The sequence below is a fragment of the Gillisia xinjiangensis genome (genome assembly GCF_046298265.1).
Taxonomy (GTDB): domain Bacteria; phylum Bacteroidota; class Bacteroidia; order Flavobacteriales; family Flavobacteriaceae; genus Gillisia; species Gillisia xinjiangensis.
Genome location: NZ_JBKAHK010000005.1, coordinates 57,672 through 115,342, shown reverse-complemented (window position 1 = coordinate 115,342; position 57,671 = coordinate 57,672). Strand labels below are relative to the sequence as shown.

53 protein-coding genes (2 of these 53 cut by a window edge) are annotated in these 57,671 nt (G+C 37.6%); 24 read left to right on the top strand and 29 right to left on the bottom strand.

Translation table 11 applies throughout. From position 1 onward, the window contains the following. Together ACKGJN_RS10020 and nirK are read right to left on the bottom strand one after the other, a co-directional pair. Positions 1–695, bottom strand: the 5' portion of a protein-coding gene (locus ACKGJN_RS10020) for a formylglycine-generating enzyme family protein (protein WP_409539356.1). Its footprint begins 91 nt before the window's first position; the window shows 695 of its 786 coding nt (coding positions 1–695); its start codon is at positions 693–695; the stop codon falls past the left edge of the window. An 18-nt stretch (positions 696–713) separates the two neighbouring features. Then, entirely contained in the window at positions 714–2,168 is a 1,455-nt protein-coding gene (gene nirK, locus ACKGJN_RS10015; protein WP_409539355.1) for a copper-containing nitrite reductase, read from the bottom strand. Between the two features lie 258 nt (positions 2,169–2,426). On the opposite strand from nirK, the gene ACKGJN_RS10010 reads away from it, so the two are divergent. Beyond that, a complete protein-coding gene (locus ACKGJN_RS10010) occupies positions 2,427–3,704 on the top strand; it encodes a YaiO family outer membrane beta-barrel protein (protein ID WP_409539354.1) in 1,278 nt (425 codons plus the stop codon). Positions 3,705–3,760: 56 nt separating this feature from the next. Then, entirely contained in the window at positions 3,761–4,858 is a 1,098-nt protein-coding gene (locus tag ACKGJN_RS10005; RefSeq protein ID WP_409539353.1) for a hypothetical protein, read from the top strand. Here ACKGJN_RS10005 and ACKGJN_RS10000 read toward each other — a convergent pair. The 6 genes from ACKGJN_RS10000 to ACKGJN_RS09975 all read right to left on the bottom strand — a co-directional run bounded on the left by ACKGJN_RS10000 (position 4,833) and on the right by ACKGJN_RS09975 (position 12,124). Then, positions 4,833–6,899 carry an LTA synthase family protein gene (locus ACKGJN_RS10000; protein ID WP_409539352.1) on the bottom strand — a complete coding sequence of 689 codons (2,067 nt, stop codon included), beginning with the start codon at positions 6,897–6,899 and terminating at the stop codon, positions 4,833–4,835. The two genes, ACKGJN_RS10005 and ACKGJN_RS10000, sit on opposite strands and share 26 nt — an antisense overlap. A gap of 160 nt (positions 6,900–7,059) precedes the next feature. Continuing rightward, a complete protein-coding gene (locus ACKGJN_RS09995; protein ID WP_409539351.1) occupies positions 7,060–7,578 on the bottom strand; it encodes a DUF4494 domain-containing protein in 519 nt (172 codons plus the stop codon). A 123-nt stretch (positions 7,579–7,701) separates the two neighbouring features. Beyond that, positions 7,702–8,460: an SDR family NAD(P)-dependent oxidoreductase gene (locus tag ACKGJN_RS09990; protein WP_409539350.1), complete on the bottom strand. Its 759-nt coding sequence runs from the start codon at positions 8,458–8,460 to the stop codon at positions 7,702–7,704. Positions 8,461–8,725: 265 nt separating this feature from the next. Next, entirely contained in the window at positions 8,726–11,293 is a 2,568-nt protein-coding gene (locus ACKGJN_RS09985) for a copper-translocating P-type ATPase (RefSeq protein WP_409539349.1), read from the bottom strand. A 121-nt stretch (positions 11,294–11,414) separates the two neighbouring features. Further along, a complete protein-coding gene (locus tag ACKGJN_RS09980; RefSeq protein WP_409539348.1) occupies positions 11,415–11,633 on the bottom strand; it encodes an SHOCT domain-containing protein in 219 nt (72 codons plus the stop codon). A gap of 14 nt (positions 11,634–11,647) precedes the next feature. Further along, on the bottom strand, positions 11,648–12,124 hold the full coding sequence (locus ACKGJN_RS09975; protein ID WP_409539347.1) for a hypothetical protein: 477 nt from the start codon (positions 12,122–12,124) through the stop codon (positions 11,648–11,650). Positions 12,125–12,561: 437 nt separating this feature from the next. On the opposite strand from ACKGJN_RS09975, the gene ACKGJN_RS09970 reads away from it, so the two are divergent. The 6 genes from ACKGJN_RS09970 to ACKGJN_RS09945 all read left to right on the top strand — a co-directional run bounded on the left by ACKGJN_RS09970 (position 12,562) and on the right by ACKGJN_RS09945 (position 20,776). After that, a complete protein-coding gene (locus ACKGJN_RS09970) occupies positions 12,562–12,933 on the top strand; it encodes a VOC family protein (protein WP_409539346.1) in 372 nt (123 codons plus the stop codon). A 129-nt stretch (positions 12,934–13,062) separates the two neighbouring features. Beyond that, positions 13,063–13,686: a phosphoribosyltransferase gene (locus ACKGJN_RS09965; RefSeq protein WP_409539345.1), complete on the top strand. Its 624-nt coding sequence runs from the start codon at positions 13,063–13,065 to the stop codon at positions 13,684–13,686. A gap of 116 nt (positions 13,687–13,802) precedes the next feature. Next, complete coding sequence (gene dinB, locus ACKGJN_RS09960; protein WP_409539344.1) at positions 13,803–15,020, top strand: DNA polymerase IV; 1,218 nt, start codon at positions 13,803–13,805, stop codon at positions 15,018–15,020. Next, positions 15,021–17,990, top strand: coding sequence for a DNA polymerase III subunit alpha (locus ACKGJN_RS09955; protein WP_409539343.1), 2,970 nt, complete (start codon positions 15,021–15,023; stop codon positions 17,988–17,990). A 288-nt stretch (positions 17,991–18,278) separates the two neighbouring features. After that, entirely contained in the window at positions 18,279–19,100 is an 822-nt protein-coding gene (locus ACKGJN_RS09950; protein ID WP_409539342.1) for a universal stress protein, read from the top strand. Then, positions 19,100–20,776, top strand: a complete 1,677-nt coding sequence (locus ACKGJN_RS09945) for a cation:proton antiporter (RefSeq protein WP_409539341.1) — start codon at positions 19,100–19,102, stop codon at positions 20,774–20,776. The genes ACKGJN_RS09950 and ACKGJN_RS09945 overlap by 1 nt, the downstream gene beginning before the upstream one ends. 80 nt (positions 20,777–20,856) lie before the next feature. Here the strand turns inward: ACKGJN_RS09945 and ACKGJN_RS09940 are convergent, their stop codons facing one another. From ACKGJN_RS09940 to ACKGJN_RS09915, 6 genes are all read right to left on the bottom strand, one after another. Beyond that, positions 20,857–21,927, bottom strand: a complete 1,071-nt coding sequence (locus tag ACKGJN_RS09940; RefSeq protein ID WP_409539340.1) for an AI-2E family transporter — start codon at positions 21,925–21,927, stop codon at positions 20,857–20,859. An 879-nt stretch (positions 21,928–22,806) separates the two neighbouring features. Beyond that, positions 22,807–23,205 (bottom strand): BLUF domain-containing protein, encoded by a 399-nt coding sequence (locus tag ACKGJN_RS09935; RefSeq protein ID WP_409539339.1) that lies wholly within the window; start codon positions 23,203–23,205, stop codon positions 22,807–22,809. Between the two features lie 211 nt (positions 23,206–23,416). Continuing rightward, positions 23,417–25,618, bottom strand: coding sequence for a B12-binding domain-containing radical SAM protein (locus ACKGJN_RS09930; protein WP_409539338.1), 2,202 nt, complete (start codon positions 25,616–25,618; stop codon positions 23,417–23,419). A 60-nt stretch (positions 25,619–25,678) separates the two neighbouring features. Further along, entirely contained in the window at positions 25,679–26,626 is a 948-nt protein-coding gene (locus ACKGJN_RS09925; protein WP_409539337.1) for a tRNA dihydrouridine synthase, read from the bottom strand. Between the two features lie 602 nt (positions 26,627–27,228). Then, positions 27,229–28,614 carry an aldehyde dehydrogenase gene (locus ACKGJN_RS09920; protein ID WP_409539336.1) on the bottom strand — a complete coding sequence of 462 codons (1,386 nt, stop codon included), beginning with the start codon at positions 28,612–28,614 and terminating at the stop codon, positions 27,229–27,231. Between the two features lie 28 nt (positions 28,615–28,642). Continuing rightward, positions 28,643–29,443, bottom strand: coding sequence for an SDR family oxidoreductase (locus tag ACKGJN_RS09915; RefSeq protein ID WP_409539335.1), 801 nt, complete (start codon positions 29,441–29,443; stop codon positions 28,643–28,645). 743 nt (positions 29,444–30,186) lie between these two features. On the opposite strand from ACKGJN_RS09915, the gene ACKGJN_RS09910 reads away from it, so the two are divergent. The 4 genes from ACKGJN_RS09910 (at position 30,187) to ACKGJN_RS09895 (ending at position 34,311) form a co-directional block, all read left to right on the top strand. Continuing rightward, a complete protein-coding gene (locus ACKGJN_RS09910) occupies positions 30,187–31,326 on the top strand; it encodes a saccharopine dehydrogenase family protein (protein WP_409539334.1) in 1,140 nt (379 codons plus the stop codon). 180 nt (positions 31,327–31,506) lie between these two features. After that, positions 31,507–32,823, top strand: a complete 1,317-nt coding sequence (xseA, locus tag ACKGJN_RS09905; protein WP_409539333.1) for an exodeoxyribonuclease VII large subunit — start codon at positions 31,507–31,509, stop codon at positions 32,821–32,823. A gap of 4 nt (positions 32,824–32,827) precedes the next feature. Beyond that, positions 32,828–33,046 carry an exodeoxyribonuclease VII small subunit gene (gene xseB / locus ACKGJN_RS09900; protein WP_409539332.1) on the top strand — a complete coding sequence of 73 codons (219 nt, stop codon included), beginning with the start codon at positions 32,828–32,830 and terminating at the stop codon, positions 33,044–33,046. Positions 33,047–33,216: 170 nt separating this feature from the next. Then, a complete protein-coding gene (locus tag ACKGJN_RS09895; RefSeq protein ID WP_409539331.1) occupies positions 33,217–34,311 on the top strand; it encodes a sensor histidine kinase in 1,095 nt (364 codons plus the stop codon). On the opposite strand, the gene ACKGJN_RS09890 is transcribed toward ACKGJN_RS09895, so the two are convergent. After that, positions 34,308–34,784 (bottom strand): SHOCT domain-containing protein, encoded by a 477-nt coding sequence (locus ACKGJN_RS09890; protein ID WP_409539330.1) that lies wholly within the window; start codon positions 34,782–34,784, stop codon positions 34,308–34,310. The two genes, ACKGJN_RS09895 and ACKGJN_RS09890, sit on opposite strands and share 4 nt — an antisense overlap. A gap of 45 nt (positions 34,785–34,829) precedes the next feature. After that, entirely contained in the window at positions 34,830–35,528 is a 699-nt protein-coding gene (locus ACKGJN_RS09885) for an arylesterase (RefSeq protein WP_409539329.1), read from the bottom strand. Between the two features lie 66 nt (positions 35,529–35,594). Here ACKGJN_RS09885 and ACKGJN_RS09880 point away from each other — a divergent pair, with 66 nt between their 5' ends. After that, the gene (locus ACKGJN_RS09880; RefSeq protein ID WP_409539328.1) at positions 35,595–36,281 is read left to right on the top strand and encodes an ABC transporter ATP-binding protein; all 687 of its coding nucleotides are present in this window, start codon (positions 35,595–35,597) and stop codon (positions 36,279–36,281) included. After that, positions 36,281–38,833, top strand: a complete 2,553-nt coding sequence (locus tag ACKGJN_RS09875) for an ABC transporter permease (RefSeq protein WP_409539327.1) — start codon at positions 36,281–36,283, stop codon at positions 38,831–38,833. Before ACKGJN_RS09880 ends, ACKGJN_RS09875 begins: the two co-directional genes overlap by 1 nt. Before the next feature lie 101 nt (positions 38,834–38,934). On the opposite strand, the gene ACKGJN_RS09870 is transcribed toward ACKGJN_RS09875, so the two are convergent. The 3 genes from ACKGJN_RS09870 to ACKGJN_RS09860 form a co-directional block, all read right to left on the bottom strand. Then, positions 38,935–39,351, bottom strand: coding sequence for a DUF6691 family protein (locus tag ACKGJN_RS09870; RefSeq protein ID WP_409539326.1), 417 nt, complete (start codon positions 39,349–39,351; stop codon positions 38,935–38,937). A 1-nt stretch (position 39,352) separates the two neighbouring features. Then, positions 39,353–39,910, bottom strand: a complete 558-nt coding sequence (locus tag ACKGJN_RS09865; protein WP_409539325.1) for a YeeE/YedE family protein — start codon at positions 39,908–39,910, stop codon at positions 39,353–39,355. Between the two features lie 163 nt (positions 39,911–40,073). Continuing rightward, positions 40,074–41,471, bottom strand: a complete 1,398-nt coding sequence (locus ACKGJN_RS09860; RefSeq protein WP_409539324.1) for a hypothetical protein — start codon at positions 41,469–41,471, stop codon at positions 40,074–40,076. Positions 41,472–41,577: 106 nt separating this feature from the next. Here ACKGJN_RS09860 and ACKGJN_RS09855 point away from each other — a divergent pair, with 106 nt between their 5' ends. From ACKGJN_RS09855 to ACKGJN_RS09840, 4 genes are all read left to right on the top strand, one after another. Beyond that, entirely contained in the window at positions 41,578–42,003 is a 426-nt protein-coding gene (locus tag ACKGJN_RS09855) for a hypothetical protein (RefSeq protein WP_409539323.1), read from the top strand. A 207-nt stretch (positions 42,004–42,210) separates the two neighbouring features. Next, positions 42,211–42,609 (top strand): DoxX family protein, encoded by a 399-nt coding sequence (locus tag ACKGJN_RS09850; protein ID WP_409539322.1) that lies wholly within the window; start codon positions 42,211–42,213, stop codon positions 42,607–42,609. Continuing rightward, positions 42,606–43,031, top strand: a complete 426-nt coding sequence (locus ACKGJN_RS09845; protein ID WP_409539321.1) for a sulfur reduction protein DsrE — start codon at positions 42,606–42,608, stop codon at positions 43,029–43,031. Before ACKGJN_RS09850 ends, ACKGJN_RS09845 begins: the two co-directional genes overlap by 4 nt. A gap of 10 nt (positions 43,032–43,041) precedes the next feature. Continuing rightward, a complete protein-coding gene (locus ACKGJN_RS09840) occupies positions 43,042–44,694 on the top strand; it encodes a bifunctional metallophosphatase/5'-nucleotidase (RefSeq protein ID WP_409539320.1) in 1,653 nt (550 codons plus the stop codon). A 206-nt stretch (positions 44,695–44,900) separates the two neighbouring features. Here the strand turns inward: ACKGJN_RS09840 and ACKGJN_RS09835 are convergent, their stop codons facing one another. The 6 genes from ACKGJN_RS09835 to ACKGJN_RS09810 all read right to left on the bottom strand — a co-directional run bounded on the left by ACKGJN_RS09835 (position 44,901) and on the right by ACKGJN_RS09810 (position 50,040). After that, positions 44,901–45,323: a rhodanese-like domain-containing protein gene (locus ACKGJN_RS09835; protein WP_409539319.1), complete on the bottom strand. Its 423-nt coding sequence runs from the start codon at positions 45,321–45,323 to the stop codon at positions 44,901–44,903. Positions 45,324–45,523: 200 nt separating this feature from the next. Continuing rightward, positions 45,524–46,555 carry a c-type cytochrome gene (locus tag ACKGJN_RS09830; protein ID WP_409539318.1) on the bottom strand — a complete coding sequence of 344 codons (1,032 nt, stop codon included), beginning with the start codon at positions 46,553–46,555 and terminating at the stop codon, positions 45,524–45,526. A 384-nt stretch (positions 46,556–46,939) separates the two neighbouring features. Then, the gene (locus tag ACKGJN_RS09825) at positions 46,940–47,203 is read right to left on the bottom strand and encodes a cation transporter (protein WP_409539317.1); all 264 of its coding nucleotides are present in this window, start codon (positions 47,201–47,203) and stop codon (positions 46,940–46,942) included. Between the two features lie 96 nt (positions 47,204–47,299). Further along, positions 47,300–47,611: a rhodanese-like domain-containing protein gene (locus ACKGJN_RS09820; protein WP_409539316.1), complete on the bottom strand. Its 312-nt coding sequence runs from the start codon at positions 47,609–47,611 to the stop codon at positions 47,300–47,302. A gap of 60 nt (positions 47,612–47,671) precedes the next feature. Beyond that, positions 47,672–49,066 (bottom strand): MBL fold metallo-hydrolase, encoded by a 1,395-nt coding sequence (locus ACKGJN_RS09815; RefSeq protein ID WP_409539315.1) that lies wholly within the window; start codon positions 49,064–49,066, stop codon positions 47,672–47,674. A gap of 176 nt (positions 49,067–49,242) precedes the next feature. Next, positions 49,243–50,040 (bottom strand): sulfite exporter TauE/SafE family protein, encoded by a 798-nt coding sequence (locus tag ACKGJN_RS09810; RefSeq protein WP_409539314.1) that lies wholly within the window; start codon positions 50,038–50,040, stop codon positions 49,243–49,245. Between the two features lie 302 nt (positions 50,041–50,342). On the opposite strand from ACKGJN_RS09810, the gene ACKGJN_RS09805 reads away from it, so the two are divergent. The 4 genes from ACKGJN_RS09805 (at position 50,343) to ACKGJN_RS09790 (ending at position 53,947) form a co-directional block, all read left to right on the top strand. Then, complete coding sequence (locus ACKGJN_RS09805) at positions 50,343–50,666, top strand: ArsR/SmtB family transcription factor (RefSeq protein WP_409539313.1); 324 nt, start codon at positions 50,343–50,345, stop codon at positions 50,664–50,666. Positions 50,667–50,823: 157 nt separating this feature from the next. Continuing rightward, complete coding sequence (locus ACKGJN_RS09800; protein ID WP_409539312.1) at positions 50,824–51,975, top strand: NAD(P)/FAD-dependent oxidoreductase; 1,152 nt, start codon at positions 50,824–50,826, stop codon at positions 51,973–51,975. A gap of 134 nt (positions 51,976–52,109) precedes the next feature. Next, the gene (locus tag ACKGJN_RS09795) at positions 52,110–52,793 is read left to right on the top strand and encodes an aspartate/glutamate racemase family protein (protein ID WP_409539311.1); all 684 of its coding nucleotides are present in this window, start codon (positions 52,110–52,112) and stop codon (positions 52,791–52,793) included. Between the two features lie 521 nt (positions 52,794–53,314). Then, the gene (locus ACKGJN_RS09790) at positions 53,315–53,947 is read left to right on the top strand and encodes a hypothetical protein (RefSeq protein ID WP_409539310.1); all 633 of its coding nucleotides are present in this window, start codon (positions 53,315–53,317) and stop codon (positions 53,945–53,947) included. Positions 53,948–54,056: 109 nt separating this feature from the next. Here the strand turns inward: ACKGJN_RS09790 and ACKGJN_RS09785 are convergent, their stop codons facing one another. The 4 genes from ACKGJN_RS09785 to nadC are packed head-to-tail and all read right to left on the bottom strand — an operon-like array spanning position 54,057 to position 56,909. Further along, complete coding sequence (locus tag ACKGJN_RS09785) at positions 54,057–54,488, bottom strand: DUF2147 domain-containing protein (RefSeq protein ID WP_409539309.1); 432 nt, start codon at positions 54,486–54,488, stop codon at positions 54,057–54,059. A 56-nt stretch (positions 54,489–54,544) separates the two neighbouring features. Beyond that, entirely contained in the window at positions 54,545–55,105 is a 561-nt protein-coding gene (locus ACKGJN_RS09780; protein ID WP_409539308.1) for a chalcone isomerase family protein, read from the bottom strand. A gap of 13 nt (positions 55,106–55,118) precedes the next feature. After that, on the bottom strand, positions 55,119–56,048 hold the full coding sequence (locus ACKGJN_RS09775) for a YihY/virulence factor BrkB family protein (RefSeq protein ID WP_409539307.1): 930 nt from the start codon (positions 56,046–56,048) through the stop codon (positions 55,119–55,121). 3 nt (positions 56,049–56,051) lie between these two features. Further along, a complete protein-coding gene (gene nadC / locus ACKGJN_RS09770) occupies positions 56,052–56,909 on the bottom strand; it encodes a carboxylating nicotinate-nucleotide diphosphorylase (protein ID WP_409539306.1) in 858 nt (285 codons plus the stop codon). Between the two features lie 41 nt (positions 56,910–56,950). Between nadC and rlmH the strand changes: the two genes are divergently transcribed. Beyond that, the gene (gene rlmH / locus ACKGJN_RS09765; protein ID WP_409539305.1) at positions 56,951–57,424 is read left to right on the top strand and encodes a 23S rRNA (pseudouridine(1915)-N(3))-methyltransferase RlmH; all 474 of its coding nucleotides are present in this window, start codon (positions 56,951–56,953) and stop codon (positions 57,422–57,424) included. Between the two features lie 2 nt (positions 57,425–57,426). After that, positions 57,427–57,671: the 5' end (the start) of a non-canonical purine NTP diphosphatase gene (locus tag ACKGJN_RS09760; protein WP_409539304.1), read on the top strand. It continues 328 nt past the right edge of the window; the window shows 245 of its 573 coding nt (coding positions 1–245); the start codon lies at positions 57,427–57,429; the stop codon falls past the right edge of the window.

The following is a 57,671-nucleotide window of genomic DNA, read 5'->3' as shown; positions in this document are numbered from 1 at the left end:
AAAGCAGCATAGTTCATGAGATCTGTGGCGCCCACTGCTGAGCTTCCGCAGAAAAGATTCCGGTCTCCACTGTCATTTCTTGATTCTCCGGAAAGTAATACCGTATTAAAATCCAGGGTCCATTCCCATACAAGTCCGTGAAGATCGTAGACACCCCAGTAATTTTTAAAAGTACTACCGATGTTGTTTTCAAAGGTTTTTGGAGTTTCATACCAGGAAAGAATCTTTTGATTGTAACTTTCCTTAACACGGGCATCGGGAGTGTCTTCATCGGCCATCGCGGCATATTCCCATTCATCTAAGGTTGGTAATCTTTTTCCCTGACATTCACAGAATCTTTTGGCCGCAAACCAAGAAACATTGGTTACCGGCGATCTTTCAGAAACATTCTCACCAAGGGAATAATCATCTTCCCAGTTATATAAGTATCGTTCATCTGCAAAGAGTTTTTTTACTCCGGACTTTTTCCATTCAGGATTTTCCTTTACAAAATTCAAAAACGCTGCATTGGTGACCGGATACGGATCCAAAAGAAAATCATCTACCTTAACCCAGGCAGAATCGGCTCCGTAAAGGGGAATATAGGATCCCCCTTTAACATAAGCCATCTCTTCCTTTTGATCCTGAGCAAAGATTTGCGTGCCTGGAAAACATATAACTATTAGCAGTCCTATCTTTAATTTCAAATTGAGCATCCTGATGTTTTTTAAAATTTACCTTCTTTGCTCCTTTACCATCGCGGGAGTTACTTTTGTCTTGTTGTTACCCCAATTATTATAAACATAGGTTAAAACATCGGCAACTTCTTCGTCGGTAAGATTCTGACTGGTCATTACAGAATTGTATTTATCGCCATTTACAGTAATCTCTCCGGTTAATCCGTGAAGAACAGCATTAATGCTTCTACCTACATCCGCATTTAAATAATCTGATTTGGCAAGCGGAGGGAAAGCACCTGCAATTCCTTGTCCTGCAGCCTGGTGACAGGCAAAACAGGTTTGAGCATAGAGTTGTTTTCCGTGGGTCATTTGCTCTGCCAGAGTTTTATCCTGAACATTTTCAGGCTCTTCGCTCTTTTCAGCCACCGGCATGGACTGGATCACACTACCCTCTGGCAGGTATGTTTTTTCTAATTGGGTTCCTGAATATACGGTCTCATTTTCATCTCCACCAACTTTCAACATTCCCAAAGCTCCTTTATTAAAGGCACGGAAAATAGAATGGTCTACAAGGATAAAAGTACCTGGAACTTCCACTTTAAATTCTACTATAGCAGCGCCTCCTGCAGGAATTAAGGTAGTTTGAACATTCTCATTCACCAAACTTCCTCCTTCAACATATACTTTATCAAAGATTTCACCTATCAAGTGAAAGGATGATACCAGATTTGGTCCGCCATTCCCAACAAACAACCGAACCGTTTCACCTACTTCAGCGGTTAAAGCATTGTCACCGCTAATTGCACCTACGGCTCCGTTGAACACAACATAATCTGCATGCTCATCGATAGCTTTTTGCATACTAAATGGCTGAAGCCCTGGTTTTCCATAATCCCCTTCGGTATAAAAATCACCCTGCATCACATAATATTCCTTATCTACCGGAGGCAAACCTCCTTGTGGTTCTACCAGGATAAGGCCGTACATTCCGTTTGCTATATGCATTCCCACAGGCGCTGTTGCACAATGGTAAACATACAAGCCCGGATTTAAGGTTTTAAATGAAAACACCTTTTCCTGTCCTGGAGCAACGAAAGAAGATTCTGCCCCACCTCCTGGACCAGTAACCGCATGAAGATCTATATTATGCGGAAGTTTGTTATCCGGGTGATTTTTTAAATGGAACTCTACTTCATCCCCTACTCTGGTACGAATAAAGCTTCCTGGAACGGAACCTCCAAATGTCCAGTAAACATATTTAACACCTCCGGTCATTTCCCCTTCCATTTCTAAAATCTCCATATCAACCACAAGCTTCGCTGCCTTTCTTGCTCCAACAGGGGCAGGAACAAAGGGAGGGGAAGTAAGTTGAGCCTGGATCTTTGATTCTACCCGAATATCTTCAGCTTTGGTTTCTTCTGGCTTGCAGGAAAAAAACGTTAGTAGCACTGCAGTAAGTGCCAAAAAGGACAAGAATGATTTTTTTTTAAGCTGCTTTATACTTTTCATTGGTTTGGGTTTTAATATTGGTTTGGGTTTTAATTATGACACAAAAAAATACAAATTTGTCCGATTAAAATATGATTAAGGTCAGTTTTTGGATCAAATTAATTTTCTTCTATTTTTCAAAAAGTTAAATTATAATTTCGCCAATTTAACTTTTCAGAATTTTCTTGCAAGGGATTAAAAAATTTTTATCTTTATTTTTTATTGAAGTAGCTTTTATCTGAATACCCTTTACACCGGGTCAACCCCTAATCTCTATTTGTGATACCTACACACCGCCTCCTGTTAAATAGAAAATATATTTTCTATTTTTTATTTTTTGTAACATCTCTTTCTCTGCAAACGCTTCAGGCTCAGGAAAATTTAACCTCAGATGAACTTTTTATAAATGCAAGAAAGGCTGCTTTTGATGAAGATAATTATCCTAAAGCAATTTCCTTAGCAAAAGCTGCTCTTGAAAAAAGCCCGGATTATGCAGGTATCAGAATCTTTTTAGGCAGGGTCTACACCTGGACAAATAAAGTAGATAGTGCTCGTGTTGAATTTCAAAAAGTTCTCGAAAAGAACAAAGGCCATGAAGATGGTTCTTTTGCATATGCAAGTTTAGAATACTGGAATGATAATTCAGAAAAAGCAAAGTTTCTGGTCAATGAAGGACTGGAATTTCATCCGGAATCCAAAGATCTATTGTTTCTGAAGGCAAAAATTCATAACGATTTAAAGGAATTTTCAGAAGCAAATGTAGCAATAGACAAATTATTAAAATTGAAGCCAAATCTTTCTGAAGCTAGGGCATTCAAGGAAAAAATTAAAAATTCTTCATCGGTAAATCAAATAGGAGTTACCTATGATTTTGTTTATTTTGATAAACGTTTTGATGATCCATGGCACCTTTCAAGTATTAATTACGGCCGGCAAACCAAATTTGGATCGGTTACAGCAAGATTTAATTATGCCAACCGCTTCAATTCAAATGGAGCACAGTTTGAACTTGATGCATATCCACGTATTTCTGATGTGTTCTATGCATATATAAGCGGTGGATTTTCCAATAAGGATGGAATATTTCCCAAATATCGTGCAGGCTTCTCCCTTTATGCAAATTTGCCTTGGGCTTTGGAAGCTGAAGCTGGATTCCGAATGCTGAAATTTTCAGATGAGACCTGGATCTACACAGCTTCATTAGGGAAATATTACAGCAATTTCTGGTTTAATTTCAGGACTTATTTAACTCCTTCCAACAGTTCAGTCTCACAATCTTTTTCCTTAAATGTGAGGTATTATTTAGCCGGAGCAGATGATTTTTTGAGTTTTGGAATTGGTACTGGATTATCTCCTGATAACCAAACAAACAACATTCTTTTTAACAACGGGGAAACTTATAAATTAAAATCCAATAATATCTTTCTTGGTTACCGGAAATCGTTTAATACTACCAATATAATTTTTATTGAAGCGGCAATGGAAAGACAAGAATATCTTCAGGATACAAAAGGAAATCAATATACTTTAGGAATTGGATATAACAAGAGATTTTAGTGGCACGCAAAATCATTTTTTCAACCCTTGCTCTCATAATATTCATTCCGTTTTTAATGTGGTTAACATGGTTTGTTTCTCCAAACACAATATTGGTAGCCGCAATAATTGATAAAACAGTTTTAAATTCAGAAAGTCAGGGACATAGTTCCCTTCACTGGGTTCTCAATCAGGAAAAATTCACAAAGACATCAACCAAACCATACAGGATCGCTGAAGATTATTATGGTTTCTTTCCATTAGAAAATGAAAAATTTCAGTTGAAAGGCCTGGAAAGATTTACCGCTGTTCAGTTGGAGCAATTAAGTAAAGATGCAGATCTGGTTTACTTCACAGATACTTATGGTATTTATAACAGTGAGTGGTTTACACAAGGAAATATTAATGAGCGCTCCGGAATGTTATATGGCGGCCTGAGCCTTAATGATATTGAATTCCTTAAATTGATGAAGGAAAAGCATAAACTTATTATAACCGAATTTAATACGATAGGCTCTCCAACCACTCAAAATACCAGGAAAGTATTTGAAAAAATGTTTAAAATGAAATGGACGGGGTGGACTGCCAGATACTTTGAAATCCTTGACCCAAACATAAATAAAGAACTTCCGCCGTGGCTAATCAATAATTACAAAAAGAACCACAACAACCAATGGCCCTTTAAAAAATCCGGGATTGCTTTTGTAAATGATAATGAACAGGTTTTAATACTTGAAGAAGGCACACATCTTATCGATCCTTTGCCCTACATTGTTACCGGGGAATTTGGAACTTCAAGATTTTCCCTTCCTGAAAAGATCAAATATCCATTTTGGTTTGATGTAATTATTTCTGATCAAAGTGCCAATGAGACTATTTCTTCCTTTGAAATAAATACTACAGCAGAAGGATTGATGGAAATGAAGAAATTTGGTATTCCCACAAAATTTCCAGCGGTAACGAGAAATAAAAGTAAAGATTACAGTTTCTACTACTTTTCAGGAGATTTCAGTGATAATCCTGTCAATTTAACTTTATCTTACTTTAAGGGTATTGACTTCTTCCGGGGATTATTTTATGATGAAGGAATTCCTTTGGAACGGGAAAGTTTCTTTTGGAAATTTTACAGGCCGTTACTGAGCGAAATCCTTAATGAGTATTCCGGTAGCCTTTAACTTCCCTTTGTTCAGAATATTTTAGCATTATAGAATCCGGAAGTAATTTTGCACCTTCTTCCATTTTTTTATTCTTTATTTTGAAGTCATTGAAAGCCTTTAACATTTGTTCCTTTTTCTCATTATTTATGATCCTGCTTTCTCCTAAATTTGAATTCAATTGATAAAGTTCTTTTCCGTTCAAATGATATTCTCCCATAACAAAATCAATAAATGCTGATTTTGTCTGCATCAGGGGAATTTTATGGATATTTTGAAAGCCTCTTGTAGTATCCAAGCCGTGTCCAATAAAACTGTTCACCTCTGGAAATTTTATATTGTAATTGCTTTTTAAAAAGGAAAACAAACTTGGAGCGACATCAAGATGTGAAGAAACAGAGGCAATTTCGGCAGTGCGCTTTAGCAAAGGGGAATAGATAATAAGAGGCACATGATACCTGTCAATTTTGGAACTCATAGGAATTTCGGGAATCCTGTGATCCCCTGTGATGATAAAAATAGTATTCGAAAAGTCCTTTCTTTTTTTATAAGATCTAAAAAAACTTCTCACAGCATCATCTGCATATAATACGCTTGAATATTGATCCTTATAATTTCTATATCTCTTTTTCCTTTCTTCATCAAATTGAAGCAATTCCATCCTATTTTCAAATAATGCTGAATATTTTTGCTTTTCATCTGTTACAAAAGGGCTGTGACTTGCAATGGTAAGCAGAATATTGAGTTCTGGTTTGCCAGTTGAATCATCAAGTTTGGTATTTAAATAATTTCGGAAGATCTCTTTATCATTATACCCCCAGGAAAACCCATTTTTTGCCGGAAGCTTTTTATAACCATTGGAAAATGATTCTAGATCCTGAATAACATCAATTTTATTCAGTTCAAGATATTCTCTCATATTGTCAAAATCTGAGTCTCCTCCATAATAAAATGAGGTTCTGTATCCATTGTAAGCCAGTAGATTTATGAGGGAGTGCTGTTGTGGCATTTTGCTGGAAAGAGCCATAAATCCATTCTCACCGAAGGGCAGGGAGCCTAAAATTGAAGGTAACACTGCAAAAGTTCTACCTCCATTACTCATGAAATTTTTCCAGTACAAACCTTTTGTTGAAAGAGAATCCAGAAACGGAGTAAAACTACCAAGATTAGCTCCTGAATTTGAAAAAGATCTGCCCAAACCTTCTACCAGTATTATTACAATATCAGGTTTTTTTTCTCCAGGTTCAAAGAAAGGAGTTAGAACGTCTTTCCCGACTACTTTGTGCAAAAACGGGAAGTTTTCTTCATCTACATATTCAAAAAAAATTGCTTCACTGTAATTGTTATGATAGGTTCCTATATATGAATTTGAATAAATATCAATTTCATAAACTTCCGGATTATAATGGGTGTAGACAGATTTATAGAAGTGACCGGATTTATTGGTGATAAGGTTTTCAGTAAAATCCGATTCCAGCATTGGCGTATTAGTTATTTCAAGGAAAAAGGCTCCCAGTGGGAAAAGAATTACCAAAACTGAAACATAAATATTCAATTTTATTTTCTTTGGAACCAGCATCAGGAACATTACAGTCAATAACAAAGTTCCCGAAAGAATAATGATGGAAAGAAAATTTACCCCCCCGGAAGCTCCTACTGTATGAATTATGTCGGCTCTTGAATAACTAAATAAATCACCCCCCAGCAATACCAAAGAAGTATTGAAGTAACTGATAAGCAAAATATGGGTAAAAATAAAAAGGCTTATTAAGACCTTGAAGAAAATTTTGGCTGCCTTTAATGACAGGAAACCAATCAGCAAAAATCCCGGTAAACAAATCAGTATATAATCTGCCCAAAATATAAAATCTGCATACCAGCTCCATCCCAATAATGATAGTAAATCTGATTGTACAGGGTGATTATATTGATTGATAACCAGTTCCAGTAAACGTACCGTGAGAATTAGCAATAACCAAAGAATTGATAAAAGTGCAAACGATCGAACTATTTCTTTGAGCCTGGTAGGGAAAAAGGCGGGGAAAACTATTTTCTTGTTCATTTAAATGGATGTTCGTTTAATCGGGACTTTTCTTAAATCGGTTTTCTTTTCCTTTATAGTTTATCCAATATTTTTGCATAGCCCAAATCATTTTGGCTTGATCCTAAAAAACACCTCCTAATCAAGAGGTGTTTTTTTACTAATTAATTTTGTTTGAAAATCAGACCGCTTCGGTTTCTTCTGATTTTTCTTCTTCTAATTTTTCAGAAGTATCTATCACCTTAAATTCCTCTAAGGGATCTTCTTCCCCAGAGAAATATGGAAATACGTCTAAAATGGGGGATTCTGTAATAGATGGAATCGTGTAATCTCCCATTGTACTTTGCATAGCTTCGGTGGTATTTTCAAAGGCCTCTTTAACATCATTGGCCTGCACCAGCAAATATACATTGGTTTTCTTTTCCTTCCCGCTTTCTTCATCCAGTGCTACCAGGGAAACCTTTGATTTAAACCAACGATCGGAATTTTCGAATGGATGAACCTCTGAAAAGTTAGCGACTTTTATATTCATGATCCTGAAATCTTCGCTTGTATAAGCAGTCATCTCTTCGCTAATTCTGGCTTCTGCTTCTGTATAAGATACCGCATCTAACAAATAGGTATCTGTTGTCACTTTTTGCTCGCCTGTTTCGTGTGTTTTTCTGTATTTCACCTTACATTCATACCAAGTTGCACTCATATCATTATTTTTTAGGGAGCCAAAAGTATGATTTTAAACAGGCCTGCTAGAATATCCGGCAAAAGGTTATTCACAAATTCAGTCAGAAGGGGATTTCTAATTCATGCCGAAATATTCTTAATATTATTTACACGTGTAACCACCATCTATAACTAATTCACTTCCGGTAACGAATTTTGATTCATCAGATACAAGATAAAGTATTCCGTATGCAATATCAATTGGTTCTCCAACATGTCCTATAGGATGAAGGCTATCCAGGTTTTCTCTGAAATCCGGAACATCTTTACCAAATTCTTCTACCAACGGGGTCCATATAAATCCCGGGTGTACCGAGTTCACTCTTATTTTATCTTTTGCATAAATCAATGCATCATTTTTAGACATCAATCTAACGGCACCTTTGGAAGCATGATAATGAGGGATATCCCCGGCCCCAATTATCCCATAGATTGAAGAAAGATTGACGATACTTCCTCCGCCTGTTTTTTGCATATGAGAAATTGCATGCTTGGTGCAGAAGAAAACGCCTTTTACGTTCACATCCATAACCGCATCCCATTCATTTTCAGTTAATTCATGAGTTGGTTTGTCCACACCTGCTATTCCCGCATTATTTATGGTTGCATCAAGTTTTCCAAATTCTTTGGCTACTTCAGCATACACCTTTTCAACTTCTTTTTCATCAGATACATCAAGGTGCCAGTATTTTGCAACTCCACCTGATTTTTTAATTTCTGCAACCAATTCCTCACCTTCCTGGTCAAGAATATCTGTTACTGCTACTTTTGCATTTTCTTTTGCCAGCAAGATACAGGTCTCGCGACCAATGCCTAATGCACCGCCGGTTACGATTACAACTTTGTTTTCTACTCTTTTCATGGTTTCTGTTTTTATTGTTAATAATATGAATTAGAGGGGGATTAATTTATATTTCTAAATGCAGCAGCAACTATTACGCGCAGGTACATTCAGTTAAAATCAAAATTGACATCAGGAACAAAAACCAGGTATTTGGTTATGTCCAAAGTGCCTCTTGTTATAATTTGGGGGTATTGTTAAAAATCCGGGAGTCAGAATTCTAAACAATTTTTCATTTCCTGTTTCATGAAAAACAGCCAAAAACCTCATCCTTTGCACTACCTTTTCATTTCAGTTTATATCTTAAAAGCTGGGCATTGACCGCTACGATTATTGTGCTTATACTCATTACTATTGCCCCAATGGCAGGATTCACCAAGATTCCCTGTTTATATAATACTCCTGCGGCCAAAGGTATGGCCACTATATTATATGCTGTGGCCCAAAACAGGTTTTGGATCATTTTGTTATAAGTGGCTTTCCCAAAAAGAATGAGTTTTACAATATCTTTTGGGTTGGAATTGGCCAGGATAATATCGGCCGTTTCGGCAGCAACATCGGTACCGGAACCTACTGCAATACCTACATCTGCCTGTGCCAGTGCAGGCGCGTCATTTACTCCGTCTCCCGTCATAGCCACTATTTTACCTTTTTTCTGGAACTCTTTTATCTTATCCTGTTTTTTTTCGGGCAGTACATTTGCAAAATATCCTTCTATCCCTAATTCCTCACTTACTTCTTTGGCAACCTGCTCGCTGTCTCCTGTGATCATATAAACTTCAATATCATTATCATGCAAGGTTTTTACAGCTTCTTTGGAATCTGCCCTAACCTCATCGGCTAAAGCGAGATATCCTTTAGGTTCATCATCTACTACCAGGTAAATTACCGTCCCCTTTATATCCGGTTTTGCATCGGTTGGTATGTTTTTTTCCTTTAAATAAGTACCGCCCGCAATGATTACTTTTTTCCCGTTTATTTTGGATCTTATTCCCTGCCCGGTAATATTTTCATAATCTTCAACATCGAGGAGTTCAAGGTCTTTTTCTTTTGCTTTTTTAAGAATACCCGCTGCTAAAGGATGTTCCGATTTTCTCTCTACACTGGCCACCCAGGTCAGCACCATTTCTTCATCCCATTCCTCATCCAGAGATTCTATTGTGGTTACTCCGAATTCTCCTTTTGTAAGGGTGCCGGTTTTATCAAAAAGGACAACATCCAGTTTCCTGCACATTTCAAACGCAGAACGGTTTCTTATCAACAAACCTTGTTTGGCCGATATTGAAGTGGAAATAGCAACCACTAAAGGGATTGCAAGGCCCAGAGCATGAGGACAGGCTATGATCATGACTGTTACGGCGCGTTCAATTGCAAAAACCAGTTCTCTTTCCATTACCAGGAACCAAACCAGAAAAGTAGCCAGTCCTCCTGTAAGTGCAACAATGGTGAGGATTAAAGCAGCCTTATCTGCCAGTCTTTGCGTTTTCGATTTTGATTTCTGGGCTTCCTTCACCATATCCACCATCTGGTTCAGGTAAGATTCCTCCCCGGTTCTTTCTATTTCTACGGTAAGAGAGCCTGATTCGTTTACAGCACCGCCGATTACTTCATCTCCTTTTTTCTTTTCCACAGGTTTTGATTCCCCTGTAAGCATGGATTCATTTACCGAAGATTTTCCTTCAACCACGGCGCCGTCTGCGGCGATCTTTTCCCCGGGTTTTATAAGGATTCTGTCACCATTTTTAAGTTCAGTAACCTTTACTTCTTCTGTGTCACCGTTTTCTTTTATTCTATGTGCCGTATCGGGCATTAATTCCATAAGCTCTTCCAGGGCCCGGGAAGCGCCAAGAATAGATTTCATTTCCAGCCAATGGCCAAGAAGCATTATAACCACAAGTGTTGCCAACTCCCAGTAAAAATCCACTCCTTCCATTCCAAGGGTTATGGCAAAACTATAAGCCCAGGCTACGGTAATTGCCACTGCAATAAGAGTCATCATCCCTGGGTAGCGATCCTGGATTTCTCGTTTCATTCCCTTAAGGAATGGCCATCCGCCATAAATATAGATAGCGAGCCCAAGCCCGCCCAATACATATTTAGATCCCGTGAATGCCAATTCATAGCCAAACCAGGTCTGGATCATTTCTGAAAGGGCTAAAATGGGAATGGCTATGATAAGAGAGAACCAAAATCTCTTTTTAAAATCTTTTAGCATATGTTTATGATGATGTTCCCCGTGTTCGCTTTTTTTTCCCTTATGGTCTTCTTCCTGGGCGGAATGATCATCGTGCTCTTTCTGCTTTTCTTCTTTCCCCGATGCTTTTTTATCTGAATGTTTTTCGTCTTCCTCAGGAGGTTTGCTCTCCTCATCTTGTTCAGGGTTTTCTTCTTTTTCTATCTCTTTTTTTTCTTCGGTTTCTTTTTCTGAATATTTTTGATTTTCTCCAGTAGATTTTTTTTGTCGTTTTTCCTGATTTCCTGAGTTTCCTTGTGAGGTTCCTTTTTTTAAATTGACATTTATTTTCACCTCATCAGGCTTATTATCTAAAGTAATATCCATATCCTTTTCTTCAGATACCTCTTTTATATTTTCCTGGCTTTGTGAAGTTTTATCCGATTGTTGTGTACTTTTGTCAGAAATTTTCCCAGATTTTTCTTCCCCGAATGTTTCTTTCGTGGGCTTTTGATTCGACTCCTTTTTTTCTATAGATCCTCCTCTGTTTTCAACAGATTCATTATCGGAAGTATTTCTATTTTCAAGCGGGTTTGTTTTTTCGGTTGTGCTTTTCGGGGAGCTATCACTTGTTTTATTTTTTTCCTCTTCCCGATCTTTTTTTCTGTCTTCGGCACCCATTATTTAAAAATTTTAAGATTTTCTGCTTACTGCCCAAATAAAATCTTTCATATAAAAGAAGATCGGGGTGTAAATCAAAAGTTGATAAAAAAGAAATTCCTGTATTGCAGTAACTTCTTTCTTAATTCAAATCCCTTTTTTTATCTTCATATTCCTTTTTATCTATTTCCCCACTGGCATATCTTTCTTTAAGAATATCCAGGGCTGATTTCTCTCCCAGACCTGACGGTCGAATACCCTGACCGACTACCCTCATAATTAACCATATCAAAAGGATCAGGATTATAAGACCGAGGAGCCAACCCCAGCCCATTCCCCATCCATGTCCAAAATCATCCATTTGTAAATTATTTTTTAATTATTTCTCATCATATGCTTGCCTTGCATCATTTGTTGCCTTCGGTTTTGCATCACAGTATCCCGTGCCATCATTCTCATCATATTCTCCAGCATTTGTTCCCGCATTTCGGGATTCATCCGGGTGGTATCCCGTTCCATCATTCTCATCATGTTTTGCATCATATTCTCACGCATCTCAGGATTCCGGCGCATCATATCCTGCATTTGCTTTCCACCGTAAAAGTTTTGCATCATAGGCCGGTTTTCACGCATCCATTGCATGGCCTGGCTATTTTCTCTCATTTTTCCGGTAAAATCATTGAACAGTTCCTCGTCGTTGAGAATCTGTTCAAAAACCCTTTCTTTTAGTTGTTCATTTCTTTTTAGATCAATCTCCTGAAATGAAGCCGTCTCAGAATTATTACATGCAATACATGTCATTAACAATAATCCGCTGAATGCAGTGATTATTAACTTGTTTAAATTTCTCATAAGTGACATTTTTAATACCCTTTTTTCCTTTATAAAATACCTGGCACTTTGCCTGTAACCGGCGAAACTGCATGAAGTTACACAATTTTCATGTGGATTACAATGATTTCCCTATACGATTAACTAATTGTTTGTTAATAGTTTAAGCGAACTATCAACTATGATTTAGCGGTGATTCCAATATTTAAAGGGAGGGGGGGGGGGAATTTCTAATTCTAATTTGTGACCGTGACAACGCATTCAATTCAATGCGTGTTTAAAGAAGTGGTGACACACAAAAAAAACGATGAGCATAAATAATAAAGAGCTGAATTTATTTTGTTGGGGTGGCGCAGATTTCTAATCCGTACCATTGACACATTACTACCATTTTTTCACCATAACCTGAAACAAAATTGATAAATTAGATATAAATACAACCAAAAAAAATCGATACTATGAAATTAGGAGCATTTTCGGTAAGCCTTAACGTTAAAGACATTAAGGCTTCAAAATCATTTTATGAAAACCTTGGCTTTACTGCCTTTGCAGGTGACATAAGTAAAAACTATCTGATTATGAAAAATGAAAATTCATTAATTGGACTGTTTCAGGGAATGTTTGAAGGAAATATCCTAACATTCAATCCGGGGTGGGACGAAAACGCACAAAACATTGAAAATTTTGAGGACGTTCGGGAAATCCAAAAACACCTTAAAAGCAAAAATATAAAGTTAACAGCCCAAGCCGACGAAAACACTTCCGGACCAGCAAGTCTTATGCTAAACGACCCAGACGGAAATATAATTTTAATCGACCAACATCGCTAGACTGGCGCAGATTTCTAATCCGTTCCGTGACAATTCTTAGATAAATAATAGATTTTCAGCCTGTTTTCGTACCTTCATGCTAGCCTGATATAAAGGAAATATTGAAACCATACATTTAAATCAGAAGCGATGTTTAGGGATAGAATTGAAGCGGGAAATCAACTGGCAGAAAAACTGCTGCATTACAAAAACAAGGAAGTCGTGGTACTGGCGATCCCTCGTGGCGGTTTACCTCTGGGGGCAATCGTGGCAAGGGCGTTAGATGCACCACTTAATGTAGCCCTTTCCAAAAAAATTGGTTATCCGGGCAACAAAGAATTTGCGATTGGAGCTGTGAGTATGGAAGATGTAGTTTTGGATAAAACCTTGCAGGTACCTGAAAATTATCTTGAAAGTGAAACTGCCCTCATTAGAAAGTCTCTGGCTAAAAAATATGAGCAATACTATAAAAATTTTGAACCGGAAAAGCTAGCGGGTAAAATAGTGATACTTATAGATGATGGCATTGCCACCGGCAATACTCTATTTGTAACAATTTCTCTTGTTGCTCATCAGGATCCTGCCGGAATCGTGGTGGCTATTCCGGTAGCACCGCCATCTGTTATTGAGAGGTTAAATAATTTTCCAGAAGTAGATGAAGTAATATGCCTGGAAACTCCTTTTGGTTTCAGAGCTGTAGGACAATTCTATGAAGATTTTAGCGCAATTAGCGATGAGGAAGCTATAAACCTACTGGAAAAAAGCAACCGGTAAAATAGTTCTTAAATTCTTTAAAATCCCTCGTTTAAAATTAATGTATTCCTATTCATAATCTCATCCCGATTTTATAAATTTGGAGAAATTCCAATTAATAGGAAATAATCCAAATAATGAAAACAAAATCTATCCTTCATCTGGATCTTGATACATTTTTTGTTTCAGTAGAGCGTCTGCTTAATTCTGAATTACAAAATAAACCACTTTTGGTAGGAGGCACAGGAGACAGGGGTGTTGTAGCAGCCTGTAGTTATGAGACCCGTAAGTTTGGTGTGCATTCGGGAATGGCGATGAAGGTGGCCCGGCATCTGTGCCCGGAAGCTACTGTTATTAAAGGAAATGCCAGCACCTATACCAAACATTCCAATACGGTTACCGAAATCATAAAAAGCAGAGTGCCAAATTTTGAAAAGGCCAGCGTAGATGAGTTTTATGCCGATCTAAGCGGAATGGATAAATTTTTCGGGATCCATAAGTTTGCCCACGAACTCAGGCAATGTATTATTAAAGAAAGTGGTCTGCCAATTTCTTTTGGCTTATCTCAAAATAAAGTGGTTTCCAAGATCGCCACCGGGGAAGCAAAACCCAATGCCGAAATTGTTATTCCCTTAGGAACTGAAAAACATTTTTTAGCACCTTTAAATGTCAATAAAATTCCGATGGTAGGAAATAAAACCTACCAAAAATTATTAAGCCTTGGGGTTCGCGAAATCAGGACCATCCAGGAAATGCCGGTAGAAATGCTCGAAAGTGTATTGGGAAAAGCCGGAAGGACGATTTGGAAACGTGCCAATGGTTTGGATAATACGCCCATTATCCCGTATCACGAACGAAAATCGATCTCTACCGAGCGTACCTTTGGCCGGGATACTATAGATATGGTAAGGCTTCACGCTACGCTGACAGCCATGGCAGAGAGCCTAGCTTACCAGTTGCGCCGCGGTAATAAACTCACCAGTGTGGTAAGTGTGAAGATCCGGTATTCCGATTATCAAACTTACTCAAAACAAGCCCGGATCTCTTATACCAGTGCAGATCATATCCTTATCCCAAAGGTGGAAGCGCTTTTTAAACAGCTCTACAGCCGGCGGTTATTGATTCGCTTAATCGGGGTGAAGTTTAGCGGGCTCGTGGGCGGAAATTACCAGATCAACCTCTTTGATGATTCCCAGGAAATGCTCAATTTATATAACTCCCTGGATAAAATAAGGGAACGTTTTGGGGAGCAAAGCGTTATGCGCGCTGTTACCCTGGGCACCAAAACCATTGGCCGCATGGGAAATCCATTTAATGGGGAACCGCCGGTAGTGCTCGCCCATAGAAAACAATAAATGTATTATTTAAACGCTCATACCTGGTATTCTTTGCGCTACGGAACATTTTCTGTAGAAAAGCTCTGTGCACTTGCTCAATCCCATAAAGTGAAACACCTGGCAGTTACCGATATCAATAATACTTCGGCCTGTTTAAATTTTTTAAACATCGCTTCTCAATATGGTATTAAACCCCTGGTAGGCATCGACTTTAGAAATGGGGCCCGGCAACAATATGTGGGAATTGCCAAAAACAATGAAGGTTTCCGGAAGTTGAATGAACACCTTTCACTGCATCTTCATCTAAAAAAAACATTTAAGCCCGAAGCTCCAGCTTTGCCGGATTGTTTTATAATTTATCCTTTTGATAAGGTAGTCGCAAATAAAAAAACGTTTTTTTTAGCAAATGAATTTATAGGAATTTCAGCTGAAAGCCTTCGGAAGCTTAAATTCTCCAGTTACCTGAACTATAAGGATAAACTGGTTTTATTACAAACAGTGACTTTTAGGAATAAACGCGATTACAATGCCCACCGGCTATTAAGGGCAATAGATAACAATACCCTGCTAAGCAAACTGCCAATAAGTGAACAGGGGAGTTTTTCCGATCAAATGATGCCGCCGGAAGTTATTGCTGAAGCTTTTGAAGATTATCCGCATATTTTGGAAAACACAAAAAAGTTGATAAGCAACTGCGAGGTGGATTTTCGCTTCGGAAAAACCCAAAACCGAAATTTACTGGTAGCAGGAGAAACCGCTGAAGCGGATATTCTTCGCCTAAAAAAATTATGTGAAGAAAAGCTTGAAAAACGCTACCCTCATGCAGAAAAAAAAGTTTTTGAGCGGATAGATAAGGAACTTAATGCTATTATAAAACTTGGGTTTGTCTCTTACTTTTTAATCAATTATGATATTGTAACCTATGCAAGGTTTAAAAAATTCCCTTTTATCGGACGAGGGAGCGGAGCAAATTCTATTATTGCTTACATCCTGGGAATTACCAATGTAGACCCCATTGAACTGGATTTATATTTTGAACGTTTTATCAACGAAAGTCGAAGTTCGCCTCCCGATTTTGATATTGATTTTTCCTGGAAAGACCGCAATGATGTGACCGCCCATATTTTTAGTACTTATAAAAACACAGCACTTATGGGGACTTATGTCACCTTTAAGCGACGTGCTGTAGCGCGGGAACTGGGGAAGGTTTTTGGATTGCCAAAAGAGAATATCGACAGGCTCTCTGCAGGGTTTTTCCATCTGGATCAGTTGGATAAAATGGAGAAGCTTGTTTTAAGATATAGCGCCCTAATTGAAGGATTCCCTAATTATTTAAGCGTGCATTCGGGCGGGATTTTGATTCTTAACGATAGTGTTTATAACTATGCTGCAACTTTTTTACCCCCAAAGGGATTTGAAACTATACAGATTGATATGAATATTGCAGAAGAAGTTGGGATCCATAAATTCGATATCCTTGCCCAGCGCGGTCTTTCAAAAATTACAGATGCCATAGAAATCATAAAGGAAAATCAGCCCGATGCCTATATAGAACCTATAGAAAATATCGCTGTTTTTAAGGAAGATCCTCAGATCAATGATTTATTGAAAACCGGGGATTGTATGGGGGTTTTTTATGTAGAATCCCCGGCGATGCGCGGCCTGCTTACCAAACTACAAACCGATAATTATTTGAACCTGGTAGCGGCAAGTTCAATTATCAGGCCCGGTATTTCCAGCGGAGGAATGAAAGAAGAGTACATAAAACGCCATCGAAACCCTGAACGAAGAAAACAAGGCCATCCTGTTATGTTGAAAATTATGGATGACACCTACGGGATTATGGTTTACCAGGAAGATGTGATGAAAGTAGCACATAAATTTGCCGGTCTTAGTTTTGAAGATGCCGATGTCTTGCGCCGGGGAATGAGCGGGAAGAAAACTTCAAAAGGGCAAATGGAACTGATTCAGGCTAAATTCAGGAGTAACTGCAGGGCCAAAGGTTATTCTGAAGAGATCATCAGTGAGGTTTGGGAGCAAATATCATCTTTTGCCGGGTATGCATTTCCAAAGGGACATTCAGCATCCTATGCCATTGAGAGTTATCAGAGCTTATATTTAAAAAAGTATTTTCCTCTAGAGTTTATGGTAGCTGCGCTTAATAATGGTGGCGGATTTTATAATGTAGAAACCTATATTCAGGAAATTAGAAAATGTGGGGGCAGCGTACACGCGCCTTGTATTAATAAAAGTGATCATCCCACTTCTATTTATGGGAAAGATATTTACCTGGGTTTAGGCTATATCAAAGAACTGGAAACTCAAACGGTAAAGCAAATCCTCGAAAACCGACAGTTCTTTAGAGAATTTACCTCTTTTGATGATTTTATAGATCGGGTGAATATTTCTATAGAACAACTAAGTATTTTACTGAAGATAAATGCCTTTAGGTTTACAGGATTGGATAAACACCATTTATTATGGAAAGCCCATTTTAAACTGAATGCCTCCAAGACATCCACCCGGCAGGAACGACTTTTTAATACGCCTCATAAAGATTTTGAATTACCGGAGTTTGAATTTTCAGACCTTATAGAAGCCTTCGATCAAATGGAGCTATTGGGGTTTCCGCTTTGTTCACATTTCAAATTGCTTAGACATGCTATAGAAGATGGGATAAAGGCCAAAGACTTAAGCAATTATGTGGGTCGCGAAATAATAATTTATGGAGACTTAATAACAGCTAAGAAAACTGGCACTTCCACTGGGAAGTATATGTATTTTGGAACTTTTTTTGATTCGGAAGCAAATGTTTTTGATACCGTGCAATTTTCAGCTGTTGCAGAGAAATATCCCCTTAGGAGCAAAGGAATTTATAAATGCTACGGAAAGGTAAACAATGAATTAGATTATATTTCTATCAAAATACACAAACTAGTGCGACAGGAAACACTTGGTGATCCAAGGTTATTGAATAGTTTGAGATAGTCTTAAAGCATTCTAGGTGAAATTTAAGAAAAGTCTCATTTTTTAGTGCCGGCCAATAAAAATTAATTCCTTCTGCAAATTCCCGATTATTTATCTACAGGGTACCGAACCCCTTTTGTTAGAAGTTTCTTGAAAAAATCGTAAATTAAAGCTTAAATCAAAAACCTCGAGGCGAGCCCGCATGAATGATTCGGGCAGGCCTCGTGGAATTAAACCCTCAATGAGGGATTAAAGCTTTAAAAAATCAACCAATCACTTCTTTTCCAGGAGGAATAAACCTTTTATAAAATGAAAAAAAGAATAATTACATTAATAGATTTTTCCTCATATTCTGAGAATCTGCTGGACTTTACAGATACCCTGGCCGATATTACAAAAGCCGATATTTTATTGATTCACCAGGTACCCGTAATGGTCCCTGCTCTTTCTGATGATAACAGCCGAAAAGAGATCATTGAGGTTGAAAAAAATGAAGCGCTTAAAAAACTAAAGGACCTGGCAAAGGAAAAAATTTCTTCACAAAAAAATATAAAATACCTGGTTACTCAAAAACCTCTCGTTATTCTCCTGCCTGAAATTGGAAGTAATGATTCAGACGATTTGGTACTTGCCGGCCTTAAAGGAACCGGAATCTTAAAAAAAATCTTTTTAGGAAGTACCATTTCAAAGATAATTGACGATTTAAACCTTGTTACCATCGCAGTTCCATTAAAGACAAAAGATTTCAAACCAGAAAAATTGATCATAGGAATAAATTACAGGTATCCTTTAAATAAATCGGGACTGGATTATCTTTTGAGAACGCTGGAAGGAAGTGTACAGGAACTGGAATTCATCTCGGTTGTAACCCCAGATGACAAAGAAAATGACACCCTAAAATACATTAAACAGCTTAGTGAAGATTATCGAGTGAAGGTCCCAAATACAAATTATAAAATCTTTTCCGGAAAAAATGCCTTTGACGAAATAAAGAAATTTATGCCCGGGGATAATAGAACTTTTCTTGTGTTACAAAAAGGGACCCGCAGCCTTAATGATCAGGTTTTTAGAAAATTTATAGTAAATGATCTCATTTATCACGGTGCAGTACCATTAATAATACTCCCATAATGTCGTGGTCTTCGCTACTTTTGGAAAATCCATTTTTTGAGCTAGCGCTCATTCTTTTTTTGGCGGCCGTTTTGGGAGCCCTGGGACAATTCCTGCGACAGCCACTTATTGTAATGTTTATTGCCCTTGGGATAATTGTTGGGCCCTCTTTTCTGGACATAGTACAATCTACAGAATATATTCACCTGCTTGCAGAAATAGGGATTGCCATTTTATTATTTATAGTAGGACTAAACCTTGATCTACGCATCATAAAATCTGTGGGAAGGATTGCATTGATGACCGGGCTCGGCCAGGTGTTTTTCACCTCCTTAATTGGATATTTTATCGCCATAGGCCTGGGATTTTCCAATTTGCATAGTTTCTATATTGCCGTTGCACTTACATTTTCCAGTACCATTATTATCATCAAATTACTTAGCGACAAAAAAGAGATCGATTCTTTACACGGCCAAATTGCCATTGGATTTCTAATTGTTCAGGACATTGTGGTAATCCTGGTAATGGTTGTTCTTTCTGCGCTTGGCCAGAGCTCGGATATTTCCCTGGCTTATAATATTGTTAGGACATTGCTGGCCGGTGGAATTCTCTTTGCTATTGCCCTTATAGCCATGAAATGGATAATTCCCAGACTGAGTTTCTTTCTGGCAAAATCTCAGGAAATGTTGATCCTGTTTGCCATTGCCTGGGCTGTTGCACTCGCATCAGCCGGGGAATTAATGGGTTTTAGCGGAGAAGTTGGTGCCTTTCTCGCGGGGGTTAGCCTGGCATCCTCACAATTTAAAGAAGTTATAAGTGGCCGGCTTATAAGTTTAAGGGATTTTATGCTCATATTCTTTTTCGTAAATCTTGGTGCAAATCTGGATCTATCTATCATCGGGAGCCAGGTTGCTCCTGCCCTGCTGTTTTCAGGCTTTGTATTAATAGGGAATCCCATTATTGTTTTGATCATAATGGGGATTATGGGATATAGAAAAAGAACGGCTTTTCTGGCAGGATTAACCGTTGCCCAAATAAGTGAATTCTCTCTTATTTTTGCCGGACTAGGACTTAGTATTGGTCATATCAATGATGAAATTCTGGCCTTGATTACCCTGGTAGGTTTAATTACCATAGGACTCTCCACCTACCTTATTCTCTACTCGCACCAAATCTATAATCTTATTGCTCCTATCCTGGGTGTTTTTGAAAAAAAACATCCGAACAATGAAATTGAAATGCATTCTTTGACCACAAATCAATATGATCTTATAATTTTTGGACTGGGAAGATTTGGAGGAAGACTCGCTAAATTACTGCAGGACTATACCAATGTGAAATTCCTGGGTGTAGATTTTGACCCCACAGTTGTAAAGAATTTTCAGAAAGAAAACCCCAACATTGTATATGGAGACATTGAGGATCCTGAGCTCCTGGAACGCATACCATTTCAAAATGCCAAAAATGTGATAAGTACCGTTTCCGATATGAATCATTCCATGCACCTTATTAAAACACTTGAAAGGACGGGGTATGAAGGTAAAGTATACCTTACCGCAATTCACGAAAAAGATTATAATGCTTTAAGTAAAATGGGACCATACCAGGTATTACTACCCCATCAAATGGCCGCAGAAAATTTCTATAATTCCTTTTTATCTGAAATTGAGGGAACAGGTTTGGAAGTGAAAAATTGACCAAAAATCGAGAAAAGTGGAAGTCAGCCTTTTATCGGTTTTGTAAATAATCCAAAAAAACAGCGTTTTCTGTATTGATATCAGGATTTTTTATCGGGCGCTTTTTTACTGAATAAAAACCCAAAAGGATATAAGGCCGGTACATTCAAAGAAATTATGGTTATAATGGCCATAACCGGGATAGCCAGAATCATTCCTATGATCCCCCAGGTTGCCCCTCCCAATATTACCGCCAAAATAACGAAAAAGGGGTGCAGGTCTACCTTGTCGCCAATTACAAATGGCTGAAGCACATAGTTCTCAAGCATCTGGGCTACACTAAATGTGATTATAACACCTATTAAAGCCGAAGTTTCCCCTGTAGTTAGATAGCCTAAGATCAATGCAAGGGAAAAACCAATAATGTTACCCACCACAGGAATTAGAGTTAGAAAAGCCGCAATAAAACTTACGAGTATAAAATTATCAATACCTGTTATGCCAAGCCCTATGGAATAAACTATCCCAAGAAAAAGCATTAAAAGCAAAGTCCCTACCAAATATTCCTGAACCACAGTTCCGGATTTACCCACGACTTTTTGGATCTCTTTTTTCTTTTCATCAGGGAAAAGCAGCACTATAAATCTCTTAAATTTGTTTCTATAATTAAGCAGAAAAAAGGTATAGATAAACACCAGTAAATAAGTCCCGAAAAAACCGAAGGTCTGACTAAAAAAACCTAGCGCCTTCTCACTCTTCTGGGATACTGCCGCTATCAAAGAGAACTCCCCGTCCTCTCCCGAAATATCCATATCTTCTTTGGATAAAGGGGTTTGTTCCATTACAAAGGATCTTAGTTGCTCCACTTTGGGTTTCATAGTTTCCTTTATTTCCGGCCAATCGTCTATAAAACTCTTTACCTGAAATGAAATAAGCCAAATTAAACCAAGAGAGAATAAAAATATTAAAAAGGTGGACAGCAAAGATGTAATGCCTCTTCCCATTCCTGCTTTTTCCATTTTCCGTGAAAGGGGAAGAACAACCAGTGCCAGGATAACCCCAGTTAATAACGGTGCCAAAAAACCCTTTGCTTCTACAAGACCTGTAAACAGAAAATATCCTCCTACAAACACTAAAGTGGAATAAAGCAGAATCCTTTTACCTTGTGACATTTTTAAAAATTTGAATTAAGTAAATTATCAATTTAACCAATGTGATTTATTTGTTTGAACTCCATTTCTTAATGATTTTAAATCAAATTTCTATCTCACCACAGCATTCTGTTGCATATTCTTTGCTAAAATTAGTGCCGGGGTTTTAGGTATGATTTCGGTTAAAAGCAGGATTAAAAATGAATCATTTTTTAGTTGTTTTTCACGAAATGCCTTGTAAATGTAAACTATAAAATCTTTATTAATATTCCTGATCTTTAAATGACAGTCCTTTAATGCGCTAAATTAAAAATAAACACCCTCAGAACAAAGCCATATTTAATCAATTACCTCGCACTGCAAGCTCAAAAGGCATGTTAAAAGCAGAAAGACCCCTAGGTCAAATCCCAGATCCGGAAAAAGATATTACCTGAAATTAAAAATTTGAAGGTTTTTAGATTGTTAAATCGATCCTAAAAAATAAAAAGGATTTAGAGAAAAAAACAATCACAAAAATAAGACACAAATACCTCATTATAAGTTTTCTGCAGGAAGATTTGACTTCCCTATAATCATCAATAATTGTTAATTTATTGGGTTTTTACAGCTTGTTTACCCCATTGGAAAAATTCATAAAAAACTTTGGACTTAAACTTGTATTCTTGCATTGCTATCAATTAAAACCAAGCTATGAAAGCATTGAAAAAATATTCTGAAATAAGAGAATTGAGTTCCCAATTTTCCGCAAATCGTGATATACTTTTTTTTAAAAGCCTCTTTGCGCTGTTTCATGTTTTATTAATTGGAGGGGTGGTTGGTGTCCTTATCTTCTATCTTTATTAAAATTTTGATAGCGCAGGGCCAGGCTTCATTCCTTTAGGATTTCAAAGAAATCACCTGTTAACCGATGGCCTTAAGAATATTTTTCACCGTTTTTTGTGTGCCTTCGTCAAGATCTTTTATATAGTATAAAAAATTCTCTACGTCCATTTGGCGGTGCTGTGTATCTTCTGAAATGAAATTTGCATCCTTAGCCTCGAAAAATGGTTTATCTACCTCTTTTTCAAAGATCATAATAATATTTTTGTGCCTTGTATCTTCCCTGATTATTTTAAAAAGATCCTTGATCTTAATTTCCGCACCTTCTATAACCTCAAAAAAATTACCGTCGGAATAAATAAGCAAGCCGTTTACTCCGTGTTTATTATTTCTGATTTGAGTTTCTTCCAGGATTTTCACAACTTCACTCTGCGGGAGATCTTTGGTTGCAGTACTAACATAGCATATCGCAAAACGCATATTTTCTAATCTATCTAATTATGTTACAATATAATGATTTATTATATTAATTCTGGATTGTAAGTAAACAGTAAACCTTTTTAGCACCATAGGAAACACACCTTTATTAATTTCTTGCAGCCAGGAAAATTTTAGGGCCAAACCCACGATGTGTGTCCCACAATATCAGGAGAAAAACACTTTAAAAATTCGAGGCCAGCCTCAATAGGGATCAAAGCACCAGCAGACCGTGATCTTTTAAAACTTTAATCGGTTTGGAGAACCAGAAAAGTTCGAAATCTTCAAAACGGGTTTCAAAATCTTTTTTTAAGTGGGAAAAAGTTAGTTGTTTTTCCTTATCAGGCATTAACTGCTCCAGAAAATTCAACAGCCACTCCCCTTCCTCTTTTTCCATAGTGATATTAAAGCTTTCAGTTATATCGTGGAAAGAGAGAGTTAGCTGCTGCCTTGTTATGCCTCTTTTTGTTTTAACCTGTTCAGTTATCAAAGGCATACCGCCTAACCAGATGATCTTTGCTGAAGGTTTTATATCGAAATTAAATTCAGGTGCTAAATAGGCCTGTATCAAATCTGATTTTATCTGTGTCTTCGGAATTTTAAAATCAAACCAATCCTGCAGCGGCATATCAAATCCAATTCCGTGCATAAAATTAAAGAGCGATTTTTTTAATCCGAAGCTAAATTTAGAGTGATCAATTCCTGTTTTATCCTTGAAATCTACATCGTTATTTGCAAATGTGATGTCATTGTAATGTGGCGTAATTCCATATTCTGAAGGATTTAAACCTATAGGACTATGTGCAGTAAGCGCAAACTGATGCCAGAACCCGGATTGCAAAATGCCCATTTCAAAAAGTTGACGCACCATTTCCAGACTATCCACAGTTTCCTGAACCGTTTGCGTGGGGTACCCATACATCAAATATGAATGCACCATAATATTGGCTTCGGTCAAATTTCGGGTTACCTGTGCAACCTGCTCTACCGTAACCCCTTTTTCGATCAATTTCAGCAGTCGGTCTGATGCCACCTCAAGTCCACCGGAGATAGCGATACAACCTGAAGCTTTCAGCAACAGACAAAGATCGCGGGTAAAGTTCTTTTCGAACCGAATGTTGGCCCACCAGGTAACCGTGATTTTTCGCTTAATAATTTCAAAAGCCATCGCTTTCATGAGAGCGGGAGGCGCTGCTTCATCTACAAAATGAAATCCGGTCTCTCCCGTTTGCGCGATCAATTGCTCCATGCGGTTCACCAGTAATTTCGCGGCTACGGGCTGGTAAATTTTTATATAATCCAGGGAGATATCACAGAAGGTACATTTTCCCCAATAACAGCCATGCGCCATCGTGAGTTTATTCCAACGGCCATCACTCCAAAGGCTGTGCATAGGATTGGCGATTTCTATAACCGAAATATAATCCTTGAGGAACAAATCTGAATAATCAGGAGTGCCTACCTCAGCCTGTTTATAGTCTGCTCTGGCTGAAGTGTTGTTATAGGTGACTTCCCCCTTTTCCATCAAAAAAGTCCTTTTGAACAGCCTGTAATCTAGATTTTCCGGAGTTGGATCCAGCACATTTGAGCGTACTAATTCTATGGGTAACTCCCCGTCATCGAGCGTGATGAAATCAAAGAATTCAAAAACCCGAACATCTGAAACCGAGCGGAGTTCCGTATTAGGAAATCCACCGCCCATAGCAATTTTTATTTCGGGATAATTGGCTTTTATATATTGGGCACATCTAAAAGCGCTGTATAAATTCCCAGGAAAAGGCACCGAAACACACACCAATTTTGGTTGTTCCAACTTTAATCTACCATCCAGGATTTTTAAAGTAATGTCATCTATAAAAGTAGTGGGCATTTGTAATTGAGCATAGATTTCATCAAAGGAATTGGCGCTTTGCCCCAGTCGCTCCGCATAGCGGCTAAAGCCAAAATTATCGTCTATACATTCAATAATAAAATCGGACAGATCTTCCAGATATAGCGTTGCAATATGCTTCGCCTTATCCTGCATTCCCATGGAACCAAATGCCCAGTCCATATCATCCAGTTGGTCAAACCGGGAGGAACGTGGTAAAAAATTATCTGTACAAATTTGTCTTGCAAAAGTGGGATTTTTGCCCTGAAAGAATCGGATAACTTCATCCAGAGGTTGCAAATAATGTTCTTTTAGCGCATATATACGTTCACAATTTTCAGAAACAATTGCATCCGTTTCAAAAGCGATATCAAACAATCTCCTGAAGGTTTTTTTAGAAAACAGTTCCAGAATAACTTCAATACCCAAATCCATTTGAAAAGCGTCTACATGTTTTGTCTTCAAAAAGCCTTTTAGATAAGCCGTTGCAGGGTACGGAGTATTTAATTGAGTAAAAGGCGGGGTAAGGAGTAACATATCTTTCAAAATTGAAGCTTAAAATCAAAAACCTCCCTCACAGAGGGATTAAATGCTTGCAAAGGTAGTTTATTGTTCGCTGTTAAATATTTCCCGCACGGCTTGTTTGTATGCAATCGCGTTATTGGCCTTTTTGATCTTCTTAAACGTTTTTTGCGGATTGGAAAATGACTGGGAAAAATAATCCCAAAAGCCCTGCATTTTCATTTTAATAGGAGTTGGTCCGGATAGGGCTGCATCGTACTGTTCGTAGATGGTATCATGAAACTCCCGGAATAGTTCCCATCTGTTTTTGGGATATTCGGTGGTATTATTTTTTATCATGCCGGGCAAAAAAGGATCGGCAATAAGGCCTCTTCCAATCATCCATTGATCAATACCAGGAAAACGCTCCTGCATACTTTGAAATCCGGTTACTGTAGTAATATCCCCATTGTAATACAGCGTATGTTTGGTATTATCTATACAGCGTTGAAAAGCATCCAGATCTACTCCCCCCTTATAAAGCTGTTTTCCAATCCGGGCGTGAATGGCTATATTTTTAAGCGGATATTTGTCCAGAATTGGGAATGTATCAAGAATCTCTTCACTATTTTCATAGCCCATTCGCATTTTCATAGACACCACAATATCGGTTTCTGAATGAACCCTGTCCAAAATATGATCAATTTTTGCGGGATTACAAATAAGTCCGGATCCCATCCCTCGCTTTGTAACCATAGGATATGGGCAACCCAAATTCCAGTTAAGCTCTTTATAACCAAACTGCTGAACATATTTTGCGACAAACAAAAATTCTTCGGCATCGTTTGTAATAACCTGCGGGATCAACTCCGGGGTGGCATTATTTTCAGGCAGTAGATCACGTTGGTAGGAAGCTTTAACAACGAGCTTCCCATCCAAACGGATGTAAGGCGCATAAAACGTGTCTATTCCTCCAAAGTAATGATGAAAGGCATTTCTAAATCTGAAATCTGTAAATCCCTGGAGTGGGGAGGAGAGCAGTGTAAATTTCATGGTGTTTTAATTCCGGCAAAGATAGCAGAAAAGCCTAATCCATCGGGTATTGGATTTGGGCTGAATTAATTTTTTTATCAGGTTATATAAGGAGTTAAAAATCTTGGTTATTGTTTGAAAATTCACTTTTTAAAAGTATCCCTTATTTTTAAATGGTAGAGTTGGTACCAAAAGCGAGGATAGATTAAAAATTCGTATCAAAATTACCGAAGGACTGTATTTTAATGATTAATAATTATACAGATAAAAAAGGCTTACTTTTAACACTATATTTGAATTGATTTTTTTAAATAAAAATAATTTTTTTTGAATTAATGCCCAAACCTTTAACTATACTACGTTACACTTTATTCTTCTTATTCGCCTTTTGCTATATTATGACTCTTGTTTGCCTGAGTTTTTCTGAGTCTTTTTCTAACCTATATTCCTATTTCTTTATTTCCGGTTCTGGGTTTTTACTGTTGTTGCTTCTATCCTTCGGAATTCAATACATCCCAATTAAAAATAAGAAAAAGTAGTCTTAGGAAAATCTTCCCCGGGAGATCCGGTTTTTTTCCGAATAATGACCAAAGCTATTGATTTAAATACCCGTGAATAAGCATTTACAAAAACTTCTTTATAAATTCAAAATATTTGAAAGGGGCATATTTAAATGGTATATCAATCCAGGTAGGCGAGTTTAAAACCGCTCTTTTATGGCTGAATGCGAGAAAACTATCTTTTCCATGATAAGTGCCAAAACCAGAATTTCCAACTCCACCAAAAGGCAGATGATGGTTGGCTACATGCATTAGGGTGTCGTTAATACAAACTCCTCCGGAGCTGGTTCCTTTTATAACTTCCTCAGCCTCTTTATTTTTTCCGAAATAATATAGAGCAAGTGGTTTTTCCCTGGAATTTATAAAAGAGATCGCCTCCGATAAATTTGTGAAGGTGATCACCGGCAATATTGGGCCAAATATTTCCTGTTGCATCAGGGAATCCGTCCCGGGTGAGATCTCGTCCACAATCGTTGGATGAAAAAACAATTCTTCCCGGTTAAAAGTTCCGCTGTAACGGATGTTTCCTTTGCTTTTATCCAATAATTCCACTAATCCATCAAAAGCTTTTTCATGTACGATCCGGGCATAAAATTCGCTTTTCTGAATATCTTTTCCGTACATCTCTTCAAGATAAACAGGTATTTTTTTAATTAATTCTTCCTTCACTGAATGATGAACGAGCAGGTAATCCGGAGCTATACAGGTTTGACCGGCATTGACGGTTTTCCCCCAGGCAATACGTTTGGCTGCCAAATCTATATCTGCACTCTCATCTACAATTCCCGGACTCTTACCTCCCAGTTCAAGTATTACAGGAGTGAGATTTTCTGCCGCGGCTTTCATCACAATTTTCCCAACTTTTGTACTTCCTGTAAAAAATATTTTATCGAAGCGCAGTTTTAGAAGATGCTCCCCAACCCTTTGATCGCCCTGAATTAAGGCTATATAATTTTCATCGAAGGTTGCTCCTATCATTTCATCCATGACGGCTGCTATATGTCCAGTGGATTCTGAAGGTTTTAAAATAGCACAGCAACCTGAAGCTATTGCACCAACAAGGGGATTCATAACCAGTTGAAAAGGATAATTCCAGGGGGCTATTATAAGTACAACTCCAAATGGCTCATAATAAATTCTGCCAGTCGATGGAAAGAGATGCACCGGATTAGACACTTTTTGTGGTTTAACCCAGTTTTTTAAATTCTTTATGTGAAAATCAATTTCCTGGTTAAGAATGCTGATTTCAGTGAGATAAGCTTCTTCCCCGGATTTATGAAGATCTTTCCAAAGTGCTTCTAAAATCCGATCTTCGTATTGAACAACCGCCGACTTTAATTTTTTGAGCATCTCAATCCTGAAATCCAAACTTTCAGTTTGGTGGGATGCCTGAAATGCTTTCTGAGCTTTATAAATATTTTCTATTTTGGTACTCGAAATTTCTATCATTTACTTTTTTTTAGAATTAGCGCCCAGCTTACTTTCTGCCTTCAAAATGATCCATCGTTTTGTACATCCCAAGAACCTTCCCTACAAACCAATCAAAGAACCAAACCGGAAATAGTCCCTGGCTTAACCTAACAATTCTCATACTCCAGGGCATTGTTAAAAATATTCGATTTCGTTCTATAGCTCGTATGACTTGTCGGGCAACTTTTTCCGGCTTTAAAACCGGGACTAAAGAGCGCACTCCTGAAAACATTCCGGTATCGATATAATAAGGATTGACAGTGGTAATATTTATATTCTTTTCCAATTGTTTTATCTCCAGCCTAAGACTATCGCTCCATCCAATAAGCGCCCATTTGCTTGCTGCATAAACCGACATTTTTGGATTGGAGATCAATCCTGCTGAGGAAGCTATATTACATATATGTCCCGAATTACGCCTCATCATTTGCGGCAAAAACTCCCGGGTTACATACATAGGGGCAATCGTATTAATATTAATGGTTCGCTCTATATCCAAAATTGAATGTTCGTGAAAATATTTCCCAACCACGATGCCCGCATTATTGATCAAAACATCCACCTCATTCTGTTCTTTTTCAACAAGTGAAGCCGCTTTTGCTGCCTCTTCAGGATTTGAAACATCCACCTGGTAACCGGATATTTTTCCCAATTTTGAAAATTCAGAGATTGTTGTTTTAAGATTTGCAGCATTGATATCAAAAATTATTAAGTTGCTTCCTTTCTCAAGAACCAGCTTTCCCATAAGTTTACCTATGCCCGAACCTCCTCCGGTAATTAAAACCGTTTTACCTTTAAGATCTTTCATGCGTTTCCAATTAAACAGAATGACTCTAAAAGTAGGAAAGTTAAAAGGCCTGGGCAACACCAGACCTTTAATTATATGTGCGGAATATTTAATCCCTTATTGAGGGCTGAATATCCCTAGGTTTTAATTTCTAAATTTTTTAAAGCAATTTTTGTCCTTTCTCCCTGAATATCATTTTCAGGAAAGTAACTTTTTTAGCTTTTTAATTGTTTAATCGCAAAGAGCTCTTCAACGGAAAAAATCCAGTGCCACCCCGAATATTGCAAATAAAACGGCAATGAAAATAAACGCGAGAACAAGCAGAACAAAAATCTTCCCTAAAAAATTAAAACCCTCTGTAGCGCTCTTGTAATTTTCGATAAAGAAATTAAGTGTTTTCATAACAATTGTTTTAGCGTTAATACCACGAAATGGAAATTGAAATTTCGCACCTGATACCAACCGGTTATATACCGAAAATTAAAAACTGTTATGGATAAGCTAAAAATTAGGGCTGGCCTCAAAGAGAGCATAAGCCGATTTAAAACCCTAAATGTTTTTTAATGTAATTTTATTACCATCCGTTCTGCTGAATTTAATTTCCGTACAATAATTTAAATCGCTTTTTGGCCAATTGCAAGTAGGGATTTCCGGTATTATTAATCTTGAATGTCCTATGGAGGTTGCCTTTTTTTAGTCTTTGCTTTTTATGTGATCGGTATTCCGTCAGCTAAAATTCCGAAATAAAGCACTAACTTTCTTTTATGAACAAACATTATAACATCATAATTGCCGGAGCCGGTGGTATAGCAGAAGCAGCAGGGCTAATGCTTATGGAATGGAGCAAAGTTACTCCTTCCCTGTTTATTGGAAACCGAACCCTTTCAAATGCGCAAAAACTGGCACTTTGGATCGAAGCGGGTACAGAAAAGGAATGTTCTGTTAAAGCTTTTCATCTTCAGGAAGAAGGAATTTCAGAAGAAATGAAAAGGATCCTGAGCGCGGGAGATATTATCCTGGACTGCCTTCCGGGCAGCCTGGCTCCAAAAATCGCAAGACTTGCAAAAGAATATCAGTTGCATTACGCCAACCTAACCGAATATGTGGCAGAAACCGATGAAATAATCGAAATGGCAAAGAACAGCAAAACAGGTTTTGTTCTTCAATCCGGGCTGGCTCCTGGCTATGTCGATATACTTGCGAATGGACTTTTTCAGCAATTCTGTGAGGATTTTAAAATTGATGAAGTAGATAAACTGGAATTTAAAGTTGGCGCACTTACACGGCACGTAGTTGCTCCGCATTATTATGGGTTTACCTGGAGTCCCGTGGGAGTAGCTACAGAATATGTAAAAACCGCATTGGCACTTCGGGATTTCAAAAAAACAGCGCTGCCAGCTTTGTCTGAAAGAGCTCATATTATTATAGATGGAATAACCTATGAAGAAGATCTCACTTCCGGTGGAGCTGCAGATCTTCCTGATGCCCTGGCAGGAAAAGTTCGGTCCCTGGACTACAAAACCCTAAGATATCCGGGACATTATTCCTGGGTGGAAAAACAGATTTCCGGGATTGAAAATTCGGATAAAATTTCGGTATTGCAGGAAAAAATGGAAGTTGTTGTTCCATATTGCGAAGACGATCAAATTGTTTTATATGCCGCCGTTGAAGGCAAAGATGCAGCAGGGACTTTACGCCGCCGGGAGATCGCTAAACGCATACTCCCTCAAAAAATAGGGAAATACAGGTTGCGCGCAATTCAAACCACAACCGCCGCACCCTTCCTGCAGGCAGCTCAACTTCTGCTTGAATCTAAAATGACAGGAGTTATATTGCAAAGCCAGATAGATCCAAAAAAGTTTTTAAATGGGAACTTTATCCTGCCGGTATATGGGGATTTTTAATCCCTCATTGGGGGTTTCACCCACCTGACGGACGGGCAGGTTCCCCAAGGCCTGCCCAAAATAAATTTCATTCAGGCGGGCCTGCCTCGCAATTTTTAAAAGTATTTTTCATTCATACCTTGTAGGCTTGCCTTGAGGTTTTTGATTATCTTTAGCCTACCCAAATTTAAAGGTGTCCCAATGCCTGAAAAAAAAGTCTATTCCTTATTCAATCTAACTACATCCATTCAAAATGTAATTAATACATATTGCAATAAAACAATATGGATAAAGGCTGAGATCGTTCGGCTTAATTACTATCCAAAAAGCGGCCACTGTTACCCAAGCCTGGTAGAGAAAAAAGATGGAAAAGTGATCGCGGAACTTCGGGGAAATATATGGAGTGGCAATTTTGAAATGATCAATGCCAAGTTCAAATCTGTGCTGAAGGAGGAACTTAAAGACAATATAACGGTGGTTGTCCAGGGAACTGTTTCCTATCATCCACTCCACGGGCTTGCCTTAAACATCGTCGATATAGATCCTGAATATACTCTGGGAGAACTTGCAAGGGAAAAAGCCCATACTATAGCAAAGCTGCGGGAAGCCGGAATTTTTAATGCAAATAAAAAAACACTTCTTTCCAGTTTACCTAAAACCATCGCGATCATTTCTGTTGAAACCAGTAAAGGTTACGGGGATTTTATAGATATCATACAAAATAATCCCTTGGCCTATAAATATCATTTCCTGCTATTTCCTGCTATTTTACAGGGAGAACGGGCGGTGAGTTCCATAAGTCAGCAGCTGGAACGAATTAAAAAACATTCAGAGATATTTGATGCGGTGGCAATAATTCGTGGCGGCGGCGGGGAAATTGGTTTAAGCAGTTTTGATAATTATTTGCTGGCAGAGAAAATAGCCACTTTTCCTATCCCAATCCTAACCGGGATTGGACATTCCGCAAATGAGACCGTAAGTGAACTGGTTAGCTATGAAAGCTTCATCACCCCAACTAAAATAGCCGAATTCCTGCTGCAAAAATTCAACGATTTTGCTGTTCCGGTGATAGATGCCGAACAAAAGATTCAGAATGAAGTGAACAGGATGTTTAAGAAGGAGAAAGTCAACCTAAAGGAAACAGCAAGGCTATTTAGTTCACTTACGGGAAGTGCCATGAATAACTCAAGAGCAAACCTCAACCAACTTGCAACTGTGCTTGACAACCGGAGTCAGGGATTGATAAATGAACAAAAAAACATGCTGGATCAGGCTAAACGTTCCATTTTGGCCAATGCTAAAAAAACCTTGAATGAAGCTGCGATAAATTTAAGTTTCACCGAAGAAAAAATTGGAATGTTGTCTCCGCTTAACATCCTGAAAAGAGGGTTTAGCATTACACGCCAAAATGGAAAAGTGATTCGGGATTCCGATGAAATTCAAGAGGACCTTCTGCTGGAAACGCAATTATATAAGGGAAACCTATTCAGCCGAATCGAAAAAATTGTAAAAAAATAAAAAAATGACTGAAGAAATTAACTATACCGATGCTCATAAGGAGCTTCAGGAGATTGTTTCAGAAATGGAAAATTCTGAGATTAGCATCGATGTACTGGACACCAAAATCAAACGCGCTTCTGAACTTTTAAAAATATGCAAGGATAAACTTTTCAAGACTGAAAAAAATGTTCAGGATATCCTGGAAGAAATCAGGAATTATTCTGTCGATAACGGGAAATAAGAATGGTTTACCCTCAAATTTGTCAGAAATTCTTCAAAAGTTAAGAAATTCCTTCTTAGAAACTTTCTGCTTATAATTTATTCAAATTGATTTAATTGTATAGAAAATAAGTATTTTTAGCCAATATATAATTATTTACCCTCAACTATTTAGTTCCCCAAAACTACAGCATGAAGGACAATGAAGTTTTAAACCTACAATCTGAGCCACGCTTTGATCTTAATCATTTTTTTGAGTTAACCGCAGACATTCTATGTATTGCGACCTATGACGGTTATATCAAAAAAGCCAATCCAGCTTTTTCGGAATTACTGGGTTACTCGACAGAAGAGATTATGGCGGGGCACGTGAGCGATTTTATTTACCCCGAAGACAAAACGATCACTTCCAAACTCAGGGAAAGTATAAATAAAGATAAACCCCTTTTAAATTTTGAAAACAGGTATGTAACCAAATCAGGAGAAATTGTTTGGCTCTCGTGGACTTCTGTTTCAGAACCTTCCAGAAGGTTAATTTATGCCATCGCAAAAAATGTTACCCATTTAAAAAACCTGGAGGAAGAACGGAATTTACTGCTTACCAACCTCACCAGCGTAAATGAGCAACTCAAACAATTCACCTATACAGTATCCCACGATTTGAGATCACCGGTTAATAATATGTTATCCTTGTTCAGATTATTAGATCTATCAAAAATTGAGGATCCAGAAACCCTGGAATACATGGATATGCTTAAATTATCCACCTTAAAGCTAAAAAGCACCCTGAATGAATATGTAGACAATTTAAGCCAGGAAGAAAAAATAAACGTAAAAATTGAAAAGGTGTTTTTGCCTGAAATCCTGCAAGTCACAATGAATTCAATTAAAACGCTGTTTAGTAATTCCAAAGCTACTTTGGAAATCGATTTTTCTGAAGCTGAGGCAGTAAAGTTTAATGCAGGGTATATGCAAAGTATCTTTCTCAACCTTATTTCAAACTCTATAAAATATTCCAACCCGAAAATTTATCCTGTTATTTCAATTTCTTCCAGAAAACTAAAGAATTCCACACAACTTATTTTCAGTGATAACGGAATAGGTTTTGAAATGAAGAATGTAAAAGATAAAATTTTTGGGTTACATCAAAAATTTCATAATCATATCGACAGTAAGGGAATTGGGTTATATTTAGTTCAGAAACAAATAACAAGCCTGGGAGGAACTATAAAAGTGAAAAGTCAGGTTAACCTGGGGACAACCTTTACCTTAACCTTCAAGGATTAGCCTTTTAGAAGCCTGCGTTTTTGTTCTTCAAACTCTTCCTGAGAAAGCACATTCTGATCCAGCAAATTTTTTAATTTAGATAATTCATCTGCCACACTGTAATTCCCACGTTGACTTTCAATCGCTTTGGTTAATGCCTCATTGCTGTTTTTTTTATTATTTGCTTCGATGTAAGTAGCACAAAGCTCTTTGATTTTTTGTGCCTCCTTTTTCCAAAAGCCACGAATTTGTATAGGATCATTTCCTGTACTCTTTATTGTAATTGTGGTTCCAAAAAGATGAGAATCTACCGTAATACCGGTGATATTTTTAAAATGCAGAGTTTCTGTGTCTTCAGAAATGAGATGCCAGTTCCTTCTTTTAAATTCGATATGCTCCTCATCTATCAGTACTATATTTGGAGTAAATGGGTTGAGATCCCTGTTAAGAGCTCTAAGAAAATAACTGGATTTAAATATAATCGGATCAGACATAGTTTATTTTTATTAGGAATACCAAGATATTGTTTTAAAACCAAATTACAGGTTTCTCTTTTTACGAATCACAGGCCCCAAAACCTCCCAAACATTTTTGGCAAGGATCTTTTGCCCCTGTGCGGTAGGATGAATTCCGTCTCCCTGGTTCAATTCAGGATTTCCGGCAACATCTTCCAGTAAAAAAGAAATAAGATGAACATCATTCTTTTCAGCCAGTGACGGAAAGATATTCCTGAATTCTGAAGTGTATTCCTGTCCCATATTTGGAGGGATCTGCATTCCGGCGAGAATAATCTCTGTATCCGGGTTTTTCTTCCGTACCGTATTGATAATCTCCTGCAGGTTTTTTCTGGTTTCTTCCAGAGGGATCCCACGTAAACCATCATTCGCGCCAAGTTCAAGGACAAAAACAGTCACGTCCTGATTCAAAACCCAGTTTATCCTGTTTTTTCCGGCTGCGGTGGTTTCTCCGCTTAATCCGGCATTAACCACTTCATAGGGAAGATCTAAAGAATCTATTTTTTGCTGAATAACAGCCGGGAAAGCTTCATTTGGATCCAGTCCCATTCCGGCGGTAAGGCTGTTTCCGAAGAAAAGGATCACTCCTGCCTCACTTTTTTCCTGGTTTTCATTTTCTGAAACTTTTTCTGACCGGGTTTCCTCCTCATTTTTTGGGGATTCCCCACAAGAGTTGAAAAAGATAAAACTAAACAAAGCACAAAATACCAACAAGTTTCTCATAGCACAGGGATTAAATCAAAATCTTTCTTTATTTTGTCTTAATTCAGAAAAAATAAGAGTCGAAAGATGACAAAGATATTAAACGTTCGCAACCTGGAGAAAACCTTCTCCAGTGGTTCAAAAAAAATAACAGTATTACACGACATCAATTTTGATATAGAAGCAGGTGAAACCTTTTCAATTGTAGGACCGTCGGGAAGTGGAAAAACCACTTTACTCGGACTTTGTGCCGGTTTGGATCAAGCCGATTCGGGCTCGATAAATCTTTGTGGAACACAATTGAACAGCCTTACCGAAGATGAGCGCGCTATTCTGCGAAATAAAAATATAGGTTTTGTTTTTCAGGATTTTCAATTATTACCAACACTTACCGCGCTGGAGAATGTTGCTGTTCCACTGGAATTACAGGGAGCAAAAAACGCTTCCAAAGTTGGCATGGAACTTCTTGATAAAGTAGGACTTGGCGATCGTTTTCATCATTATCCATCACAACTTTCAGGAGGTGAACAACAACGGGTCGCCGTAGCACGGGCATTTTCCAATACTCCTTCGGTTCTTTTTGCCGATGAGCCCACGGGAAACCTTGATGCTGAAACCGGAGAAAAAGTAATCGACTTGCTTTTTAATCTGAATAAGGAATCCGGCACTACCCTGGTAATCGTTACCCATGATTTAGAACTGGCACAAAAAACCCAACGCATCCTAAGGTTGAAAGGTGGGAGAATTCTTGAAAACCCCATAGATACGCTATAATGAAAGTAAATAAAACCATTAATTCCCGGACGAATTTTGGCTGGCTGTTAAAAATGGCCTGGCGGGACGGAAAAGCGAGCAGCCGTAAGCTTATCCTGTTTATGGCATCTATTGTGTTAGGAATTACTGCAGTTGTTTCCATACAGTCCTTTGGCGAAAATCTCAAGGAAAACATTTCCCTGCAATCAAAATCCTTAATGGGTGCTGATTTTAGAATAGACTCCAATAACCCACCAAATGAACGGGTTCTTGAACTAATGGATTCCCTGGGTGGTGCAGATGCCAGGGAAATCAGTTTTACGTCTATGGCTGCTTTTCCAAAAACCGATGTCACCAAACTAGTCCAGGTACGGGGAATTGAAGGGGGTTTCCCTTTTTACGGGGAGTTGGAAACAGAACCTGAAACAGCCGCAGGCCTTTATCAGGAACAGAATGCTGCTTTGGTAGATGCAACTGTGATGCTTCAGTTAGGGATACAGCCCGGCGATAGCATTAAAATAGGAAAGATAACCATACCTGTTACAGGGGCATTAAAGTCGGTTCCGGGGAGTACCGCAATTTTTAGTTCTGTGGCACCACCTGTTCTTATTCCCTACAGGTTGATTTCTGAAACAGGTCTGGTACAAACCGGAAGCCGCGTGGGTTATGATTATTATTTTGTGGCAAAGCAGGGTATGAGTATGGAACAACTCGATAAAAACCTTGGTCCACAGCTCGATACCCAGGATGCCGATCTTGACACGCATACCTCCACCAGCCAAAGATTGGGCCGCAGGTACGATAATTTTGGAAAGTTCCTTAACCTGGTAGCCTTTATTGCTCTTTTACTGGGTTGTGTTGGGATTGCCAGTGCTATAAATATTTACATCAAAGGGAAATTACGCTCAGTAGCCATACTTAAATGTATAGGTGCTACCAAAAGGCAAACCTTTCTAATCTATTTAATACAAATTGCTGTGATGGGGCTTTTAGGCGGCATTGCCGGTACCGGTCTGGGCTTAATTCTTCAGCAATTATTCCCATTGTTTTTAGGCGATCTCTTACCTGTAGATGTTCAAATGTCCTTTTCTCCTCAAGTGATCCTTATGGGATTATTGCTGGGGATTTTCATGTCCGTTTTGTTCGCTTTATATCCCCTGATGGGAACCTTATACATTTCGCCTTTACAAGCATTGCGGGTACAGAATGAGAGCAAATCCAAATCGGGCAAAGCAGGAATGCTGGTTTTGTTGGGAATTTTTCTGTTTATTTTACTCTTTTCTTATTGGTTGTTAAAAGATTGGCGGTATTCCTTCTCCTTTGTAGCAGGAATTATTTTCACCTTCTCCATTTTAGCAGGAGTCGCGAAAGCATTTATGAAATTAATAAAGAAATACTTTCCCCACTCCTGGGGATTCCCCGCAAGACAGAGTTTGCTGAATCTTTTTCGACCTCAAAACCAAACCCTCACTTTGGTATTGGCTATTGGAGTTGGAACTTTTCTAATAAGCACACTTTATTTCACCAAAGATGTTTTAATGGCCCAGGCAACTCTTGAAACAAAATCCAACAGTCCAAACATAATTCTTCTTGATATACAATCTCAACAAAAAGATGCTGTTGTGAAGACCATCACCGGAAAAGACCTTCCCGTTCTGGATGATATTCCAATTGTTACAATGAGGGTTCAAAGCATCGCTGGAAAATCGGTGAATGAATTGAGGGCAGATACAACCTCCAATGTGAACAGCTGGATACTCAATCATGAGTTTCGGGTTACTTACCGCGATTCTCTTATCGCTTCTGAAAGTCTTCAGGATGGGGAATGGATTTCCGAAGTGCAGGATAGCGAAATGGTGCCTATCTCAATAAGCGATAATTTTGCCGATGATGCAAAAGTTAAGGTTGGTGATAAAATAATTTTTAACGTTCAGGGAGTATTGTTAAATACCGCTATAGGAAGCATCAGGACCGTGGACTGGAGCAGGATGCAGATGAATTTTTCCATTGTTTTCCCAAAAGGTGTGCTGGAAGATGCGCCTCAGTTTCGAGTGCTTAGCTCTAATGTTCCCGATGAGGAAAGCTCGGCCAATTTGCAACAGGAGCTGGTGAAAAAATATCCAAATGTGACCATAATCGACCTTAAACAGGTACTTACAGTAATAGAAGGTCTCCTTGATAAAATTTCCTGGCTAATCAATTTTATGGCATTTTTCAGCATACTTACAGGGATTATCGTTCTCTTAGGCGCGGTTAGAACCAGTAAATATCAACGAATCAAGGAAAGTGTACTACTAAGAACTTTAGGAGCCAAAAGCGACCAGATCCTAAAAATCTTAGCCTTGGAATATTTGTACCTAGGGGTTTTAGGTGGCTTGTCGGGTATCCTTCTATCGCTTATAAGCAGCCAGATGTTGGCCTGGTTCTTATTCGATTCCCCATTCTTACCTTCCTGGATACCTTTTCTCGTATTGTTCCCGGGGATTGTGCTGTTGGTGTTGATAATTGGCTTATCGAATAGCAGAAGTGTTATTACAAGTCCGCCACTGGAAGTCTTGAGAAAGGCAATTTAAGAGACGCCCTACAAGGGCGTCTCTTAAATTGGCACACGGGCGTCTTAAACCGGCACGCCAAAAGACGAGACGCGTTTCTGAGACGCCCATATTGGGCGTCTCTAATGTGGTAATTTTTTCCGTACCAGGCCGTAGAGGAAGGTTCCTCCCAAAGCACCCACTAAAACCACTAAAATAGAAACGTATCCTGCTCCAATAAGGGTATAAATGGGTCCGGGACAAGATCCGGCCAGTGCCCAGCCAAGACCAAAAATGATTCCTCCATACATATACCTACTAAAACTTTTATCCTTTGGAGTAAACTTGATAGGCTCCCCATAAAAGGATTTCACATTATTCTTTTTGATAAGGAATACGCCCAATACTCCCAGGAACAGGGCTGATCCTATGATCCCGTACATATGAAATGATTCAAACTGAAACATTTCATAAATTCTAAACCAGGAAGCCGCTTCCGACTTGTACATCACTATTCCGAAAAATATACCTATAAATAAATATGCTGCTGTTCTTTTCATCTTAAAAAATTAAAGGGAATAAAAGATGGATCATCACCAATCCACCAATAAAAAATCCAATTACCGCTATAAGTGAGGGCAATTGTAAATTACTAAGGCCTGAAATAGCGTGTCCAGAGGTACAACCTCCGGCATATCTGGAACCAAAACCTATCATTAAACCTCCGCCTAACAAGATCAATAAGGATTTTATGCTGGAAAATGCTTCCAAACCAAATAACTGCTCCGGCAAAAAGGTGTCTCCTGCATTCTCAAAACCCAATCCTTCCAAGGTTGCTATAGTATCTGGATTAATGGCCACAGAGGGATCATTGGTTAAGACATGAGCACCCAGGAATCCGCCAATTATTGCTCCAAGGACTACTACCAGGTTCCATCGCTGTGATTTCCAGTCGAAGGCGAAAAAATCGGCTTTTTTACCTGCGCCACCAATGGTACACATGGTCCTTAAATTTGAAGACATTCCAAATTGTTTATCCACAAATAGCAGCAAAAACATTATTAAGGCAATTAATGGGCCTGAAACATACCAGGGCCAGGGTTCAAATATCCAATTCATAGAAGTTATTTTTTTTGAGATGCAAAGAACTCATTTAATATTAATTCCCACAGTAACAAAAGTTACATTATTATTTTTATAAAAAAAGAATTAGAATTCTAAATGAAACAGGTGTTTTTCTTTTAAACCCAATTTTCAGGAATTCCTCCTAGTTTCGGACACTCTAAAAATCGAAGTTTGTAACGAAGTTAAGCTGATTAAAATTGCTTTTATTAAAGATGCTTTGGGCATCTAAACTATTCTTATTTTCCCGATAAATCCAAAGAAAATCAAAGCTTAGGCCTTCCAGAAAGCCATGAATTTTATAAGTTAAATGCGTATTTAGCTGAAGAGATTCCGTTACATTATATTTATTGAACTCAAAAACAGCTGATTCGGGGCCTGTAAGTTGTTGAAACTCCAATCCTATATGCAGGTCCGGTTTTGGAATAGTGTACTCCCCTTTCAGGGTAAAAACATCTGTATTTCCAAGTCCTTCCAAGCGAGATCTGGAAATTGAAGTAAAAAAATGATCCCTTCCTAATTCCTTCGGGAATAAAAACCTTCCTGTATCGAAGGCATGGGTATACGCAATACCAAATTTCCATCCAGCCTGTTCCCAGCTTAATTGAGTACTTAATACCTGTGCATTTTCATCGGGTTGTATATATCGATGTTCATAAGGAAGCTCTTCAGAATAAGAAAAAGGAGACTGATATACATATTGCACTCCAAGGTTAAAGTTTTTATAGTCATATCCCGCTTCTGTCCAGAGGGTATTCATCATTTTATCCAAATAAAAATCATATACTTCTAAATGAAGGTTGTTTTTTTTGAAACGGTAATTAAAGATCCCAATTCCTGAAGAAGGGTAATATTCGTGATATTCAGCTAATTCCCCATTGGGTTGGAAACCATTATAAAAGAGTCCCATCCCTTCTTCAAAGTTAAACCACTCGGTAGTGGCCCTGGGGGAAACCCCGTTTAACCATCCAAGGTTAACCTGGTGCACAGTGTCAAAACGTAAATTTGCCCATGCTCCCCGATGTGCAAAAGGCTTCATGCGACCGTCGCTATGGTTTAACAAGGGTGTATATTCCGTTTCAATCTTTCCGTAGGTAATATAAGAATCCCCAAACCGGTACCGGATAAATAATTCCTCCAGCCTATCAAGATCCTTGAAATTCCCTTTATTTACAACATCATAAAGTTCATATTCCCATTTTGCGTTTTTCCCTGTAATAGGATCTTCAATTCCAAGATCACTGCCAAAGGTTTTATAGGTAAAAATACCCTTTACGCCAATTTCAAAACCCTTATAATTTCCGGTTGTAAATCCCACAGCACCTCCTGTTGCATTGGTATAATAATCCCTTAGGTCACCACGGTTTATGGTATTCATAAAATAATTTCGGAAATGTCCATGAAATTGGGCATCCCGAAAAATATCCTTTAGCTGTGAGATTTCCTTATTTCCAGATTCATTGTGTTCCTGTACCCCAGATTCGTTGTTTTCCTGAGCAAAAAGGGTGAAATTAAAACTTAACCATATAATTGTAAAATACCACTTAGCTAATTTCATTTGTATTATTTAAAGTAATTTTTTTGCAAAACTCTTTAAAAGCCTTCTTAATATCTGTAACAAGTGTTACGTTCTCTAAAAAGAAATCCTAAAGCCAATTTCTGAAATGAACTTACACCTCTATGTAACAAATGTCACATATAGAGTAGAGGTGAATACTTATATTTGGCGTCGAATGAATTTAAAGTCTTATATAGCTATATTTTTTATGGTGGTTTTTTTCGGAAAATCCCTGATGATGGATACCAATTTTTTGGCAAGCATTCTTGATACCAAAGAAATAGTATATATAAATCCGTTTTGTGAAAACAAGAAAGCTGAGTTATTTGAGAATGGAAGCACTCGGGACTTTAGCCCTGTTTCAAACGTATTAATCATTCCTATAGATTCCTATTGTAACGCTCCATTTCAGTTCCAGTTATCTGGATGGACACTTATCGAGGTAAAAACCAATTACCAGCGCTACAATTATACCTCTCCAGAATTTTTTGAAACCTTCAGCGATAAATTTTATCCTCCCCCACAAGTTTAACAGACTCTGAAATTTAATCAGCATTTTCTATACACAACACAGAAAGTAGCTGGCGGTTTATTAATTTTTCTTGTATTGATCAAAAATCTTTCAGAAAAAATGAATCAGTTACCCGGGAGCACACTCTTGAGGTATTTTAAAGGAAGAAATCTCCACATTTAATTAAATCACCAGTGGGATTAAATAATTCAATCTATTATATAGTTTATGACAGCCAAAATAATGGTTACACAACGATCAGTGATGATCTTCAGAATGATGTTAAGCGGAATTTTCCTTGTTGCAGGTTTCAATCATTTGATGAATGTGGAAGGAACTGTTGCCAAACTGGATCAGGCCAGTTTTAAAGGCATGGCCTATTTTATTGGGAATCCCGAATACTTAATTATTATCTCCGGAATAGTTATGCTCGTTGCCGGGATTAGCCTCTTTGCCGGTTTTAAAACCCGGTGGGTTGCTCTAATACTGGCTTTGGTATTAATTCCAATTACGATTACTGTTCAAATAGGACAGTTGAATTCCCTGGGGCCTCTTTTTAAGAATATAGCAATCCTGGGCGGACTTTTATTTTTTATATTAAACGATTTTAAAACAACAAAACAATGAAAACAGTATTTTTAAGCAGCCTTGCATTATTTTTGGCTTTAACCACCATACAGGTTAATGCGCAGGCACCGGAACACACTCATGATAAAAACAATTATGTTGTGCTCACCAAAAAAGTAGATCAGTTAAAACCCATAATACTAACCGCTGAAGCACTGGCGCTGGAAGACGGGGAACGCTTTGGGGATTTTCAGGTTATTGTTTGCGGGCAGGACATTTCACAATTAACCGATACAGATAAAATGAAAGGCTTTGTAGCTCAGGCTGAAAAAGCTGGAGTACATCTGGTAGCCTGCGGATTTTCCATGAACAAATTCAAGGTTGATCCTAAGGATATTCCGCAGGAAATGGAAATAGTTGAAAATGGTATTTTACACGATTTTCAGCTTCAGAAAAAAGGATATTACAGTTTAGGACTTTAAAAAAATGAAAATGAAAACACTTAAAACAACATTATTTGTAGGATTGGGAATCATTGGACTTGGATTACTAGGATCCTGTCAGGACATGAAATCTGATGAAAAACAAGGGGGTAATGCTCAGGATACCTTACGCATCACCATTTTACAAACAGCCGATATTCACGGGCAATTAGACCCACATCCCGAATTGTTCTGGGAAAATGACAGCATTGTGTTCAAAACACGTGGTGGGATGGCGAACATTAAAACCTTGTTTGATGAAGAACGTGCTAAAAACCCTAACCGGACCATTATTGTAGATGGTGGCGATCTTATCCAGGGAAGTGGATATGCAGCGCTTTCTAAAGGAGATATTTTTCCAGAGATTGTGAAAAACATGAATTATGATTTGCTTATTCCCGGTAATTGGGAGGTTGTATATGGCAAAACTTCTATGATGAATGTTTTAGATGCCTATGATACGCCTGTAATTGCGGAGAACATGTATCACGAAGAGTCTGGAAAGCGACTTTTCCCTCCCTATTGGATCAAGGAAATAGAAGGAGTGAAAATAGGATTTATTGGGGTTAATGATCCGGATGTTCCAATTCGTCAAAATCCGATATTTAGCGAGGGAATTAGTTTTAGCGGTTTGGATGACAATGTCCTGAAGCTTATTGACGAAGTTAAAAATGAAAAAAAGGTACAGGCACTCTTCCTGGTAACCCATATGGGAATTTTTAAGCAGGTGGAACTCGCCAATAACGAAATGACTAAAGATGTAGATTACATTTTAGGAAATGATACCCATGAAAGGGTACGCCAACCTATCGAAGGAAAATATGCAAAAGTAACCGAACCGGGTGCTTTTGGATCTTTTGTAGGGAAATTAAACCTGTATTTTGTAGATGGTAAAATAGTGAAAGACGATTATGAACTTATGGATGTAGATCCTGAGAAATATGCTGCAAATCCCAAGATCCAGGCACTTGTAGACAAGGCAAAAGCACCTTATAAAGAGCACCTGGAAGCTGTTGTAGGTTACACCACTACTCCAATTTATCGCTATTTAACCGTTGAAAATCCAATGGATAATATGATAACCGATGCAGCCCGCTGGAAAACAGGTGCAGATATCTCTATCTCCAACGGATTTCGATTTGGAAATCCAATAGTTCCGGTAGATGGAAAACCGGAGCCAATTACGCGAGCTAATTTATGGAACTTACTTCCGGTTAATGAAAAGGTAAAAACAGGAAAAGTTACCGGAAAACAAATTAAGGACTGGCTGGAGCGGGAAATGCACAATGCCTTTGCCCAAAATTCAACCGAACGATTTGGTGGTTGGTTGGTGCGTTTTTCCGGGATGGAAGTAGACTTTAACAGTCAGGCTCCAAAAGGAGAGCGCGTAAACTCTGTTATCGTGAAAGGCGAAGAAATGCAGGATGATGAATATTATACCATTTCTGCCTGTGTTCGTCCTGGTGATCCTGAAGACAATTTGTGTCGTATTCCCGGAGTGAAAGATGTAGAAGTAAAAGATTATACCATTCACGATGTGGTGGAGGAATACTTAAAAGTAAACTCCCCGGTATCACCAAAACTGGAAGGAAGAGCCTATTGCGATTATTTAGGTGAGTACTCATTCTCCACAGTCCCCGGGACAAATTATAAGTTTCAGTAAAAGCTGGAAATTTAGCATTGCCCTTAGGTAAAAAGCCCTGGAAAGTTTAAAACTTTACAGGGCTTTTCTATTAATGGAAAAGAGTGAGGATTCGTTTCGGTTTATATGCCCGCACCTAATGGCACGGAGGATTTTACCGTTATTTTGTCCTTGACTGGACAAAACATCGTGAGAAGGGTATTATCAAATAGTTTCAGAATCAAGCCTTATTCCTTAATAGCTATTCCAGCCTCTTTAAGACTTGCGAATCCTTTTTTAGAATTAAAAACACTTGAAAAACCCTCCTTTTTCATTATTTCTAAAGTTGCAGAACTTCTGCCCCCTACAGAACAATAGAGCAAATATTTTTGGCCTTTCCCCAATTTTTTTATCTCCAATAAGAAATTTTGATCATACATATCAATATTAATAGCATTTTCAACCATTCCTAATTCAAGTTCTTGTGGGGTTCTCACGTCTATAATAATTAAATCCGGATTATCCCGTATCAAATCCTTCACTTCTAAAGGGGTAAGGTTACCACCATTCTCTGTTGAAATGATATTTTGCTCATCGCTTTTGGTTTTGGAAGACAACTCTGGGCTATCTTTTGTATTTTGTTTACAGGAAACCAAAAGAAATAGCAGCATAATTAAAAAATATCGTGAGACGTATTGCATAGTATTAAATTTCAAAAGTTAAAAGAAAACCCCATAAATATAGCCAAGATAAAAGCATAAATCCAAAAAATAAAACACTTTAAATAAGTTTGTGAATTTTCATAGTATAACAAATCTGGTCTTAAAATTATAAAAACCTCAAAAACACCTTAATATTTTAAGACCTATAATTATTTGGTTTTTGCAATGTTATACTTCTTTTTATAAAATTCAATAATTGGAGGAAACGGGCCATATTTATGCTGTTCAGCAGAAAAGCTATCCTCCCAGGGGCCGTAAGGTGTGGAAACAGGTTTGAGCTTTTTATCAGGGAAATCATTTTCTGGCATAGATTTTAAAGGTCGATCAAAACTATTGATATAAGCCGCTACATGATAGGCTTCTTCGTCGGATAATTTGGGATTATCCCAGGTAGCTTCTCCAAATGGCATATTTCCTTTAATGAATTCCGCAGCAGTGACCACCCTATGCATTCCCGCTCCGTGGTTATAACTATCTTCTCCCCACAAAGGTGGGTATAAGTATCCCTGCGCAAAATCTGCAGCGCGCTGTCCCTCACCGTTTTCACCATGACAAACCATACACTGGTTATTATAAATGTCCTTTCCTGTAGTAACATTTGCAGCTACATTTGGTAATTTTATGGAAGGAAATCCTTTGTATTCCGCTTCTTTATCTTTAGGAACATCTTCACTAAGCCACTCCATATACGCTACAATGGCTTTCATAGGTTTTGAATCAACCGGCATTTTTTTCCCATTCATACTGCGCTCCAAACATCCATTCACCCTATCTTCTATAGTTCCTATCTTATTGCTCCGGCCACGAAATTGTGGAAATCGGTTTATAACTCCTACCCAGGAACCCGAACCGGCCTGAGTTCCGTTTTTTAGATGACAGTTCGTACACTTCAAATTATTTCCGGCATACCGCATAGAGGCATCGGGAGCCTGGGGACCCATTTGAGATGGGGATTCCGACACCAGGAGAAAACCGTACCGGACTTCCGGGTCGATGAAATTTCTTAAAGGATCATTTACGATGTCTTTTGGAGTCCAAAACTCATCAACCGACTTATCCGCCAAAAAATAAGTAGGATTAGAGTTAAAATAGAGCAATACGGAAAAAAGTACCACTACTAAAATAATAATCGTCCCAAATAAAAAATACAGCGACTTGATAAAATTTTTAAACCTCTCCATTGAAATCCCTTTTATTATAACAATTTCTGAAATATTCCTCTTGTAAAACTTAAATTTCGAGTGCAAAAGAGAACCTTCATTTTTTTCGTAAAGTATTCAGTTTATTTCAAATACTTAGTAACAATTGTTACACTATAACGATATAGCTTTAATAGTAAGCTTTACTGTTTTTATCTTTTTTTGAAGATCCAATTCAACTAAATTATAACCAAAACAAACGCCGGATCCGGTAATTAGTGCCATTAAAACCTAATTTAATAAAGGGAGCCACTTTAAAAAAAAGTGCTGCTTTTTTCGTTTATCCAATAAACATATTTTAAACAATGAAGCCAGGTAGCCTAAGAAAAACTAAAAAAAACAGGTCAATAGTTTAAAATTAACCTGTCAAAGTTTACCGGTAGCACAACTAATCATGGATTTTGCTTTGCTAACCATGTTATTCTTAGCTCCCACAGGTGGATATCCAATAGAAGTTAGTTTTTGTTCCACCAAAATAATACTTGCCTCATCGGTATAGCTGAAATCAACCTGTAACTGTGAGATATCAATTTCTATTTCTTCTATATTAGTGATTTCTGCCAATTTGGTTTTAATTGTACTGGCGCAACCACCACATTTAAGATTTTGTATTTTAATGCTTTTTCTCATTAGTTAAATTTTAACTAAATTATTTTTAAATCAAATAAAGGAAATCTTCCTTTCGAAGACTCCCTTTATTTTCAACCAATCATTTTATTAAACTCTTTATCGCTCTATTTCTCCATTCCATTCCAGCATACCACCTTGAAGATTGTAAGTGTTTTTAAATCCCTGGGAATCTAAAATCTGACAAGACTGTCCGCTTCTGTTCCCGCTTCGGCAATACATATAATAATTTTTATTTTTATCTAATTTTTTCACCGCATCCATAAAGGATTGTGGCTGCATAATATCTATAAGCTGAGCATTTTTAAGATATCCCGACTCAAATTCTTCCCGGGTTCTCACATCGATAATTACCGCATCCTTATCTTCAGCCAATAATTTTCTCCACTCCTCCTGTGCTATATTCTTCATATAAAGTTATTCTTGTTATTGGACTCCCGATAAGTTATCAGGAGTCCGTATTTTTTATAATTATTCAGAAATAACCAGATTTTCTTTCTCCAACCATTCTTCGGTTCCTCCGTAATAAACTTTCACATCTTTAACTCCGCGTTTTGCTAACATAGATTCAGCAATTGCAGCTCTGGCACCACTTTGGCAATGAATTACAACATGCTTATCGGTATCAATTTCATCGATATGATTTTGTATAGTACCTACAAAAATATTTTTAGTACCCTTGATATGGCCTTCTTTATATTCTGAAGCTCCACGAACATCGATCACCTCAGCATCCTCCTTATCCAAATAGGTTTTAAACTCATCTATAGCAATAACCTCGGTTTTCTCAAGAGGAATTCCGAAGGCATCAATATCTGAAATATACCCCTGAATATTATCAAGTCCTATCCGCATCAATTTACGGGTGAGGTCTTCCATTTGTTCATCGGCAGCAATCAGGATAAAAGACTCCTCGTAGTTTAAAAACCATCCTGCCCAGGTTGCAAAGGAATTGTTTCCCTGAATATGAATTGTATTTGGAAGATGTCCTTTCGCGAATTCTTCTTTTTCCCTTGCATCAATTACTTTTATGCCTTTATTGTATGCAGATTTAAATTCTGAAACAGATAGTTTTTTATGCTTAGGAACTTCAGTAAGCAAAGGGCGATCTACCTTATTCAGTTTTTTCATCATCGCGAAATACTTAGGAGGCTCAGGCTGTCCTTCCAGTAAATATTCCACAAAGCCTTTTTTATTATCCTGATATTGAAATGCCCAGTTACGGATCATTTCATAACCAACGGTGGTGCTTGGTACTGCACCCAGAGATTTTCCGCAGGCAGAACCGGCACCGTGCCCAGGCCATACCTGTAAATATGGAGGTAAATCACTGAATTTTTTTATAGAGGTATACATATCCTCAGCCCCTTTATCCTGGGTACCCTTTAATCCCGCTGCCTTTTCCAAAAGATCCGGCCGTCCTATATCACCTACAAATACAAAATCCCCAGTAAATAACATCACCGGTTCTTTGGTGGCAGGATTATCTGTCAAAAGAAAACTGATGCTTTCCGGAGTGTGTCCTGGAGTATGCATTACTTCTAAAGAAAGATTTCCTACTTTAATAGAATCACCATCCTTAAGACCGATGTGGTCAAATTCATAACCCCAATCCGGACCTCCTTCATCTGAAAGATACATTTTGGCACCGGTTACGGCAGCCAGTTCCCTTGTCCCTGCAAGGAAATCGGCATGAATATGAGTCTCGGTTACATGGGTGATTTTTAGATTGTTTTGATTGGCAATATCCAAATAGGTGTCGATATCGCGTTTTGCATCAATTACAATAGCTTCTCCTGTTTTTTGACATCCTATTACATAGCTTGCCTGTGCCAGGGTTTTATCATATACGTGTTGAAAAAACATACTTTTTAATTTTAAAGTTAATTTTATTTTAATTTCACCGGTATTTTTTTTCGAAAGTCCGGAAATCTATTCCTTTTTCATAGTTCAGGAACTTGTCCAGAACTAATTAATTTCAGCTGCAAAATTACTATGCTTCTGGCTTATCTACAGTAACAAAAGTTACAGTAGAATTTTATTTAGTAAAGTTCTTTCCAGATAATATAAATCCCCATTACCAATACAAACCAACCAAAAACTCTTTTCAACTTTTTACCATCTATAAATTTATTAAGATAGATACCTAGAAAGATTCCTATTACAGAAAGCGTGGTAAAGATCAATAAGAACACCCAGTCTATTTCCAGATTTTGAACATCCCCCAAAAACCCAATCAAAGATTTAATTGCAATTATTAAAAGCGAAGTAGCCACCGCTTTTTTCATTGGCAGTTTAGCCAGGAGGACCAGTGCCGGAATAATTAGAAATCCACCACCTGCACCCACAATACCTGTTAAAATACCCACTACTACACCTTCTATAATAATAAGAGGATAATTGAATTTTATTTTTTCTTCAGTTTCAATCTTGTTCTTTTTCTCCCGGATCATCGAAATGGAAGCAGCTACCATTACAATAGCAAAAAACAACATTATCCCTATGTTTTTGGTCACTTCAAAACCAAACAGGGTAAAAATATGATCCGGAATTGCCGGCACAATATACATACGGGTTATGTAAACAGCTATAAAAGCAGGAACGGAGAAAACAGCAGCAGTTTTAAAATCCACCAGCTTTTTCTGCATATTTTTGAACGCTCCTACCAAAGAGGTAGTCCCCACAATAAAAAGTGAATATGCGGTAGCAGTTACCGGGTTTATCATCAATAAATAAACCAATACGGGAACCGTGAGTATAGAACCACCGCCACCTATTAAACCTAAAACCAGCCCAATAATTAATGCGCCTATATAACCTAAAATATCAACTACTTCCATTTAATAATAATTATAATTTTTTTGGCAAAAGTAGCGGGTTAAGGCAGCCAACACAGTAACAATAGTTACATAGAAGGTTAATTTCCATAAATAAATACGATTTTTAAATTGATCTGGTTGTTTATGGTATTTAATACATCTATTAAAAAAATTATAAAAAAAATAATCTGATTTGTGAATATATGATTAAAGTCATAAATCCCCTGCCATTTTCATCTTTTCTTTGTCTTATTACATTCAGAAATACAAAAATCAAAAAACATCCATCGATTTTAGTTTAATCTTTCTTAAACAAATAAACAATGGATAAAAAGAAATTCGAATTGCAGGCAGAAGCATGCAAAGCACTTGCACACCCTTTAAGAATGGAGGTTCTCCATTTGCTTAAGGAAAGGGAATATTGCTTCGCCGAAATTATTGAAGTTACAGGCGGACTTAAATCCAATCTCTCCCAACATTTAAAAGTTATGACCAAGAAAGGGATGCTTAAGGTAAGACGGGATGGGCAATGCAGTCACTTTTCTCTTAGTTCAAGCAAGGTGTCTCAGGCCTGTGAGTTAATGCGCGAGGTACTAATTGAAAATTTGCAGGAACAACAGAAACTATTTAATAAAGTCAAATCATGAGTTATGCCAATTAAGTAATACATGAAACTTTTTGTCAAATAGAATTATAGAATATCATTAAATATTCAATATAATGAGCATAACAGAAACTCGAAGCAAGCATCAGTGAAGAAATGTAAATTACATATAACCAATAGAAAACAATAAATATCTGGATATGAAAACAATCTTAATCTTAGGCGCCGGAACAGGTGGTATTATAACCGCAAGAGAAATAAGCCGGTACAGTGGAAATGAAGAAGATATTACCCTTGTTAAGATACTTGTATTTGAGAAGGAAGAAAAAAGTGTTTTTTCCCCTTCCCTGCCATGGTTAATGGTGGGCGACAGAAAGCCAAAACAGCTATATGAAAATATTAAGAAACTGAATGCTGCCGGACTGGAAGTAATCAACGGAGAAATTGAGGAAGTAGATCCAAAAAACATCTCGGTAAAAGTCAACGGAAAAGAATATAAAGGGGATTATATGGTTGTTTCTCTTGGTGTAGAGCAAGTTATAGACCATAATCTGGACAAATTCGGTTATAATTTTTTCACTCTTGAAGGTGCGACACAATTCAATAAAAAACTGGAGAATTTTTCCGGCGGAAAAATTGCCATCCTGGTTTCTTCCCTCCCCTTTAAAAGTCCGGCAGCACCTTATGAAGCAGCAATGTTGATAGAAGATTATGTTCGCCGTCACGATTTGAGCAAGAATACCGAAGTTTCAATCTATACTCCGGAAAAAGGACCTATGGAATTTGCCGGAAAAGAAATGTCAGAGGAACTACAGGCATTACTCAAAGGAAAAGGAATCCATTATTTCCCGGATCATCAGGTGACTTCCGTTACAGAAAATACGCTGAAGTTCAGTAATAATAACAGCTATGAGTATGATCTTTTGGCCTTCACTCCCACTCATCGAAGTCCGGCTGTAATCAGAAATAGTCCTTTGGCAGGAGAATCCGGCTGGGTAGATGTAAACAGGAATACCATGGAAACCAATTTTCCAGATGTCTATGCTATTGGTGATATTACCGACATTCCACTGGATACAGGAATTTCCCTTCCAAAAATTGGAGTATTCGCACGGCATCAGGCAGAGATCGTGGCACACAATATAGGTCGTAAAATGGATCATAAAGTCCCGGATCAAACCTTTACCGGTGAAGGTGAGTATTTTATTGAATATGGAAAAGGATTGGCAAGTCAGGCCGAAGTTCATTTATACGATCCCTCCGGGCCCGATTCAAAAATGAAAGATCCTCAACATTTAGGGCACTGGTCTAAATGGTGGGCTGAAAAATATTGGTTCTTTAAAAATTTTTAAATCCTGTTAATTCACAAACTTCGCTCTTAAGATGTATAAATGCTTCTGAAAAATATATAAAAGAAAATATAATCAATTCAATAACTAAGACTGTTTCTTTAAATAAAGACAACTCTTTACTTAAAATCATTAAAATGAGAAAAATAGGATTAATAGGCGGAACATCCTGGCACTCTACGATAGTTTATTATCGTTTGATCAATGAGTTGGTAGGGGAAAAAATAGGAGCTCAGGCTAACCCAGAGCTAATCCTTTACAGTTTGAACATTGAACTTATGCGGGAACAAAACAAGGAAAAGATCAATAATAAATATCTTGAAGTTGCCAGGACACTTCAGGAGGCCGGTGCCGAAGCTATAGTTATCTGCGCAAATACACCTCATATGGTTTTCCCCTTTGTTCAACCCGAAATAGATATTCCCATACTTCACATTGCAGACGCAATAGGGAAGGAAGCTTCCAAAAAAGAATTGAAAACACTGGGGTTATTGGGAAACCGGCCAACTATGAAAGGTAATTTTATTTCTTCTCATCTTTCTGAAAAATATGATATCGACACTTTAATTCCGGTTGACGAATATATTGATAAATGCCACCATTTTGTTTCCAATGAACTCACCCAGGGAATCTTCAGCACGGAAGCTAAGATTTTCTTTATAAAACAAATGCAAAAGTTGCGGGAAAAAGGCGCCGAAGGTATTATTTTAGGCTGTACAGAACTTCCTATGCTCTTAAGCGAACATGATTTTGATTTACCAATGATTGCCACCACAACACTACACGCTCAAATGGCCGCCGATTTTATTCTTGGAAATTAAAAACGTTCCAGAATATACATTTCTTCAGGAGCGAATATTTTCGGAATATGCTTAGAGCTACAAAATTTTTCAATCTCTTTTTTTATTAGGATTCACCTTTGAAAAGGGATCTGGCTACCTGATGGGATTTTTTTATTTTCTGAACATCTTATCATTTTCCAAACAATCAGAATAAAATTCAATAAAAAAATCTAAGTTTTGAACTATTTGTCTGCAATATTGCTAGTAAATCCTATAAAAAGCACATAAATAATCAACTTTCCTGTAATGGTTTAACTAAATTTTAATAGATTTACAAGTGAAATTACTATTTAAACTTTATTTTTATTTTAAAAATGAGGTAAATATTGATATAAAAATATTTGTTACATCTTAAAATTTATAATAGCGTCATGAAAGGATTGACCATCCAAAGTCGAAAATGTGCAAGTGAATCTCGACATAAAATAAAAAGTAGCTGACAGGCTAATTTGCCGTGCTGAAAATCAAAAGAGTAAGCAACCAATCAAAACCCAAAAAAAATGAAAAATACCTACAAAATTATTTCGGGAATATTATTACTAACCATCGGCCTATATTCGTGCAGTACCGATAATAATGAAGTTCCCACAGAAAATGCTCTGGAAAACGAGCTGGCATTTGAAAATAAAGGAGTGTTTGAGATAGAATCGAACACTTATATTTTTAAAGAAGCAGGTGAAACAGTTAAATTTATTGCTGAAGACAAAGCTTTTGATTTCTCGTTTTTAAATGAATTGAATTATGATATCGAAAAATTTGAGACAAAACATGCCGGTGAGCAAGTAGTTATAACCAATCCTGAAACATCCGAATTTATAAGGCTTTTTCACTTTAAGGAATTAAATAGCACAAGCCTGAAATTTGATGTTGAATTAAGCAACGGACAGATTTTTAGATCTGTGATCTATAAGTTCAATAAGAATGTAACTCAAAAATGGCACGATGAGTTTACTGTTGCCGTTAACCAAGGTGTTATAGGGGCGGTAATAGAAATCTCTCAGTTTGAGATGGGTGACGAATGCGGTGCTGCTATCGCCCATTGTTCAGAAAGCGGCGGAAGACCAAAAGTAACAATGAACAAATCAAACGGCTGGTTCGCAGCTCCTGATACCTGCCAGGTAGAGTGCAAATAATATCAGGAAAAATTAAACATAAAAGGCAGAGACTCAGTCCCTGCCTTTTTCTTTGCCCTTTTCAAAAATCAATAAAAAAGTCAAGATGACTTCCTTAAATGAAAAGTCTTTATTTAACCCTTTCCCATATTTGAGTTCTGTAGAAAAAGGCGATATAACCCCTAACATTTAATAGATCGGGATTATCTTTATCAAGCCAGATTTTGCATTTATATTCCTTCCCCGATTTGGGGTCTGTAACAATGCCACCAACGTATTGATCGCCGTCTTTCTCAAGACCTTGCATAATCACCAATCCTTCAATAGGCTTATTTTTAAGATTTCCGTCACAGTTGGAGCATAAGCTATTCCTATCCTCCTCCTTCATAATCTTTAATAATTTTCCGTGCAGTTCGCCCCCTTCTTTCTCATAAATTTCAACAATGGAATTGGTTTTACCTGTTTCGTCATTAATGGTTTTCCACTTGCCAAAAACTGTTTGCGCGTGACAATTCATACCTGTAAAAACAAGACATAAGAACAATATGGTCAATTTTTTCATATGAATTTCTTAAATTAAGTCAATTCCAACAGCCTAGGGGATTCTCATATTTGAGTTTATTTACCCAACATCCCTTGTTTCAGTTTTTTATCTGCTGGCTTGTCAGATAACCAGATTCCAAAAAGAGCCTTTTTAAATTCCATGCCCTTAATTGAACCTTTCTCTTTACCGTTTTTATAAACCAGCACTCCTTTTGAAGGAATGTAAACAATGTCAAAAACATCCTCTTTATTGATCTCCTCGCTGAAAAAAGCCTTGAATTTAGATATTTCTGAAGAGATCCCGGAAGTCTTCCCATTGGTAGCATTTTCAAAACCTTCATTTACAGCGTCAATCATTTTATCACTTGTGATTAAAGATGAAACCATGTGCAATTTTATTGCCATTGGGTCATTTGCTTTTATAATGGCTTTAGCATCTGAAGATTTAGAACTTAAATACAAAGCTCCTGCATACATATCCATCCAGAATTTCTCTCTGACACCAACTCCGTTTAAAACCAATTTTTCACCTTCAAAACTCACATTATTAGGAATGATGACACCGGCTGCTTTTGTTTGTGCAGAGGTAGTTCCGATAGAAACTACAGCGAATAATAAAAATAGAATTTTTTTCATTTTTGTTTAATTTTTAGATACTGGTTTTAAAATTTTTTTTCATTTTAATTAAAGATGCATTTAATTCAAATCCCAATAAAAGTACATTTGAATTGAGCCAAATATATATCATCAATACCAATAATGCACCTATCGAGCCATACAATTCATTATACTGTGAGAAATTCTCTATATAAAGACCAAAGAAATAAGTTGTTACCAAAATAAGCAAAGTTGTAAAAGTTGCTCCTATTGAAAAGAATTTTGCCAGCTTTCCTTCCTTTGTTCCAAAATAATATAATGTGGCTACTGTTAAATAGATCAACACAATAAAAATGCTATACTTAACCAGAGGGGCCGAAATCCCCCGGTCTCCCATGATCTTCAATTCATTCAAATCTACTATGGCATAGGTGAGGTAAACCGCTACTATCACTGTAATTAGCAATAACAATGCCATTAAAACAGATATTCCAAGCGCGATTATATATTGCCTGATTATGGATCTGTTTGCTTTTATATGGTAGGAAAATTCAAATCCGGTAAAGATTGCATTCACACCGTTGGCCATTAAAAAAATAGATAGTAAAAAAGATATTGAAAGTAAACCTGCCCTTGGGGTATTGGCTATATCCAAAAAAACATCATTAAAAAATTCAGAGGTGGTAGGTGGCAAAAGGGAGTCCATAAAGACGAGGAACTGCAATTGAAAATCGTCGATAAAATTAATATATGGAATTAAATTCAACACGAAAAGCAAAAAAGGGAATAGGGCCATAAAAAAACTGAAGGCCACAGCACTTGCCCTGGTAGAAAAGGTTCCATTAATTATTCCGCCTGAATAAATTATCCAGAGATCATAAGCGGTAAGGCCATCCAAACCCGGAAGTACGATTTTGCTGGTTTTCTTTTTCCAGAAATTCGCTATTCTTTGCGGAAAAGATTTAATCCTTTTTAATGGCATTAATTAAACAGCTTTTAAACTTAAATCCATATTATAAACCGAATGTGTCAAGGCACCACTTGATACAAAATCCACACCGCACTCGGCATATTTCCGTACGCTCTCTAGAGTGATTCCTCCGCTGGACTCGGTTAAGAATCTGTTGTTGATCAATTCTACCGCACTTCTGGTATCATTATAACTAAAGTTATCGATTAATATCCTGTAAACACCTTCGCATTTTAAAATTTCCTTGATTTCATCAAAATCCCGTGCTTCCACAACTATTTTTAAATCAAGGTTTTTTTCCTGAAGGTAACTTTTGGCTTTGTTAATCGCCTGGGTAATACCCCCTGCAAAATCTATATGATTGTCCTTTAACATGATCATATCGTACAGCGCAAAACGGTGATTTACTCCCCCTCCTATTTTTACGGCCCATTTTTCCAGTGCCCGTATACCAGGGGTCGTTTTACGTGTATCCAGGATTTTCGTATTGGTCCCTTCCAGTTTTTTTACAAATTCATTTGTTTTTGTGGCAATTGCACTCATTCTTTGCATTGCATTAAGCACAAGTCTTTCTGCTTTTAAAATTGATTGGGAAGAGCCTTCTACGTAGAAAACAATGTCCCTCTTTTTAACTTCACTTCCATCTTCTATCAAAGTTTCCACTTTAAGGTCCTTGTCAATATAATGAAATACCTGTTTTGCGAATTCCACCCCGGCAATCAACCCGTTATCCTTTACCAGGAGTTTGGCCCTTCCTTTGGCCGATGCAGGAATACACGCAAGTGAGCTGTGGTCACCTTCCCCTACATCTTCCCTTACAGCGTTGGCTATAATTATTTCAATTTCCTTGTCAAATTGTGCTTGTGAGATCATCGCAATGATTATTTTTGTAAATGTAGCAAAGTCTTAGTGAAATGACCATAAAATTACTTGGGATAGGAAAAACTGATGATCCCGCTCTTCAGGATTTAACCGAGATGTATATAAAACGTCTCGGATTTTATATTAGATTTGAATTTGAACTTATCCCGGATATTAAAAATGCAAAGAATCTGGATGAAAATCAGCAGAAACAAAAAGAAGGGGAATTGTTATTAAATAAAGTCGCTGCATCAGACTTTGTAGTGCTTTTAGATGAAAACGGAAAACAATATTCCTCGGAAGCATTTTCTGAATTCATTCAAAAAAGATTAAACAGCGGACTCAAACAACTGGTTTTTATTATTGGCGGACCATACGGTTTTTCTGAAGATATTTATAAACGTGCTGACGCAAAACTTTCTTTATCAAAAATGACCTTTTCACATCAAATGATTCGTTTGTTTTTTGTGGAACAACTCTATCGTGCATTTACAATCTTAAAAAATGAACCCTATCACCATAAATAATTATGAAGCTGATATTTGCCACCCACAACAAAAACAAGCTATTGGAAATTTCTGCTATGATGCCGCCCAATTTTGAATTATTATCCCTGGACGATATAGGCTGCAATGAAGATATTCCGGAAACTTCCGATACTATTGAAGGAAATGCCATTTTAAAAGCAGATTACGTCAAACAACATTATAACCTTGACTGTTTTGCCGATGATACCGGTTTGGAAGTTGATAGTTTAAAAGGAGAACCGGGGGT

Bases quoted from the DNA above. Each gene is read 5' to 3' on its own strand.
- ACKGJN_RS09940 (WP_409539340.1), bottom strand. From the start codon at position 21,927: ATGTCACAAGGTAAAAGGATTCTGCTTTATTCCACTTTAGTGTTTGTA.
- ACKGJN_RS09825 (WP_409539317.1), bottom strand. From the start codon at position 47,203: ATGAGAAAAAGCATTAAAATACAAAATCTTAAATGTGGTGGTTGCGCC.
- ACKGJN_RS09785 (WP_409539309.1), bottom strand. From the start codon at position 54,488: ATGAAAAAATTGACCATATTGTTCTTATGTCTTGTTTTTACAGGTATG.
- ACKGJN_RS09870 (WP_409539326.1), bottom strand. From the start codon at position 39,351: ATGAAAAGAACAGCAGCATATTTATTTATAGGTATATTTTTCGGAATA.
- ACKGJN_RS09950 (WP_409539342.1), top strand. From the start codon at position 18,279: ATGAAAAAAAGAATAATTACATTAATAGATTTTTCCTCATATTCTGAG.
- ACKGJN_RS09855 (WP_409539323.1), top strand. From the start codon at position 41,578: ATGAACTTACACCTCTATGTAACAAATGTCACATATAGAGTAGAGGTG.
- ACKGJN_RS09795 (WP_409539311.1), top strand. From the start codon at position 52,110: ATGAGAAAAATAGGATTAATAGGCGGAACATCCTGGCACTCTACGATA.
- ACKGJN_RS09895 (WP_409539331.1), top strand. From the start codon at position 33,217: ATGAAGGACAATGAAGTTTTAAACCTACAATCTGAGCCACGCTTTGAT.
- ACKGJN_RS09920 (WP_409539336.1), bottom strand. From the start codon at position 28,614: ATGATAGAAATTTCGAGTACCAAAATAGAAAATATTTATAAAGCTCAG.
- ACKGJN_RS09925 (WP_409539337.1), bottom strand. From the start codon at position 26,626: ATGAAATTTACACTGCTCTCCTCCCCACTCCAGGGATTTACAGATTTC.
- ACKGJN_RS09830 (WP_409539318.1), bottom strand. From the start codon at position 46,555: ATGGAGAGGTTTAAAAATTTTATCAAGTCGCTGTATTTTTTATTTGGG.
- ACKGJN_RS09775 (WP_409539307.1), bottom strand. From the start codon at position 56,048: ATGCCATTAAAAAGGATTAAATCTTTTCCGCAAAGAATAGCGAATTTC.
- ACKGJN_RS09840 (WP_409539320.1), top strand. From the start codon at position 43,042: ATGAAAACACTTAAAACAACATTATTTGTAGGATTGGGAATCATTGGA.
- ACKGJN_RS09975 (WP_409539347.1), bottom strand. From the start codon at position 12,124: ATGAGAAATTTAAACAAGTTAATAATCACTGCATTCAGCGGATTATTG.
- dinB (WP_409539344.1), top strand. From the start codon at position 13,803: ATGAAAACAAAATCTATCCTTCATCTGGATCTTGATACATTTTTTGTT.
- rlmH (WP_409539305.1), top strand. From the start codon at position 56,951: ATGACCATAAAATTACTTGGGATAGGAAAAACTGATGATCCCGCTCTT.
- ACKGJN_RS09845 (WP_409539321.1), top strand. From the start codon at position 42,606: ATGAAAACAGTATTTTTAAGCAGCCTTGCATTATTTTTGGCTTTAACC.
- ACKGJN_RS10000 (WP_409539352.1), bottom strand. From the start codon at position 6,899: ATGAACAAGAAAATAGTTTTCCCCGCCTTTTTCCCTACCAGGCTCAAA.
- ACKGJN_RS09890 (WP_409539330.1), bottom strand. From the start codon at position 34,784: ATGTCTGATCCGATTATATTTAAATCCAGTTATTTTCTTAGAGCTCTT.
- ACKGJN_RS09990 (WP_409539350.1), bottom strand. From the start codon at position 8,460: ATGAAAAGAGTAGAAAACAAAGTTGTAATCGTAACCGGCGGTGCATTA.
- ACKGJN_RS09860 (WP_409539324.1), bottom strand. From the start codon at position 41,471: ATGAAATTAGCTAAGTGGTATTTTACAATTATATGGTTAAGTTTTAAT.
- ACKGJN_RS09915 (WP_409539335.1), bottom strand. From the start codon at position 29,443: ATGAAAGATCTTAAAGGTAAAACGGTTTTAATTACCGGAGGAGGTTCG.
- ACKGJN_RS09865 (WP_409539325.1), bottom strand. From the start codon at position 39,910: ATGAATTGGATATTTGAACCCTGGCCCTGGTATGTTTCAGGCCCATTA.
- ACKGJN_RS09955 (WP_409539343.1), top strand. From the start codon at position 15,021: ATGTATTATTTAAACGCTCATACCTGGTATTCTTTGCGCTACGGAACA.
- ACKGJN_RS09780 (WP_409539308.1), bottom strand. From the start codon at position 55,105: ATGAAAAAAATTCTATTTTTATTATTCGCTGTAGTTTCTATCGGAACT.
- ACKGJN_RS10005 (WP_409539353.1), top strand. From the start codon at position 3,761: ATGTGGTTAACATGGTTTGTTTCTCCAAACACAATATTGGTAGCCGCA.
- xseA (WP_409539333.1), top strand. From the start codon at position 31,507: ATGCCTGAAAAAAAAGTCTATTCCTTATTCAATCTAACTACATCCATT.
- ACKGJN_RS09875 (WP_409539327.1), top strand. From the start codon at position 36,281: ATGAAAGTAAATAAAACCATTAATTCCCGGACGAATTTTGGCTGGCTG.
- ACKGJN_RS09995 (WP_409539351.1), bottom strand. From the start codon at position 7,578: ATGAGTGCAACTTGGTATGAATGTAAGGTGAAATACAGAAAAACACAC.
- ACKGJN_RS09880 (WP_409539328.1), top strand. From the start codon at position 35,595: ATGACAAAGATATTAAACGTTCGCAACCTGGAGAAAACCTTCTCCAGT.
- ACKGJN_RS09810 (WP_409539314.1), bottom strand. From the start codon at position 50,040: ATGGAAGTAGTTGATATTTTAGGTTATATAGGCGCATTAATTATTGGG.
- ACKGJN_RS09910 (WP_409539334.1), top strand. From the start codon at position 30,187: ATGAACAAACATTATAACATCATAATTGCCGGAGCCGGTGGTATAGCA.
- ACKGJN_RS09790 (WP_409539310.1), top strand. From the start codon at position 53,315: ATGAAAAATACCTACAAAATTATTTCGGGAATATTATTACTAACCATC.
- nadC (WP_409539306.1), bottom strand. From the start codon at position 56,909: ATGATCTCACAAGCACAATTTGACAAGGAAATTGAAATAATTATAGCC.
- ACKGJN_RS09835 (WP_409539319.1), bottom strand. From the start codon at position 45,323: ATGCTGCTATTTCTTTTGGTTTCCTGTAAACAAAATACAAAAGATAGC.
- ACKGJN_RS09850 (WP_409539322.1), top strand. From the start codon at position 42,211: ATGACAGCCAAAATAATGGTTACACAACGATCAGTGATGATCTTCAGA.
- ACKGJN_RS09970 (WP_409539346.1), top strand. From the start codon at position 12,562: ATGAAATTAGGAGCATTTTCGGTAAGCCTTAACGTTAAAGACATTAAG.
- xseB (WP_409539332.1), top strand. From the start codon at position 32,828: ATGACTGAAGAAATTAACTATACCGATGCTCATAAGGAGCTTCAGGAG.
- ACKGJN_RS09935 (WP_409539339.1), bottom strand. From the start codon at position 23,205: ATGCGTTTTGCGATATGCTATGTTAGTACTGCAACCAAAGATCTCCCG.
- ACKGJN_RS09965 (WP_409539345.1), top strand. From the start codon at position 13,063: ATGTTTAGGGATAGAATTGAAGCGGGAAATCAACTGGCAGAAAAACTG.
- ACKGJN_RS09985 (WP_409539349.1), bottom strand. From the start codon at position 11,293: ATGGGTGCCGAAGACAGAAAAAAAGATCGGGAAGAGGAAAAAAATAAA.
- ACKGJN_RS09820 (WP_409539316.1), bottom strand. From the start codon at position 47,611: ATGAAGAATATAGCACAGGAGGAGTGGAGAAAATTATTGGCTGAAGAT.
- ACKGJN_RS09800 (WP_409539312.1), top strand. From the start codon at position 50,824: ATGAAAACAATCTTAATCTTAGGCGCCGGAACAGGTGGTATTATAACC.
- ACKGJN_RS09805 (WP_409539313.1), top strand. From the start codon at position 50,343: ATGGATAAAAAGAAATTCGAATTGCAGGCAGAAGCATGCAAAGCACTT.
- ACKGJN_RS09945 (WP_409539341.1), top strand. From the start codon at position 19,100: ATGTCGTGGTCTTCGCTACTTTTGGAAAATCCATTTTTTGAGCTAGCG.
- ACKGJN_RS09815 (WP_409539315.1), bottom strand. From the start codon at position 49,066: ATGTTTTTTCAACACGTATATGATAAAACCCTGGCACAGGCAAGCTAT.
- ACKGJN_RS09885 (WP_409539329.1), bottom strand. From the start codon at position 35,528: ATGAGAAACTTGTTGGTATTTTGTGCTTTGTTTAGTTTTATCTTTTTC.
- ACKGJN_RS09980 (WP_409539348.1), bottom strand. From the start codon at position 11,633: ATGGATGATTTTGGACATGGATGGGGAATGGGCTGGGGTTGGCTCCTC.
- nirK (WP_409539355.1), bottom strand. From the start codon at position 2,168: ATGAAAAGTATAAAGCAGCTTAAAAAAAAATCATTCTTGTCCTTTTTG.